The following is a 57,671-nucleotide window of genomic DNA, read 5'->3' as shown; positions in this document are numbered from 1 at the left end:
CGTTCCCGATCCCCAAGGATGGCCTGGAGGTGATCTGGAACCACATCACCCGTTATCGCGGTGGCAGCGTGACCCGCCTGGTCACCCAGGCGACTCCCCAGCAGAACGGTTCGTACAGCCTGGTGTACTTCCAGGACCAGTTTGTTTTCCGCGACAAGATGAAGGACTACGATCCCTCCAATCCAGGCAACATCCTGTTCTACTTCAAGCAGGAAGTGACGGCGCCCGCGCGTCTGGCGGGTACCGTGCTGCTGGTCCATGAAACCCTCGACCAGGTCAAGGAGCCGCGCAAGGCGTGGATCTACAACGCCGGTCAGCGTCGTGTGCGCCAGGCACCACAGGTCTCGTACGACGGACCGGGTACCGCCGCCGACGGCTTGCGTACCTCCGATAACCTGGACATGTACAACGGTGCGCCGGATCGCTACGACTGGAAGCTCGAGGGCAAGAAGGAGATGTACATCGCCTCCAATGCCTTCAAGCTCGACGATCCGAAGCTCAAGTACTCCGACATCATCAAGGCCGGGCACATCAACCAGGACCTGTCGCGTTACGAGCTGCGCCGCGTCTGGCATGTGGTGGCCACGCTCAAGCCAGGCCAGCGTCATATCTACGCCAAGCGTGACTTCTACATCGACGAGGATACCTGGCAGGCAGCGGTGATCGATCAGTACGACGGCCGCAACCAGCTGTGGCGCGTGTCCGAGGCCCATGCCCAGCCGTACTACAACGTGCAGGTACCGTGGTACACCCTGGAAGCCATCTACGACCTGCAGTCGGGTCGCTACCTGGCCCTGGGCATGAAGAACGAAGAGAAGAGCGCCTACAACTTCGGCTTCAGTGCCAGCAAGGCCGAGTTCCAGCCAGCCGCGCTGCGTCAGGCAGGTGTACGTTGAGCTGATGAGCTGAAAGTCGCCAACTCCGTGTGATCCCCCAGAACGCCCCGGCTTGCCGGGGCGTTTCTGTTTGCCGATGGTGGCGGGCGCCATCAGCATTGTTTCTTTTTGTTGTAGTCTTTTTGGACTATTGCTGGCCGATCGTCTTCAAATGTGTTGCGTTTGCCGCTAGTCTCGCAACCATTCGTACCGCCGCATTATTCCAATCAGAACGAGCCGGCCATGACAGACCTGTCCCGTACGCATGGAGTTGCCAGCCAGGCCCTGGGCCTGTTGGATGGGCGCTTTTTCCGGCCGCCGCTGCCGGAAGCGCACGTTCCCCGTGCGCGCCTGTGCCAGCGCCTGCATACAGGGCTGGCCGGGCGTCTACTGCTGGTGAACGCGCCAGCGGGCTTCGGTAAAAGCTCACTGGCCATCGAGTTCTGCCAAGGCCTGCCTGCCCACTGGCGCAGTCTCTGGCTCGGCCTGAGCCAGCGTGACGCCGATCCCGGTCGTTTCCTGGAGCGGCTGCTCGAAGGCCTCCAGCAGTTCTGCCCGGCGCTGGGTGGGCAAGCACTCGGTCTGCTCAAGATGCGTCAGCGCCATCAGCCCTTCGCCTTCGAGGAATGGCTGGATGGCCTGCTCGATGAACTCACCCTGTATCTGCAACCCGACACGCCTCTGTTGCTGGTGCTCGATGACTACCATCTGGCCCAGGGGCCGGTGCTGGATCGTTGCCTGCAGTTCTTCCTCAATCATCTGCCCGCCGGATTGCTGCTGTTGGTCACCAGCCGCCAGCGACCGGACTGGCACCTGGCGCGCCTGCGCCTGTCGCGCCAGTTGGTCGAACTCAACGAGCAGGATTTGCGGCTCACCCCCGACGAAGCCCTGGCCGTGATCGGCCGGCAGCCCACCGGCTTGCGTGGCCAAGCCCTCGACAACCTGATCCAGCGTAGCGACGGATGGGTGGCAGGGTTGCGCTTCTGGCAGCTGGCGGCCAGCGAGGCGGGTGAAGACAACGCCTTGCCCCAGGCCTTGCACGGCGGCGAGGGCTTGATCCGGGACTACCTGCTCGAGGAGGTCATCGACATCCTCCCGGTCCCGGTGCAGGCGTTTCTCTATGACACGGCCTGCCAGGAGCGTTTCTGCGCCGAACTCTGCGACGCCTTGCGCGAGCGGCATGACAGTGCCGACATCCTGCGTTATCTCCAGGCCCACCAGGTCTTTCTCGTCCCGCTCGATGAGCACGGGCGCTGGTTCCGCTATCACCATCTTTTCTCCGACCTGCTGCGCAGCCGTCAGGCCAGTGAGCCCCTGGCGGGCCTGCACCTGCGAGCCTGCCGCTGGTTCGAGGGGCAGGGGTTGCTGGACGAAGCGGTGGAGCAGGCATTGCGGGCCGGGCACCTGGATGTGGCGGCCGACCTCGTGCAGAGCTTGTCCGAGGAACAGTTGCTGGCAGAACAGAACGTCGGCATGTTGCTGCGCTGGAAGATGGACCTGCCCGACAGCCTGCTGATCAGCACGCCACGGCTGATCGTGTTGTACAGCTGGGCCCTGGGTCTTGCCTGCCAGCTGGATGCCGCCGAGGAACTGGCGGCCTACCTGAGCCGCTTCCTGCCGGCGCCATCCGCTACCGCGCAAAAATCCATGCTGGCCCAGTGGCTTGCCCTGAGCGGTGTCATTGCCCGTGGCCGCGGCGATCGCGAGCGCACCCTGGCGTATTGCGGCGAAGCGCTGCAGAGCCTGCCGTGCAAGCGCTACGGGCAACGCCTGGTGTGTTTGTCGACGCTGTCCAACCTGGCGATCGCCGATGGCGACTTCTGGCGCGCCCGGGGCTGGAATCGCGAGGCCCTGGAGCTGGCGCAGCGGGTCGGCAATCCGTTGTTCGAGGCGCTGGCCCATTACGACCGGGCCAGGGTGCTGCATGCCCGCGGCGAAGTGCTGCGCGCCCTGGACGAGACGCGCCAGGGCTTGCTGCGCCTGCAGGGGCTCTCGGGCCAACGGCTTTATGCCGTGCGCGCCCGCCTCACGCTGTACGAAGGCTACCTGCTCGCCGCTCGCTTGCAGCCGGGCCAGGGCCGTGCCCGCTTGCGTGCGGGGCTGAGCGAGGCGCGCACCTGCCGCGATATCAGCGTGCTGATCGGGCACTGCGTGATCGCCTCGCTGGACGGGCGCGAGGGGCGTTTCGCCGAGGCATTCTCCGAACTGGCCGAGGCCGAGCGGCTGATGCATATCTGGGATGTGCCGCCGATCTTCTACCTGGCCATGATCACCCTGGTGAAATGTGAGCTGTGGCTGGCCCAAGGGCGCACGGACCTTGCCGAGTCGTGGTTGACCCGTCTGGGGCAGACGTACGGTGGCGAGCAGCCAGCGGCGGCGCCGGAGTTCCATCCCCTGCTGCCGTTGCACATCGAACTGCAACAGGCCTTGCTGGAGCGGGTGCTTGAACGGCCGAACGATGCCGAGGCGCGCTTGCGCGCACTCGTCGAACGCGGCCAGGCCAGTGGCGGCATGACGCTGACGGTCAGCGCCCTGTGTCAGTTGATCATGCTGCTGCTCGGTGAGGGGCGAGAGGACGAGGCCGGCAGACTCTTGCCCCAGGCGCTGGGCGCCGCGCAGGGCGGCGCGTTGCAAGCGTTTCAACGCCTGCTGGATGAGCAGCCGCACTGGCTGCGCGAGCAGCTTGCCCTGCGTGCAACCTGCCCGGTCCAGGCCGAGTTGCTGGCGCGTCTGCCGCAGGCAACCTCATCCACGGCAGTGATCGCCGACGCCCTGAGCGGCCGTGAACTGGCAGTGCTCGAGCTGATCGCTCAGGGCTGTTCGAACCAGCAGATCAGCGAGCAGCTGTTCATTTCCCTGCATACGGTCAAGACTCACGCCAGTCACATCAATAGCAAGCTGGGGGTCGAACGTCGCACCCAGGCGGTAGCCAAGGCCAAGTCTCTCGGGCTGCTGGCCTGAGCGCCCCACAGGTGTCAGGATGGTGGCTCTGCGCTATCATCTGGTGCTGATGCTTGCGCACTCATCTTTCACGAGCCACTGCCGATACAAGATTCGGCGGTATGCATCGCCACTTCCCACTTCTCTCGATACAGGTCGTGTTGATGCTGCAGTACGGGCAAAAAAGCTTTCTGATCGTCGACGACTTCACCGACTTTCGCACGTCGACCCGCTCGATGCTCCGCGAGTTGGGCGCGCGCGACGTGGACACCGCCGACAGCGGCGAGCAGGCGCTGCGCATGTGCGGGCAGAAGCGCTATGACTTCATCCTCCAGGACTTTCACCTGGGGGATGGCAAGAAGAACGGCCAGCAAGTGCTCGAGGACCTGATCCTCGACAAGCTGATCAGTCACGAATGCGTGTTCATCATGGTCACGGCCGAAAGCAGCCAGTCCATCGTGCTCAGTGCCATCGAGCACGAGCCCGACGCCTATCTGACCAAGCCTTTCAACCGTGTCGGCCTGGCCCAGCGCCTTGAGAAGCTGACCCAGCGCAAGATCTTGCTCAAGCCTATCCTTCAGGCGCTCGACCGTGGGCGGCCCGCCGAGGTATTGGCGGCTTGCGCCGAGCTGTGCAAGAAGGATCCGCGCTTCGCGCCCCTGTGCCTGCGCTATCGTGCCGATGCATTGCGCGATCTCAAACGTTTCGAAGAGCTGGAGAAGTTCCTCAAGAACATCCTCGCCAGCCGTCCTCAGCCTTGGGTCTACGCAGCGCTGGGCAACCTGCTGCACAAGCGTGGCCAGCATGCCCAGGCGCAAGGGGTATACGAACAGGCGCTCAAGGCGTTCCCCATCATGCCCAACCTGTATGACGGCATGGCCGAAGTGCTGGTGGCCCAGGGGGAGACCAAGCGTGCCCAGCACATGCTCGAGGAAGCGGTGCGCCTTTCGCCCCTGGCCGTCCGTCGGCAGGCCGCGCTGGGCAAGCTGGCGCTGGACAACGCCGATTTTGAAAGTGCTTCCAAGGCCTACCGCCACGCGGTGAACCAGGGGCAAAGCTCGCGTTACAAGGATGCCGAAAGCAACCTGGGGCTGGTCCAGGCGCTGATGAACAAGAACGTTGGCAATGGTCTTGACGCCCGCACACGGGTCGAGATCAACACGGTGCTCAGCGAGGTGGCCAAGGAAAATGTCGAGGACCAGGGCCTGCAGGTACGCGCCCGCTTGATGAAGGCGGCCAGCCTGCAACAGGCCGGTGATCCTGAGACCGCGGCCAAGCTCACCGAGCAGGCGATGTTGCGCCTGGAGAAGATGGACCAGTTCTTCTCCGTGGAAGCGGCCTTGACGGTGGCCAGGCAGTTGCAGCAGCTCGGTCAGGACGCCGCGGGCACTTCGATCCTGAAAGGCTGCGTGGAAACCTACGGCGACGATCCCAAGGTCATGCAGAACGTGGCCAAGCTCACCGATGACCCAGTGGTGCTCGGTGCGGTGACCGAAGCCGTGGACCTCAACCGTCAGGGCGTGCGCAGCTACCAGGGGGGGCAGCTCAACGAGGCGCTGGGCATGTTCCGCAAGGCCTTGTCGTTGCAGCCGAGGAACATCAGCATCGCCTTGAACACCGCCCAGGCGTTGTTGCGCATCGGTGGCGAAGCACCGCCGCCGGCGCTGATGCAGGAGTGCCGCGACTGCCTCACCAGCGTGGCCGGTATCCCCACCAGTGATAGCCGTTACGACCGTTATCGCAAACTGCACATCCGGGTTTTCGGCGCATGAACCAGGACAACCAGGGGCTGGATTTCTCCACGGTGATCGCCTCCACCGTGCACGACCTGAAGAACTCCCTGTCGACGCTCACTCATGCGCACAGCCAGTGGCTGGCGCGTCTGCCCGCAGAGTTGCGTGGCGGTACCGAGCAGGGTGTGGTGGAGCATGAGCTCAGCCACCTCAACGGCATGCTCGTGCAGCTGCTGGGCTTGTACAAGCTTGGCGTCAACCAGTTGCCCATCTGCCCGGACTATCACGAACTCGATGACTTCATCGAGGCCCAGCTCGCAGCCCAGGAAGATGTCATCAGGCATCGCGACATCCTCGCCACCTGGCGTATCGACACCGAAAGCCCGCTGGGCTTCTTCGACCGTGAGCTGGTCGCGTCGGTGGTGGCCAATGTGCTTACCAACGCCATTCGCTATGCCGGCCATGCCTTGCTGATCAGCATCGAGGAAGAGGGCGAGCAGTTGGTGATCAGCGTCAACGATGATGGCGCGGGTTATCCACAGCGCATGCTCGAGCGTCAGCATGACTACGTGCAGGGCATCGATCCGCAGAGCGGCAGTACCGGGCTGGGGTTGTACTTTGCCGCGCGGATCGCCGCGCTGCATGAGCGCAATGGGGTACACGGGCGGATCGAGATCGCCAATGGCGGAACACTGGGGGGCGGGTTGTTCCGGTTGTATCTACCTTGAGGGCGGAGGCTGTTGCCGAGGTAGTTGCCGAAGCTGTATTACTGTCTGCATCAGCCTGTGTTCAAACCCTACTCGATTAACTGACCGCATCCTCTTTCATGGAAAACACCTCGGTAGCTCTCATCCGCGAAACCTTCCCCGTCGGCCCGCTGCAGTGCAACTGCACCCTCATTGGCGACCCCGTCAGCAAGAAGGCCATCGTCGTCGACCCGGGCGGCGACGAGCAGAAGATCCTGGCCCGCCTGCAACACCACGGCCTGACCCTGGTGAGCATCATCCACACCCACGCCCACTTCGATCACTTTCTCGCCTCGGGCAAGCTCAAGGAACTGACCGGCGCCACGTTGCACCTGCACAAGGCCGACCAGCCCCTGTGGGAGAACCTGGAGATGCAGTGCCAGATGTTCGGCATGCCCTACACCCCGGTGCCGTCGCCGGACCGCTGGCTGAGCGACGACGAGGCGCTGGCCTGCGGTTGTGGCGTGGCGCTGCACACCCCGGGGCATTCGCCAGGATCGATGAGCTTCTGGTTCGCCGAACACAAGCTGCTGATCGCCGGCGATACGTTGTTCCGCCGTGGCGTTGGGCGTACCGATTTGTGGGGAGGCGATCAGCGGACTATCGTTCGTTCCATCAAGGAGCGGCTGTACCGCCTGGATGAGGATGCCATCGTGGTGACCGGCCATGGTCCGGAAACCCGCCTCGGCGACGAGATGCGCGAAAACCCCTTTGTGCGCGCCTGAGGTTTCATGGAATTTTTCCGCTGCGCTGCAATCCAAGACTGGCACAGATCCGTGTGTGATCCGCTGCACTTTTGAATTTCAGTAGGAGCTTGTCCATGTTCACCATGCGTCGTCTGATTATCGTCGCTACCGCCGCTGCCCTGATGTCCGGTTGTGCCAGCCCCAACCCTTATGACAACCAAGGCCAGGCGCAGGGCTCCACAGGGATGAGCAAGACCGCCAAGTACGGTGGCCTGGGCGCGCTGGCCGGCGCCATCGCCGGTGCCGCCATCGACCACAACAACCGTGGCAAGGGCGCGCTGATCGGCGCCGCCGCGGTGGGTGCCGCCGCCGCTGGCTATGGTTACTACGCCGACAAGCAGGAAGCCGAACTGCGGGCGCAGATGGCCAATACCGGTGTGGAAGTGCAGCGCCAGGGCGACCAGATCAAGCTGATCATGCCGGGCAACATCACCTTCGCCACCGACTCGGCGAACATCGCCCCAAGCTTCTACTCGCCACTGAACAACCTGGCCGGTTCGTTCAAGCAGTTCAACCAGAACACCATCGAAGTGGTCGGCTTCACCGACAGCACCGGCAGCCGTCAGCACAACATGGACCTGTCGCAGCGCCGTGCCCAGGCGGTCAGCACCTACCTGACCTCGCAGGGCGTCGACGCATCGCGGGTCAGTGTGCGTGGCATGGGCCCGGACCAACCGATCGCCAGCAACGCCGACGCCAATGGGCGTGCGCAGAACCGTCGTGTCGAGGTCAATCTCAAGCCGATTCCAGGTCAGCAGTATGACCAGCAGGGGACAGTTCAGCAGTACCCCTGAGTCTTTGCTGCTGCGAAGAACGGCAAGCCCGCTCCCACAGGTACAGTGCGAACCTCAAGGAATGCACGAACCCTGTGGGAGCGGGCTTGCCCGCGATGGGCCCCAGAGCGGCCCCAGCTGGTCTGACCGACAAGGCATGAAGCAGCGCCTATGCGACCTGGCGGCGCTTCCAGAAAGGCTGGTCGGCATAACGTGATTCGACGCCGTAGTAGCCCCGTTTCATTGCCTGATACTCCGTGACATGCCGTTGGATATCGATGCGATAGGCCTGGGACTGCTCTGTCTCATGGCTGGCGTCGGCGAGACTGATGGCGGCCAGCCGGGCGCTCTGGATCCCCGTGCTCAAGGCGTAGCCGATGCCCATCGACGATAGCGGGTCGAATGCCGCCACGGCATCGCCCGCCGCTGCCCAGCCGTTGCCGCAACAGGGCACGAGTTGCTGCGAATGGGCTGGCCAGACACGCAGGTTACCCTCGATCTGCCGCTCGCCCAGGCGTGCACGAGTGTGCGGGGCCTGGGCGAGTGCCGTGCGCCAGAAGTGTTCACGGTCATCATGCGAGGCCTGGAGCAGGTCGGCGTCGGTCATCAGCACGGCGACCAGGCGCCCGTCCGGCACGGGGGCGCTGTACCACCAGCCCACCGCGACGGCCTCGACCAGTGAACAGCCCTCCACGACCGTGTCAGTGGCCGCGTGATACGCCGAAATGCCCACCAGGCGATCCTGCTGGACGCGGCTGGCGCCCACTGCCCGGGCCAGCCATGCGCTGCGCCCGGTGGCGTCGATCAGGTAGCGGCAGTGCACCTGCGGCGAGCCTTCCAGCCCGTCGACCCGCAACTTCCAGCTGTCGCCATCGCGCTCCACCTCACGTACCCGCACGCCTGTGAGCAATTGCGCGCCCATGCTGCGCGCGGCATTGGCCAATCCGGCGTCGAAGCGCGCGCGGTCCAGGTGCCAGCCGTGCCCGCGTCCGGTGAACAGAAAGTCCTGGGCGCGGACTTCGCTGTCGCCCCAGGCCGCGGTGAAGGCGAACGACTGGCTGAAGCCGGCCAGGCGGAAATGTTCGCCGACCCCGAGATAGTCGAGCAGTGGCAGGACACCGGGAGAGAGGGTCTCACCGACCTTCTCCCGCCCGTATTCCCGTTGTTCCAGCACCATCACCGAGTGACCGCTGTGGCGCCGCAGGGTGAGGGCGGCCGCGCTGCCGGCCGGCCCTCCCCCGACGACGACGACATCCACGGTCCTCGGCTGGTCAGCGAACAAGGTGCCCCCGGGCCGTGACGACCTGGCGTGCATCGATGCTGGGCAGTTTCTCGTCCGGCTTGAGATACCAGGTGTTGAAGAAGTTGCCGCTGGTACCGGCCAGCACGTACTCGGCCGGGCCGATGGCGAAGCTGGCCGCCACGAAGCGGTCGTTGTTGCGCTCGGTCTCGATGAAGTACGGGTACAGGTCGCGCAATGGCCCCTGGGCTTCATTGGTGATGAAGCCCAGGTAGTGCCAGGCCTGGATCATCTCGGTGTAGCCGTTGATCCCGCGGCTGTAGATCGATTGCATGCCGGCGGAGATGCCCGAGGCCTGCTGGGCGGCGGCGGTCATGTCGCCGGGGATGACGTTCCACGGGCTTTGTGGCGGCCACCAGTAGGCATAGTACGACGGCGCCTTCGGTACACCGTCATCCTTGTTGATCGCAGGGTCGGTGAAGTTCACGTTCTGCACCGTGCACTGGTAGAAGTCCGCCTGCCATGGAATGGCCATGCGCTTGGTCAGGTCGCCAGGCTCGCAGCCCTGGAACGGGCCTTCCGGATCGGTTTCGTTCTCGCTGGTGCTCAGGCCGTTGGCGTAGTAGTAGTCGCTGTCGTGGCGATGCCTGATCTGGTAGGGCTTGTCGTAGAGCGAGGGGCTGTAGAGGCTCCAGGTCACTTCGATGCCCGGGCACAGGGGGCCGCCCACGCAGTTGCCGATGCTCGCCTGGTCCAGCGCGCTGACGCCCGGCAGTGGCTTGGGCGGTTCCACGACGAACTGGCCGGCCGCCCATTGCCCCAGCAGGAAATACTGGGTACGGGTGAGGGTCAGGAACTTGTCCAGCAACTGGTTGCTGACCGAGTTCGAACCCGAGTTGAGCGGCATCAGTGGAATGCCGGACTTCTGGTCGAACAATTGCGCCTGGGCGCCGTCGGTGAAGCCATTGTCGCCGGGATTGCGGAACAGCGAGAAGTAGTCCTGGCGATACTTCAGGCTCGCCGATGAACTGTCCTTGGCGTCGAAGGGGGGCGGGGAAAAGCTGTTGAGCGAAGGGATCGCGGCGACCCAGCGGTAGCCGGCGGGGCGACGCAGGATCGGTTCGATGTCGCGTTCGTAGTTGGCGATGTAGCTCGTCTGGTATTGGCCGTTGCGATACAGCTCTGGCAGCAGGTTGAGCTCACGTACCGCCACGTCGAACACCAGGTCGTCGAGGGTGACGATGTTCTCCAGCTCCGGGGCGAACTTCGGCGAGCCAACGATGCACCAGGCAGTGAGTGTCTGCTCCGGCTGGTTGGTCAGCTTCAGGGTGCAGGTGACGGGGCCGTCGGAGACATCGTCATGCCAGGTGTCGGCGCCGGCGAAGCTGCTGATCGACTCGTTGCCACCGGCGTGGCCATGGCCGCCAAGCACCAGCAGGCGCCCCTTGGCATCGGTGCGCAGGGTGCCGAGGGTATTGATCTGCTGGCCCTGGGTGGCGTGTTTGGGAAACGAGCGGAAGCGGTAGTCGTTGCTGGTGTTCTCTTTGCAGAGCTCGACCTTGCTCTGGCGGCCGGACACGGGATAGGGGCCCGGGTCGATGATGAGTTGCTGGCGCTCGGTGGCGTCGGTGACGGTGGCGTTGCGCAGCGGAACACGGCGGGCTTTGTAGCTGTTGTGCCCACCCAGCAGCAGGTTGCCCTCCAGTTCGGCGAAGTTGTACCAGATCGCCTTCTTGTTGGCCAAGTGGACCGACCAGGTCATGGATTCGACATTCGGGCTGTCGAGGGTGAGCTCCGTGGCCGTGCCATCGTCGTCCACGGCGAAGATGCAGAATCGCGCGGCCTGGCGCTTGACGCTGCCATTGGCATCCTTGTAGCGGCTGACGTACACCGGTTGCTGCTGCGGATCGAGCGTCTGGTTGCCGTACCCGTCGCATTCCAGCGGCCGGCCGCCGAGCGTTTCCGGGGCCAGGTAGAAGCCGGTCTCACTGTTGCCCACCCGCGCAACCCCGATGCTGGGGCCTATGACGTATTTCATGACCACTCTCCTTGTCGTGCCTTCCTTCACTGTGCGATCACACCCGATCGCCTGGGTCTTGCGAGCTGACGCAAGCCTTCGCCGTGCCCGGTCGAGCCGGGACGGGCAGAGTTGGGGTCGGGATCAGTGGCAGGGGAGGGCCTGAGGCCGGATACAGTGGACACGCGTTCGTCGCATGCTGGATCGAACGCTGCGCTTCCTTGACGCCTGCTGTGATTGCATCCTGACAGCATTCAACGCTAGCTCCGGCCAAAGGGAAGTCAAATGACGTTGGTCGGCAGCCGACGAGGTGCGGGGGAACGGCCCCGGGAGCGTTCCGGCTAGGCCGTGATGCTGTTCACTTGGGTTGCTGGGGCTGCTCCCACAGGTGCCGCGCGAACGCCCAGAATTGCGCGGCCCTGTGGCAGCGGGCTTGCCCGCGAAGGGGCGCAAAGCGGCCCCAGTGAAGTATTACGGTCAGGCCGGCATTTTCCCGCCATGATGCGCCTGGATCGCGGTCAGCGCGATGGTGTGCACGATGTCCTCGACCTGCGCTGCGCGCGGCAGATCGTTCACCGGCTTGCGTAGCCCTTGCAGCATCGGCCCGAGGCTGACGCAGTCGGCGCTGCGCTGCACCGCCTTGTGGGTGGTGTTGCCGGTATTCAGATCGGGGAACACGAACACCGTGGCCCGTCCAGCCACTCGGCTGGCGGGCGCCAGCTGGCGAGCGATTTCCGGGTTGGCCGCGGCGTCGTACTGCAACGGGCCGTCGATCAGCAGGCCGTGCTCGGCTTCTTGCGCCAGGCGCGTGGCCTCGCGGACCTTTTCGACCTCCTCGTCGCTGGCCGCCGAATCACTGGAATAGCTGAGCATCGCCACCCGCGGCGCGATGCCGAACGCCTCGGCCGATTCAGCGCTCTGCCGGGCGATCTCGGCCAGCTCCGCGGCACTGGGGTGTGGGTTCATCACGCAGTCGCCATAGACCAGCACCTGGTCGGGGAACAGCATGAAGAACACCGACGACACCAGGCTGCTGCCCGGCGCGGTCTTGATCAACTGCAGGGCCGGACGGATGGTGTTGGCGGTGGAGTGCACCAGGCCCGAGACCAGGCCGTCGACCTCGCCGAGCGCCAGCATCATGGTGCCGATCACCACCGGGTCTTCCAGCTGCTGCTCGGCCATCGGCGCGTTGAGGTTCTTGCTCTTGCGCAGGTCGACCATGGGCTCGACATAGCGGCCACGGATCAACTCGGGATCGAGCACTTCCAGATCTGGTGGCAGGGTGATGCCTTGCGCCCGGGCCACCGCTTCGACCTCTTCGGGCTTGGCCAGCAACACGCAGCGGGCGATGCCGCGTGCCTGGCACAGCGCCGCCGCCTGTACCAGCAAAGGTTGCGCGCCTTCGGGCAGGACGATGCGCTTGTTGGCCTGTTGCGCGCGCTGGATCAGCTGGTAGCGGAACACCGCCGGCGACAGGCGCAGTTCCCGTGGCGTGCCGCAGCGCTGGTGCAACCAGGCAGCGTCGAGATGGCTGGCGACGAAGTCGGTGATGAACTCGGCGCGTTCGCGGTCGTCCACCGGGATCTCGCGGTTGAGCGAGTTGAGCTGGTTGGCGGTGTCGAAGGAGCCGGTGCTTACCGACAGGATCGGCAGGCCGGCCTGCAGGGCCCCGCGGCACAGTTCGAGGATACGCGGGTCGGGCTTGCTGTCGCTGGTCAGCAACAGGCCGGCCAGGGGCACGCCGTTGATCGCGGCCATGCACACGGCGAGGATGATGTCGTCGCGATCGCCGGGGGTCACCACCAAGGTGCCGGAGGTGAGCAGCGGCACGGTGTTGGCCACGGTGCGGGCGCAGATGATGATCTTGCTCATGCGTCGCTGGTCATAGTCGCCGGCGTTGAGGACCTGGGCGCCGAGCAGTTCGGCCACGTCACGGGTGCGCGGCGCGTTGAGCTCGGCCTGCCAGGGGATGCAGCCGAGCAGGCGGAAGTCGTTGCCGCGCAGCAGCGGCGAATGCTCGCGCAGGCGCGTGGCGAAGTCGGCCATGCTTTCGTCGGTGCGCACTTTGTTGAGGATCACCCCCAGCACCTTCGGGTCGCGCGGACCACCGAACAGTTGCGCCTGCAATTCGACACGGCCGGACAGCTCGCTCAGCACCTCGTTCTCCGGCGCCGACACCAGAATCACCTCGGCGTCGAGGCTCTTGGCCAGGTGCAGGTTGACTCGCGCGGCATAGCTGGCGTGGCGGGTCGGCACCATGCCCTCGACCACCACCACGTCCTTGCCGACACAGGCTTGCTGGTACAGACGGATGATTTCCTCGAGCAGTTCGTCGAGCTGACCGTCACCGAGCATGCGTTCGACCTGGCCCAGGCTCAGGGGCGTGGGCGGCTTGATGCCGTGGGTGCGGGCGACCAGCTCACTGGAGCGTTCCGGGCCGGTGTCGCCGGGGTGGGGCTGGGCGATCGGCTTGAAGAAGCCGACCTTCAGCCCGGCGCGCTCCAGGGTACGAACCAGGCCCAGGCTGATGGATGTCAGGCCGACCCCGAAGTCGGTCGGCGCGATGAAAAATGTCTGCATGCGTGCTTCTCGAAATAAGCGGAGCAAGGAGTTCAGCGGCCAAGGGTAGCGCTAACGGTACCCTGCGCGCACCAGCCACAGGCGAACGCCTGGCCGATACGCCGTGCGCGCTCATCGGGATCGAGCACCCACGGCCTGGCCTGCCACGGTGGCTGGTGGCGCAGGTGCTGGGTATGACCGCACGACAGCTCGACCACCCAATGGCCTTCTTCATCCTGGTGGAAACCGTCGATCCGACTGATGGGCCGTCTCTCGTCCGTGCCGCGTTCGCAATCACGCGGAGCCTTGGTTACACTTGTCCGCTCTACATTCTTTTGCAAAAGGTCTCGCCCCATGCTGATCGCCGCCAACAAGGCTGTCTCCATCGACTATACCCTCACCAACGACGCTGGTGAGGTCATCGACAGCTCCGCCGGTGGTGCGCCGCTGGTGTACCTGCACGGTGCCGGCAACATCATCCCAGGCCTGGAAAAGGCCCTGGAAGGCAAGCAGGCCGGTGACGAGCTGACCGTGGCCATCGAGCCGGAAGAAGCCTACGGCGAATACTCGGCCGAACTGGTCAGCACCCTGAGCAGCAAGATGTTCGAAGGCGTCGACCAGCTGGAAGTGGGCATGCAGTTCCACGCTTCGGCGCCGGACGGCCAGATGCAGATCGTCACCATCCGCGACATCGACGGCGACGACGTAACCGTCGACGGCAACCACCCGCTGGCCGGTCAACGCCTGAACTTCAAGGTCAAGGTAGTCGACGTACGTGACGCCAGCGAAGAAGAGATCGCTCACCGTCACATCCACGGCGAAGGTGGTCATCACCACTGATTTTCTGCGCTAAGCTCAGAGAGTCGCCAGGCGCTCGGGCAAGCCGGACTTGCCCTCCTCGGGAGGGTGGACGGTTTGGCCGCGCGCCTTTTTAGTGGGCGGGATTCGCCCCAGCGGCAATCGGGATCCTGAGAGGGGAATCAACATGAGTGCATTTCACGACCTGACGTTGAAGGCGCTGAACGGCGAGGATCTGCCCCTTGCTCCGTTCAAGGGCCAGGTAGTGCTGGTGGTCAATGTCGCCTCCAAGTGCGGCCTGACACCGCAATACGCGTCACTGGAAAAGCTGCATCAGCAGTTCAAGGGCCAGGGGTTCAATGTGCTGGGCCTGCCTTGCAACCAGTTCGCCGGCCAGGAACCTGGCAGCGAGAAGGACATACAGGAATTCTGCAGCCTCAACTACGGTGTCAGCTTTCCGTTGGGGGCCAAGCTGGAAGTCAACGGCCCGCAACGCCACTCGCTGTACCGCCTGCTGGCGGGCGAGGGGGCTGAGTTCCCTGGCGATATCACCTGGAACTTCGAGAAGTTCCTGGTCGGCAAGGATGGCCGCGTGCTGGCGCGTTTCGCGCCGCGTACCGCGCCGGACGATCCGAGCGTGCTGCAGGCGATCGAGAAAGCGCTGGCCTGAACGTCTGCAGGGGCGGCCTCGTGTCGCGATGGGCTGCACAGCAGCCCCCTGCAGCCCCTGCGATACTGCGCAATCACTCCAATCAATAATGCTGTGCCCGCCAGCAGGCTACCCCTAATCTCAGGCGCATTTCCTCACCTGTCGGGAGCGCCGCATGTCCAGCAACCCTCTGTTCCAGCCTTTCACCCTCGGCTCCCTCGACTTGCCGACCCGCGTGGTCATGGCGCCGATGACCCGCACCTTCTGCCCCGGCGGTGTGCCCCATGACGGCGTGGTCGAGTACTACCGCCGGCGCGCCGCGGCCGGTGTCGGCCTGATCATCAGCGAAGGCACCACGGTCGGCCACAAGGCTGCCAACGGTTATCCCAACGTGCCGCGCTTCCATGGCGAAGACGCCCTGGCCGGCTGGAAGCGTGTGGTCGACGCCGTGCACGCCGAAGGCGGGCGCATCGTCCCGCAGTTGTGGCATGTGGGCAGCGTGCGGCGCCTGGGTACCGAGCCGGACGGCGAGGTGCCGGGCTACGGCCCGAGCGGCAAGGAAAAGGACGGCAAGGTGCTGATCCAGGGCATGAGCCGGGACGATATCCGCGAAGTGATCGCCGCCTTCGCCCAGGCCGCGCGCGATGCCCAGGCCATCGGCATGGACGGCGTGGAGATCCACGGCGCCCACGGCTACCTGATCGACCAGTTCTTCTGGGAGGCCAGCAACCGCCGCGACGATGAATACGGTGGCGATCTGGCCGGACGTTCGCGTTTCGCCATCGAATTGATCCAGGCGGTGCGCCAGGCCGTCGGCCCGGACTTCCCGATCATCCTGCGGTTTTCGCAATGGAAACAGCAGGACTACAGTGCGCGCCTGGTGGAAAGCCCCGAGGCCCTGGCGGCGTTCCTCGAGCCTTTGTCCGAGGCGGGTGTGGACATTTTCCACTGCTCCACTCGTCGCTTCTGGGAGCCGGAGTTCGATGGCAGCGATCTGAACCTGGCCGGCTGGACCCGTCAACTGACCGGCAAACCGACCATTACCGTGGGCAGCGTGGGGCTGGACGGCGAGTTCCTGCAGTTCATGGTCGCCACCGACAAGGTGGCCAAGCCTGCCAGCCTCGAGAACCTGCTGCGTCGGCTGCAGGACGAAGAGTTCGACCTGGTGGCCGTGGGGCGCGCTCTGCTGGTGGATGCCCAGTGGGCACAAAAAGTGCGCGACGGGCGTGAAGCGGATGTGCTGCCGTTCAGCCGCGAGGCGCTGACGACCCTGGTTTGATCGCCAGGGCTGTCGAAGGCGCCTGGGCGCGGCTGCTTTCCTGGCCTCGACAGGCGCCATACAGATACCCTTCGAACTGCTCGACGATCGCGGGCCAGCCCTGGCGGCTGGCGTGCTGCCGAGCGTTCAGGCGCACGCTGCGCAGGGTCTCGCATTCTTCCAGCAGCCAGCAGGCCGCATCGATGAATGCCGGCTGATCGCCCGGCATGGCCAGGGCGCCATTGTGGCCATGGCGGATATGCTGGGCCGCGGCGGCCTCATCGTAGGCGACCACGGCCAGGCCCGAGGCCATGGCCTCCAGCACCACGTTGCCGAAGGTCTCGGTCAGGCTCGGAAACAGGAACAGGTCGCCACTGGCATAGTGCTCGGCCAGCACCTCGCCGCGCTGCGCGCCACAGAACACGGCATCGGGCAGTTGCTGTTCGAGCTGGGCGCGCAGCGGGCCATCACCGACCACCACCAGACGCAGACGCCTTTGTGGATAACTTTTCTGCAGTGCTTCCAGGCACGGGCGCAGCAGGGCCAGGTTCTTTTCTGCCGCCAGGCGGCCGACATGCAGCACGGCGATGTCATCGGCGCCCAGCCCCCACTGTTCACGCAGCGCTTGGCTACGGCGGGCCGGGTTGAACAGGCCGGCATCGACGCCACGCGCCATCAGCCCCAGCCGTTCGAAGCCACGGCGTTCCAGTTCCAGGCGCTGACTGACGCTGGGCACCAGGGTGATGGCCGTGCGCCGGTGAAACCAGCGCAGGTAGTGGGTGAGCATCCGCGACAGCAGGCCCAGGCCGTACTGTCCCGAGTATTGCGGGAAGTTGGTGTGAAAACCGCTGACCACCGCCACCCCGAGACGTCGGGCCGCGCGCAGGGCGCTCAAGCCCAGCGGGCCTTCGGTGGCGATGTACAGCACATCCGGGCGCTGTCGGCGCCAGCGACGCCACAGCTTGTGCATCGACACTTCGCCCCATTGCAGCCCGGGATAGCCTGGCAATGGCCAGCCGCGACACAGCAGCACTGCGTCCTGGCTGTCGCTCGCGTCGTCGGCGGCCTGGCGCGGGCGCACCAGTTCTACCTGATGACCGCGTTGACGCAGCCCTTCGCTGAGACGGCCGAGGGTGTTGGCCACGCCGTTGATTTCGGGTGGAAAGGTTTCGCTGACCAGGGTGATACGCAAGGACGGTGTGCTCATGACGAAAAGTTTCCGCCGCCCCCGTTGCGCTCATGTGACGGCTTTATGACGTGCTGATGACGCCTGATTTCCGGCACTTTCGCGCGTATGAATATTTCCTTGCAAGGCACTCAAGAACTCTCCGGAGCCAGCCGATGCAGATGCATTCGATTACAGGAATGCGCTCCGGGAGAGCGGCCATGTTCAACAGCAAACTGAAGAAAGAAATCCAGCAACTGCGCGAAGAACTGATGTCCGTCGAGCAGGTCAAGAACAGCCTCGACAGCGAGATGCTGGTGCTCCAGCTCGATCCCCAGGGTCGCATCGAGTCGGTCAACGGCAACTTCGAGAGCGAAATGGGCTACCGCGCCGAACAGCTGATCGGGCGCAACATCGAGGAGATCGTGCCGCCCCATGTGAAGAAGCTCGATTTCTATCAGCGCATGAAGCACGCCATCACCCGTGGCGAGCACCTCAACGGCGCCTTCCGCCTGCTGCGTGGCAATGGCGAGGAAGCCTGGCTGCGTTCGATCCTGCAGCCGGTGAAGAACAGCGAAGGGCGCATCAAGTATTTTTCCCTGCATTCGAGCGACCTGACCCGGACCATCGAGACCTCCCGCGAGCACGAAAGCCTGATCAAGGCCCTGATGCGTTCCACCGCGGTCATCGAATTCAACCTCGATGGCCAGGTGCTGACCGCCAACGACCGCTTCCTGCAGGGCATGGGCTACAGCCTTGAGCAGGTGCGTGGCAAGCATCACCGCATGTTCTGTGAGCCTGAAGAAGCCAATTCGGCGCAGTACAAGGCGTTCTGGGAAAAGCTGCGTCGTGGCGAGTATGTCGCCGATCGCTTCAAACGCATCGACGCCCACGGTCGGGTGGTATGGCTGGAGGCGTCCTACAACCCGATCATCGATGCCCACGACGTGCTCTACAAAGTGGTCAAGTTCGCCACGGTGATCACCGATCAGGTCAATCAGGAACTGGCCGTGGCCCAGGCCGCCGACATCGCCTACAACACTTCGCTGGAGACCGATGGCTGCGCGCGAAAAGCCACCGACGTGGTGACGCAGACCGTCGAAGTGATGCGTGGCCTGGAAGGCTCGATGCAGGACGCCGCCGATGGCATCCAGGCGCTGGACAAGCAGTCCAAGGTGATCGGCGCGATCATCAAGACCATCAGCGACATCGCCGGACAGACCAACCTGTTGGCCCTCAACGCTGCCATCGAGGCCGCCCGTGCCGGTGAGCAGGGGCGTGGCTTTGCCGTGGTCGCCGACGAGGTTCGCCAGCTGGCCTCGCGCACCAGCAGCGCCACCGAGGAGATCGCCAAGGTGGTGCAGCAGAACGAACAGTTGGCCCAGGCCGCCGTGGACATCATCGACACCAGCAAGCGCCAGGCCGAGCAAGGGCTTGCCCTGGCCGCGGACACCGGTGGGGTGATCGTCGAGATTCAGGAAGGGGCGAAGAAGGTGGTGGACGCGGTGGGGCAGTTCTCCAGCCAGTTGAGCCACTGACCGGGCATTCGCATCGCGGGCAAGTCGCAGCAGCGGTGCGCCGCTGCGACTTGCCCGCGATGGCTTCTGTCAGTTGCGCTCGCGCACCCAGAACAACGTGGCGCCGGCCACCGCCGCCGGCATCATCAGCACGTTGACCCCCGGGATCATCAGCGCCAGATAGGTGATCCCGCCAAAGCCCATCGACTGCCAGCGCTTTTCGCGCAGCCAGGCGAGCATGTCCTGCCAGCTCATCTTGTTGTTGTCCGCCGGGTAGTCAATGTACTGGATGGCCATCATCCAGATGCCGAACACCAGCCACAGCGGCGCGGCGATCACGTTCACCACCGGGATGAACGAGAGGATGAACAAGCCGATGGCCCGGGGCAGGAAATAACTCAACTTGCGCATCTCGCGGCCAAGCGTACGCGGTACCATGGCCGCCAGCTCGCCCCAGCTGAAGGGCGGGAAATTGTCCTGGCCGCGTGCGACCACTTCGACCTTCTCGGCGAGGAATCCGTTGAAAGGCGCGGCGATGACGTTGGCCAGCAGGGTGAAGGTGAAGAACACCATCAGCAGCACCAGGGCGACGAACAGTGGCCAGAGGATGTAGCTGAGGAAGCTCAGCCAGTCGGGCAGGGTGGGCATCAACGCGTCGACCCACAGGCTGAACTGATGGCCGGCAAAGTAGATCAGGCCGCCGAACAGCAACAGGTTGACCGCCAGGGGCAGCAGCACGAACAGCCGCAGGCCAGGGCTCAGGACCATTTTCAGGCCTTCGCGCAGGTACTGTGGGCCGGAAAGGACGGGGGCTTGCATCGGAATGCTCCGCTTGAGGAAAACGCGCTGACCTTACCGAGTTTGGCGTGCCGACGAAAGGCGCGACGCTTCAGGGAAACGGCGTGTAACAAAGCGCATGGACAATGCCTATCGGTTTCTTCATCGGATAGAGACTGCCTATGAGGTGGATTGTCGAAGGATATTTCCTTAATCTCTGCGGCCTCGCTACAGTGCGCTCAACTTTTTTTGGTTTTGGACCGACGCGTTGTAGCCTTCCCCAAGTGCTGCGTGGGTCCCTTTTAATTCCAGCTGGCGCAACCGGCACCATGATGCCGGCCCCGTGCGGCCCGCTCGACAGGAGTTCGACATGTCTGAAGTACGTCATTCGCGCGTCATCATTCTCGGTTCCGGCCCAGCCGGTTACAGCGCCGCGGTGTATGCCGCCCGTGCCAACCTCAAGCCGCTGCTGATCACCGGCATGCAGGCCGGTGGCCAGCTGACCACCACCACCGAAGTCGACAACTGGCCGGGCGACCCCCATGGCCTGACCGGTCCGGCCCTGATGCAGCGCATGCAGGAGCACGCCGAGCGCTTCGAGACCGAGATCGTCTTCGACCACATCAACGCCGTCGACCTGGCCAACAAGCCGTTCACCCTGCGCGGTGACAGCGGCACCTACACCTGCGACGCGCTGATCGTCGCCACCGGTGCCAGCGCCCGCTACCTGGGCCTGCCGTCGGAAGAGACCTTCATGGGCAAGGGCGTGTCGGCCTGCGCCACCTGCGACGGCTTCTTCTACCGCAACAAGCCGGTCGCGGTCGTCGGTGGCGGCAACACCGCCGTGGAAGAGGCGCTGTACCTGGCCAACATCGCCAGCAAGGTGACCCTGGTGCACCGCCGTGACACCTTCCGCGCCGAGAAGATCCTGATCGACAAGCTGCACGCCCGTGTCGCCGAAGGCAAGATCGAGCTCAAGCTCAATGCCACCCTGGACGAAGTGCTGGGTGACAACATGGGCGTGACCGGCGCGCGTCTGAAGAACAACGACGGCAGCAGCGACGAGATCAAGGTCGACGGCGTGTTCATCGCCATTGGCCACACCCCGAACACCTCGCTGTTCGAAGGCCAGCTGACCCTGAAGGACGGCTACCTGGTGGTGCATGGCGGCCGTGAAGGCAACGCCACCGCCACCAACGTCGAAGGCGTGTTCGCCGCCGGCGACGTGGCTGACCACGTCTACCGCCAGGCCATCACCTCGGCTGGCGCCGGTTGCATGGCGGCCCTGGACGTCGAGCGCTACCTGGACGGCCTGGCCAACGCCGCGCACTGATCCAGCCTTCGCGGGGCCAGCCCCGCATAAAAAAACCGGCCATCTGGCCGGTTTTTTTGTACCCGCGATTCAGCTCACAGGCTCAGGCGCATCGACAGGTCCACCGCCTTCACGTCCTTGGTCATCGCGCCGATGGAGATGTAGTCCACACCGGTTTCGGCGATCACCCGCAACGTGCTCTCGTTCACCCCTCCGCTGGCCTCCAGCTTGGCCTTGCCGGCGGTGATGCGCACCGCCTCGCGCATCTCGTCGAGGCTCAACTCGTCGAGCATGACGATATCGGCTCCCGCCGCCAGCGCCTGGCGCAGTTCGTCCAGGCTTTCCACCTCGATCTCCACCGGCTTGCCCGGGGCGATGCGGTGCGCCGCCGCCACGGCCTCGGCCACGCCGCCGCTGGCGGCGATATGGTTCTCCTTGATCAGGAAGGCGTCGTACAGGCCGATGCGGTGGTTGTGACAGCCGCCGCAGGTGACCGCGTACTTCTGCGCCAGGCGCAGGCCCGGCAGGGTCTTGCGGGTGTCGAGCAGACGCACCTGGGTACCCTCCACCAGATCGGCCAGCAAGCGTGCACGGGTGGCCACGCCCGAGAGCATCTGCAGGAAGTTCAGCGCGGTGCGCTCGCCGCTGAGCAGCGAGCGTGCCGGGCCTTCGAGGTGGAACAGCGCCTGGTTGGCCGTGGCCCGCTCGCCATCGGCCACCTGCCAGTGCACCGCCACCCGCGGGTCGAGCTGGCGGAACACCGCATCGACCCAGGCGGTGCCGGCGATCACGCAATCCTCGCGGGTGATGATGGTGGCCTTGGCCAGGCGCTCGGCCGGGATCAGCTGGGCGGTGATGTCGCCGCTGCCGATGTCTTCCAGCAACGCGCGGCGCACGTTGGCTTCGATTTCGGCGGTCAGGTCGGCGAGGCGTAGGTTCGGCATGTTCAGCTCCACAAGCTAGGTGCCGGCGATTATAGGGCAGGGGGGCGGCGTGTACAGCTGCCTGGCCAATGACCTTTGGTCAGGCAGCGCGAGCAGATGCGCGAATGCATTGTCAGTTGAGGGCGTGCGAATACGCGCTGGCAGCTGTCACTTTTTTCATCGATAATGCGCCCAGTATTTGGCGTCATAGCTTTGACGATTTTCCTTCCAGTCGAACAACGCAACATCCAGCAAGGAGTCCGGGATGCATAAAGAAGGCAAGGTGGTGCCCTTGGCGACCACCCTCGACCGGGGCGCGCGCGCGTCCTCGCCGTGCCTTCCCGTGCTGCTCCTGCAGGTGCGTGACAAGGCGGCTCTGCAGCTGCGACAGGGCCTGCAGACATTGTTCGACAACGCCGACGACACGCTCTTCGAGATGGCCGACAAGGCCAGCGAGCGTCCCGACCAGAACCTCTACTTCGAAGCCATGCGCGACCTGCGCCTCAAGCGCAAGAGCATCGAGCGCGGTTTCCTCGATACCTTCTACGACGCCTTTTCCCGCATCGGCCAGAACGATGCCCTGGCGTCGCTGGTCTGCGCGCAGCTGGCGCAGGGCGAGGCGTCCCTGGAGCGCTCGGTGGCGGTGCAGGCCATGGTCGACCGGGTGCTGTCGCGCGATGGCTTCATCCTCGAGCATCTGAACCTGCGTTTCGCCGCGTTGCTCGAGATGCCCCTGGACGCGCCGCGCAACCCCCTTGGCCCCGCCAGCCTGTGTGGCTATTTCCTCGAGGCCGGACGCAGCCTGGGCGTGGGCGCCAAGGTCAAGCTGGTGCTGCTCAAGCTGTTCGAGCGTGCTGTGCTGCATGACCTCGATCTGCTGTATGGCGAGGCCAACCAGCTGCTGGCCAGTGCCGGGGTATTGCCCGAGCTCAAGCCCGCGCCGCGTCGGCGAGCCGAGGACCGCCGCAACATCGCCCGGCGCACCCCGGCCGATCCCACGTTGCATGCGTCAGGGGCCGACAGCGCCGGCCAGGCGTTCTTCGCCTCGCTGCAGACGCTGCTGGCCCCAGCCCGGGGCCGCGTGGCGCCACGCTTGCATACCGTCGGCGTAGCCCAGCCGATCGGCAGCGGCGACCTGCTGCGGCTGCTTACCCATCTGCAGCACTATGTGCCGGCGCCAGGCGAGCCGGACGACTTCAACCTCGGCCAGCAACTCGAGCAACTGCTGCTGCGCGTCAGCGTACGCAGCGGCACGCGCCGGCGGATCGCCACCAGCGACGAGGACATGATCAACCTGGTCGACCTGCTGTTCGCCTTCATCCAGGCCGACGCCAACCTGCCCGCGAGCCTGCGTGCATTGATCGGCCGGCTGCACATCCCGCTGCTCAAGGTGGCGCTCATCGACAAGGGCCTGTTCAGTCGCGCCAGCCATCCGGCGCGCCGCCTGCTCAACGAGATCGCCGCCGCGGCGATCGGCTGGGAGACCGGCGCCGAGGGCCTGCGCGACAGCCTGCATCTGCGGGTGGAGCGCATCGTCCAGCGTCTGCTCAACGACTTTTCCGAGGACTGCGGGCTGTTCAGCGAACTGCTCGACGAGTTCGTGGCGTTCAGCCAGGACGAGCGGCGGCGCAGCGAGTTGCTGGAACAGCGCACCCGCGATGCGGAAGAAGGCCGGGCGCGGGCGCTGCAGGCGCGCCAGCGGGTACAGCACGAACTGAACCTGCGTTTGCGCGGCCGCGTGCTGCCGCATGTGCTGGTGCAGATGCTGGAGCAGGCCTGGAGCCAGGTGCTGCTGTTGGCCTGGTTGAAGCAGGGCGAGGCCTCCACGGCCTGGACCGAGGCGCTGGCCACGGTGGATGCGCTGCTCGCCAGCGTCGCGCCGCACCAGGATCCGGCGCGCCTGCTGGCCGAGGTGCCGGGCCTGCTCAAGGCTCTGCGCGAGGGCCTGGCGGGGGTGGCGTTGGACTCGGCGGTCACGCGTGACTTTTTCGTGCAACTGGAGAAGCTGCACCTGCGGGCCTGTGGCGCAGCGCCGCAGGATGTGGACGATCAGCCCGAGGTGCTGGTGCGTGACGATATCGTCCTGGCGGTCAGCGATGAGATCGTCCTTGGCCCGTGTCTTCAGCTCGACGAACAGGACCCGTCCCTGCGTCAGGTGCAGCGTCTGCCGGTCGGCACCTGGGTTGAGGTGATGGACGATGACGAGCCGCTGCGCTGCAAGCTGGTGGCGCGCATCGACAGCAGTGATCGCATCGTGTTTGCCAACCGTACCGGCTTGAAGGTCCGCGAGTGGAACCGTGCCGGGCTTGCCCTGGCGCTACGCCGCGGCGAGGTGCGCCTGCTCGATGATGGTTTGCTGTTCGAGCGCGCCCTGGAAGCGGTGCTCGAGCAACTGCGCGGGCAGCGGGCGCAGTAACGCTGTGAAATCCCTTACACAATCATTTACATGCAAGGGCCAGCGGCGCACGGCATACTGACGCCCTGCCTCCGGCGTTTTTCAGGATCTGTCCCATGCAATTGGACCGTGCGACCGGCTGGTTTTCCGGCGTCAGCCACTGCCCCTCGCCGAACTTCAATACCCGCCCCGAGGGCGAGTCCATCTCGCTGCTGGTCATCCACAACATCAGCCTGCCACCGGCCTGTTTCGGTACCGGCAAGGTGCAGCAGTTCTTCCAGAACCGTCTGGACCCGAACGAGCACCCCTACTTCGCGACCATCAACCACCTGACCGTCTCGGCGCACCTGTTCGTCGAGCGCGATGGCGCGGTGACCCAGTTCGTCTCGCTGCTCGATCGCGCCTGGCATGCCGGTGTGTCGCGTTTCGGCGAGCGCGAGGGATGCAACGATTTTTCCATTGGCATCGAGCTGGAGGGCACCGACGAGCTGCCCTACACCGATGCCCAATACGCCACCCTGGAACAGCTGACCTGCGAGATCCGTGCGGCCTGGCCGGTGATCGACCTGCAACGCATCTGCGGTCACAGCGATATCGCCCCGCAGCGCAAGACCGACCCTGGCCCGGCCTTCGACTGGCCGCGCTACCGGGCTGCGCTGCAATGCAACGAGGACAAGGCATGAGTTTTCTGGTGTTGGTGCTGGCACTGTGGGTCGAGAAGTTTTCCGCCCTGCGTCAGCGGTTGCAGCGTGACGGCTTCTACCTGGCCGAGCTGGCGCGCCTCGAGCGCGGCGGCAAGGTCCATCCCTGGTGGACGCTGGCCATCCTGATCCTTGCACCAGTAGCGCTGCTGGCGTTGCTGCTGCATGTCCTGGAACCGGTGGCCTATGGTTTGCTGGCGTTGCCGGTGCATCTCGTGGTGCTGGTCTACAGCCTCGGACGGGGCGATGTGAAGGCCGCGCTGGGGCCGTTTCGCGATGCCTGGCGCCGGGGTGACGAGCAGGCCGCGCTGCATGTGGCCGAGCGCGACCTGGGCCTGGCCGCCGACGACGCCCAGAGCCTGATCAAGCGGGTTCAGGGGCATCTGTTGTGGCAGGCCTACCAGAGCTTCTTCGCGGTGATCTTCTGGTACTTCCTGCTTGGGCCTGGCGCGGCGCTGGCCTATCGCCTGCTGGCCTTGACCACCGACAAGAGCAATCAACCGGCGCTCAAGACCCTGGCCGGGCAACTGCGCCACGCCATGGACTGGTTGCCGGTGCGGGTGATGGCGGTGAGCTTCGCCCTGGTCGGCAACTTTGTCGCGGTGACCCGGGTGATGCTGCACGAACTGCTCGACTGGCATGTCAGCGCCGGCCATCTGGTGGCCAAGGTCGGGCGGGTGGCCGATGACATTCCAGAGCAAGAGGATCGTCAGCGCGGCCTGGCGCGGCTGGACAGCCTGTGGGAGCTGCTGCTGCGCTGCGCGGTGCTGTGGTATGCCTGCTTTGCCCTGTGGACCGTGCTGGTCTGAGGTTCTGGCTCGCCGGCTTGCCGGCGAGCACACCCCCACGTTTAACCATAAGTTACAAACCTTGATTTCAATCTGCGCTATACAAGGCATTGGTCCATAGATGGCCTAGTGCTACCCCGCAGAACAACAAGAATTCAAGGAGGTGACCTGTGAAGCGTCTGCTCTATCCGGCCATCGCACTGATGGACCGCCTGAGCTTCGGCATGAAGTTCAGCCTGATCAGCGTCCTGTTCTTCCTGCCCATGCTGGTCACCAGCTTCTATCTGGTCCGCGATGCCTACAGCCAGCTTCAGGCCACTCGCGGCGAGCTGCAGGGGTTGGCCCCGCTCGCCGACAGTCTGGCCTTGCGCGGCGACCTGGAGACCCTGGGCAACCTGCTGCAGATCAACGCCGTGCTCGGCCAGTCGGGCCAGGCCGGTGATGTGGAGAGCCGCATCGGCGCCCTGCAGGACAAGGTCCAGGCCCTGCTCGACACCCTCAAGGGCAGCGACCCGGCGCTCGAAGCCAAGCGCGGCGAGCTGGCCGAGGCGTTTGCCCGTGCCCGCGGCGAGACCTCGCTGCAGAACAAGATGGCCCTGTTCGACAAGCTGCTGGTCCAGGCCCAGGTGCTGGGCAGGCTGGTCGCCAGTCAGTCGGGGCTGACCCAGGACAGCGAGGCCTCGGTACGCCAGCTCAGCGAGCTGATCGGTGGCGCCACGGCGCAGGTCACCCAGGCGATCGGTGAAGGCCGGGCGATGGGCGCGGTGGCGCTCGGGCGTGGCTTCATGGATTCCTCCGCCAGTGCCCGCTTCGAAGACCTGCTGCAGCGACTGGAGCGCTTGTCCGCCGATTACGCCCTGCGCCTCGACGATGCGCTGGCGGCCGACGCGCAGGCCAAGACCGCCCTCGAGGCCAGTGCCCAGGCCAGCCAGGCCACGGTCAGGCTGGCCGCGACGCTGTTCGAGGACCAGGTGGTGGTGGCCGAGACCCTGGACACGCCCTGGGCCGGCTTCTACCAGCAATCCAGCGAGTTGATGGCCCAGACTTACCGTCTCAACGACGCCGTCCTGGCGCACCTGCACGGGCAACTGGAGCAGCGCCTGGGCCAGCACCAGCTGCGCATGATCGCGCTGGTCGCCGCCCTGGCCACGGTATTCGCGCTGATCATCTACCTCTACAGCGGCTTCTACGTCTCCACCCGCGAAACCCTCGGCAACCTGGGCCGCGCCATGGACCAGGTTGCCGCCGGCGACATGACCATCAGCTTCCAGGCCAGCAGCCGGGACGAGCTGGGGGAGCTGGGGCGCGGTTTCAACGAGACCGTGCGGCGCATTCGTGGCCTGATCGAGCAGGTCGGCAAGACGGTGACCACGGTCGAGGAACAGGCCGGCCAGGTGCTGTCGGTATCGAGCCGCAGCAACCAGGCGGTCAGTGGCCAGCGCGAGCAGATCGAGCAGGTGGCCACGGCCATGAACCAGATGAGCGCCACCGCGCTGGAGGTCGCGCGCAGCGCCGCGCTGGCCGCCGAAGGCGCGCAGCGAGTCAATCACGAGAGCGTTTCGGGCCGCGATCTGGTGGCCAGCCAGCAAGGCAGCATCGCCCGCCTGGCGGGCGAGATCGACCAGAGCGTGGCCGCGGTGAATCAGCTGGCGGGCGACAGCCAGGCCATCGGCCGGGTGCTGGAAGTGATCCGCAGCATCGCCGAGCAGACCAACCTGCTGGCGCTCAACGCCGCCATCGAAGCGGCCCGGGCCGGGGAGCAGGGCCGGGGGTTTGCCGTGGTCGCCGATGAAGTGCGTACCTTGGCCAAGCGAACCCAGGACTCCACCGAGGAGATCGCGCAGATGATCCAGCGCCTGCAGGAGGGCGTGGGGGCGGCGGTACGGGTGATGGGCAGCAGCCACCAGATGGCTGCCGGCACCGTCGACGAGGCGCGCCAGGTGCAGCAGGCACTGGGCAATATCCTCGGCGCGGTGGGCGGTATCGTCGAGCAGAACCAGCAGATCGCCGCCGCCGTCGAGCAGCAGACCGCCGTGGCCCACGATATCGACCAGAACATCGTGGCGATCAACCGGGCCGCGCAGGACACCACCGAGGGCGCCTGCCAGACCGAGGACGCCAGCCGGGCGCTGTCGGCGCAGGTGGTGGAGCTCAAGCGCTTGATTGGCGCGTTCAGGGTGTGATCGATGGCGCGGCCGCTCCTGCAGGAGGCCGTGTCCGCTTCGCTGCTACCAGCCGAACAGCTCAGAGGCATTGCGGCTGCTGGTCTCGGCCAGCAGCCCGGCCTCGACCCCCATCACCTCGGCCAGCGCCTGGGCAATCTCCGGCAGGTGCTCCGGGCTGTTGCGCTCGCCGGGGTACATGGCCGGCGCCATGTCCGGCGCGTCAGTCTCCAGCACCACGCTGTCCAGGGGCAGACGCGGCAGCGTCTTGCGCAGGCGCAATGCCTGCGGCCAGGTGCCGGCGCCTCCTAGCCCCAGCTTGAAACCCAGCTTGAGGTATTCGCGCGCCTCCTCGTAGCTGCCGGCGAACGCATGGATGATCCCCGCCCGCGCCGGCTTGTAGCGCTTGAGGGTGGCGATCACCTGGGCATGGCTGCGGCGCACGTGCAGCAGCGCAGGCAACGCGAAGTCGCAGGCCAGTTGCAGCTGGGCCTCGAACAGCGTCTGCTGGCGCGCCGGGTCCAGCTCGGGCAGGTAGTAATCCAGGCCGAACTCACCGACCGCGCAGAGCTTCGGGTCACCGCGCAGACGTTCGAGCCAGCCGCGCAGTCGCACCAGGTGTTCGGGCCGGTGCTGTTCCAGATAGACCGGATGCAGGCCCAGCGCCGCATACACGCGCTCATCGGCACAGGCCAGGTCCCACACCCGCTGGAAATTGTCCTGATGGACTCCCAGCACCACCATGCGCTCCACCCCGCGCGCCGCCGCGTTGGCCAGCAGGCGCGGGCGGTCGGCGTCGAAGTCGGGAAAGTCCAGGTGGGTGTGGGTGTCGATCAGGCGCATGCTCAGGCCTTGGCGATCCGTTGCTTGAAGGTCCGGCCGATGGCGTGCACGCCGGGTTCGTAGCGCTGCTCCTCGATGGCGGCCAGGGCCAGTTCCAGCGCGGTGGCGGCGATCAGCCCGTGTTGCTGGGCCATGGCGTTGACCGGCAGCGGCAGGAAGTCGAGCAGCTGGTTGTCGCCGAAGGTGCCCAGCTGCAGCTCCCGCGAGCCTTCCGGGCGCGTCTGCAGCGTGTCGAACACGCCTTGCAGCAACACGTAGGAGGTCGTGACCAGCGCGTCCGGCAGGCCACCGAGCTCGTCGATCAGCTGCTGCATCAGGCGCTGGCCGCATTCACGGCTGAAGGCTTCGCCCTGGTGGCGGCGGATCTCGCCGTCGAAGCCGCGCAGGGCCTCATCGAAACCGCCGGCGCGGGCCTGGCTCACCGACAGTTCGGGGCGAGCGCCGATCAGCGCGATGCTGCGCGGGCGGGTGTTCAGCAGGCTCTGCGCCAATTGGCGGCTGGCGTCACGGTCGTCGCTGATCACCGAGCAGAAGTAGGCCGGATCCAGGCGCCGGTCGATGGCGATCACCGGCAGACCCTTGGCCTGCAGCTCGCGGTAGCTGTCGTCTTCCGGTGGCAGGCAGCTGGCGACGAACAGGGCGTCGCAGCGCCGGGCACGGAACAGTTGCTGCAACTGGCGCTCGCTGTCGGGCTGGTCGTCGCTGCTGGCGATCAGCAGCTGGTAGCCACGGGCGCGGGCGCCTTGCTCCAGCTGCTTGGCGATACGGGCGTAGCTGGGGTTCTCCAGATCCGGGAGAATGAAGCCCAGTGTGCGGGTGTGGCGGCTGCGCAGGCCGGCAGCCTGGGGATTGGGCGTGAAGCCGTGGGCCTCGACCACCGCGCGCACGCGCTCGACAGTGCTGTTGCTGATGCGCTGCTGTTCGGCCTTGCCATTGATGACGTAGCTGGCGGTGGTCACGGACACACCGGCCAGACGGGCGATATCGCTGAGTTTCACCGAATTTTCCTTGTTGTTTCCGGGACTGGCCGCGGGCTTGACCGGCTAGTTTCACCCATCGGCGGGCCCGCGCGCAGACGACCATTGTCGCAATTGTCCGACAGGATGGGGCTTTTTCGTCGGCAGATTATCGAGTAACGTGGCCGCTTGGTCAGATTAAACGTTTCAGCATGGCGAAATTTCCTGCCGCGAAATCCGCATTCGCCCCTTGTGCTGATCGTTTTTGCCGGCTTTTGCCGTCGAATTCCACAACAATACCTCGGTGGCCGACGTGGCTGCCGCAAAAGGAGAGGGTCATGCTCGAACTTGCCGTGGAGCAGATTGCCATGGGCCAGCGTGCCGCCGACAAGGGCGAGGCACTGGCACTGCTGGCCGATCGGCTGGTCGCCGACGGATTGGTCGCAGAGGGTTACCTGGCAGGGCTGCAGGCCCGGGAGGCGCAAGGCTCGACCTTCCTCGGCCAGGGCATTGCCATCCCCCACGGCACACCGCAGACCCGCGACCAGGTGTTCGCCACCGGCGTGCGCCTGCTGCAGTTCCCCGATGGCGTGGACTGGGGCGATGGCCAGATCGTCTACCTGGCCATTGGCATCGCCGCCCGCTCCGACGAACACCTGCGTCTGCTGCAACTGCTGACCCGCGCCCTGGGCGAGACCGACCTGGCCGAGGCGCTGCGCCGGGCGGCCAGCGCCGAAGCGTTGCTCAAGCTGCTGCAAGGTGCGCCACGGGAGCTGGCGCTGGATGCCCAGCTGGTCGGCCTCAACCTGGCGGCGGAAGATTTCGACGAGCTGGCCTGGCGCGGCGCTCGCCTGTTGCAGCGCGCCGGTTGTGCCGACAGCGGCTTTGCCGCCGTGCTGCAGCAGACCGAGCCGCTACCGCTGGGTGAAGGGCTGTGGTGGTTGCACAGCGAGCGCGAAGTGCGTCAGCCGGGCCTGGCGTTCGTCACGCCACAACAGCCATTGCGTTATCGCGACCAGCCCCTCACCGGTCTGTTCTGCCTGGCCAGTCTCGGCGCCGCCCATCAGGCGCTGCTCGAGCGTCTGTGCGAGGTGTTGATCGAGGGGCGTGGACAGATGCTCTACCAGGCCACCAGCAGCCGCGCCGTGCTCGAGGTGCTCGGCGGCGAGGCGCCCGCCGACTGGCCGAGCGTCCGCGTGGTGCTGGCCAACCCCCATGGGCTGCACGCACGTCCGGCCAAGGTGCTGGCGCAGCTGGCCAAGGGCTTCGAGGGCGAGATTCGCGTGCGTCTGCAAGGCAGCGACCAGCCTGCCGTTTCGGTGAAGAGCCTGAGCAAGTTGCTCGGCCTCGGCGCCCGTCGTGGCCAGTCGCTGGAGCTGATCGCCGAACCGGACATCGCCGCCGACGCCTTGCCGGTGCTGCTGGCCGCCATCGAGCAAGGCCTGGGCGAGGCGGTCGAGCCGCTGCCGGGCACGGCTGCGCAGGAGGAGATGCCCGGCGAATTTCTCCAGGCTCCCGTGCCCGGCAGCATCCTGCAGGGCGTCGCGGCCGCGCCGGGCATCGCCAGCGGCCCGGCCCACGTCTGTGTCGAGCGCGAGATCGACTACCCGCTGCGGGGCGAATCGCCCGCCCTGGAGCGGGCCAAGTTGCGTCAGGCCATCGACAAGGTGCACGCCGATCTGCAGACCCTGGTGCAACGCAGCGACAAGGCGATCGGCGAGATCTTCGTCACCCACCAGGAAATGCTCGCCGACCCGGCCTTGGTCGACGAAGTCGAACTGCGCCTGGCCCAGGGCGAAAGCGCCGCCGCAGCGTGGATGGCGGTGATCGACGCCGCCGCCCGGCAACAGGAGGCGTTGCACGACGCGCTGCTGGCCGAGCGTGCCGCCGACCTGCGCGACATCGGCCGCCGGGTGCTGGCGCAGCTGTGTGGCGTGGAACAGACCGTCGAGCCCGAACAACCCTACGTGCTGGTGATGGCCGAAGTCGGCCCTTCCGATGTGGCGCGCCTGGACCCGGCCCGAGTCGCCGGCATCGTCACCGCCCGGGGCGGCGCCACGGCGCACAGCGCCATCGTCGCCCGGGCCCTGGGCATCCCGGCGGTGGTCGGCGCCGGGGCGTCGATACTGCTGCTGGACAGCGGCACGCCGCTGCTGCTCGATGGCCAGCGTGGCCGGGTGATCGTCGCGCCGCCCGCGCACGAGCTGCAGCGAGCCCTGGCCGAGCGTGACGCGCGCGCGCGGCGCCTGCAGATCGCCTGGGCCAATCGCCATGAGCCCGCGGTGACCCGTGACGGTCATCGCATCGAAGTGTTGGCCAACATCGGCGAAAGCAGCGGTATCGCCAAGGTGGTGGAGCAGGGCGCCGAAGGCGTCGGCCTGCTGCGCACCGAACTGATCTTCATGGCCCACCCGCAACTGCCCGATGTGGCGACCCAGGAGGCCGAGTACCGGCGGGTGCTCGACGGCCTGGACGGGCGGCCACTGGTGGTGCGCACCCTCGACGTGGGCGGCGACAAGCCCTTGCCGTACTGGCCGATCGCGGCCGAAGAGAACCCCTTCCTTGGCGTGCGCGGCGTGCGCCTGACCCTGCAACGCCCGCAGGTGATGGAGCAGCAGTTGCGCGCGCTGTTGCGCGCCGCGCGTGAGCGCCCGCTGCGCATCATGTTCCCCATGGTCGGCCAGCTTCACGAATGGCGCGCCGCCAAGGCCATGGTCGAGCGCCTGCGCCAGGAGATTCCGGTGGCCGACCTGCAGGTGGGCATCATGGTCGAGGTGCCCTCGGCTGCGCTGCTGGCGCCGCGACTGGCCCGCGAAGTGGACTTCTTCAGCATCGGCACCAACGACCTCACCCAATACACCCTGGCCATCGACCGTGGCCACCCGAGCCTCTCGGCCCAGGCCGACGGCCTGCACCCGGCAGTGCTCAACCTGATCGACATGACCGTGCGCGCCGCCCATGCCCAGGGCAAGTGGGTGGGCGTGTGCGGCGAGTTGGCGGCCGACCCGCAGGCGGTGGCGGTGCTGCTGGGCCTGGAGGTGGACGAGCTGAGCGTCGCCGCCCGCAGCATCCCCGAAGTCAAGGCACTGGTGCGCCAGGTCGACCATTCGATGGCCCGCGCCCTGGCGCGCGAGGCCCTGCAACAAGACAGCGCCGAGGCAGTCCGGGCGCTGGTGGAGCGTTACTGATGGCCAAGATCCTCACCCTCACCCTCAACCCGGCGCTGGATATCACCATCGGCCTCGACCGCCTGCGCGCCGGTGCGGTCAACCGTGGCCAGGCCCAGCACAGCCATGCCGCCGGCAAGGGGCTGAACGTCGCCCAGGTGCTGGCCGACCTTGGCCACCGCGTGACCGTCGGCGGTTTCCTCGGGCACGACAACCTGGCGCCGTTCGAGGCGTTGATCGCGCAGCGTGGGTTTGTCGATTGCTTCGTGCGTGTGCCGGGTGAGACCCGCAGCAACCTCAAGCTGGTCGAGGCCGATGGCCGGGTCACCGATATCAACGGGCCTGGGCCTGAGGTTGACGAGGCCGCCCGCGATGCCTTGCTGCGCCGCCTGGAGCAGGTCGCGCCCGGGCATGATGCCGTGGTGGTGGCTGGCAGCCTGCCACGCGGGATCAGCCCTGAGTGGCTGCGTGAGTTGCTGTCGATGCTCAAGTCGCTTGGCCTGAAGGTGGCCCTGGACAGCAGCGGCGAAGCCTTGCGTGCAGGGCTGGAGGCCGCGCCCTGGCTGGTCAAGCCCAACACCGAGGAGCTGGGCGATGTGCTCGGCCTGCCGGCGCTCGACCGGGCTGGACAGCGCGCTGCTGCGCGCCAGTTGCTGGCCAGCGGCGTCGCGCATGTGGTGGTGTCCCAGGGCGAGCAGGGCGTGACCTGGTTCGCCGCCGGCCTGGCGCTGCATGCGCAACCGTCGAAAGTGCGCATCGCCAGTACGGTGGGCGCCGGTGATTCGTTGGTGGCGGGCATGGTGCATGGTCTGCTCCAGACCGAAGCGCCCGCCGTCACCCTGCGCCGAGCCACCGCCATCGCCGCCCAGGCGGTCACCCAGGTCGGCTTCGGTATCCATGATCGCGAGCAACTGCGACGCCTGGAGGCTGAAGTGCGCCTCAGCGAACAACAAGAAGAGGGCTGCTGATGAACATTGCCATTGTCACCGCCTGCCCCAACGGCCAGGTGTCCAGCGTGCTCAGCGCGCGTCTGCTGGCCGCCGCAGCCCAGCGCCGGGGCTGGAGCACCAGTGTCGAGGTGCAGGATGCCGAACACCCCGAGCGCAGTCTGACGCCGGCGCAGATCGCCGAGGCGGACTGGGTGCTGGTGGTCAGCACCGGGCCGGTGGACCTGGCGCGTTTCGCCGGCAAGCGCCTGTACCAGAGCGCCCCGGCCCAGGCATTGGCGGACCGTGAAAGCTTTCTCGATGAAGCCGCCGCCAGGGCGCAGGTGCAGGAGGGCAGCGCCACCCCGCTGGCGAGCGCGCCGAAGATCGTCGCCGTGACCGCCTGCCCGACCGGCGTGGCCCATACCTTCATGGCCGCCGAAGCCTTGCAACAGGCGGCGCAGGCCATGGGCTACCGGCTCACCGTGGAAACCCAGGGCTCGGTCGGGGCGCGCAATCCGCTGCCCGCCGAGGCCATCGCCGATGCCGATGTGGTGCTGCTGGCCGCCGACATCGAAGTGCCCGCCACCCGCTTCGCCGGCAAGCGCATCTACCGCTGCGGTACCGGCGTCGCCCTCAAGCAGGCCCGCGCGACGCTGGACAGGGCGTTGGCCGAGGGCAAGGTGGAGCACGTGGGGGAAGCCGCCAGCGCGGCGCGCAAAACCGAGAAGACCGGTGTCTACAAGCACCTGCTGACCGGGGTGTCGTTCATGTTGCCGATGGTGGTGGCCGGCGGCTTGCTGATCGCCTTGTCCTTCGTATTCGGCATCGAGGCCTACAAGGAGCCCGGCACGCTGCCCGCGGCCCTGATGCAGATCGGTGGCGAGGCCGCGTTCAAGCTGATGGTGCCGCTGCTGGCCGGGTACATCGCCTGGTCCATTGCCGACCGCCCGGGCCTGGCACCAGGGATGATCGGCGGCCTGCTGGCCAGCACACTGGGGGCCGGCTTCATCGGCGGCATCGTCGCTGGCTTTCTGGCGGGCTACAGCGCCAAGGCGATCGCCCGCTGGGTACGGCTGCCGAGCAGCCTCGACGCGCTCAAGCCGATCCTGATCATTCCCCTGCTGGCCAGCCTGTTCACCGGCCTGGTGATGATCTACGTGGTCGGCCAGCCGGTGGCTGCCATGCTCGAAGGGCTGACCCACTTCCTCGACAGCATGGGCACCACCAATGCCATCCTGCTCGGGCTGCTGCTTGGCGGCATGATGTGCGTGGACCTCGGCGGGCCGATCAACAAGGCCGCCTATGCGTTCTCGGTAGGGCTGCTGGCCTCGTCGAGCTATGCGCCGATGGCCGCGACCATGGCCGCCGGCATGGTACCGCCGATCGGCCTGGGCATCGCCACCTTCCTGGCTCGACGCAAGTTCGCCCAGAGCGAGCGCGAGGCCGGCAAGGCCGCTTTCGTACTAGGGTTGTGCTTCATTTCCGAAGGGGCCATTCCATTTGCGGCGAAAGACCCGCTGCGGGTGATCCCGGCGAGCATCGCCGGTGGCGCGTTGACCGGGGCCCTGTCGATGTACTTCGGCTGCAAGCTGATGGCGCCCCACGGTGGTTTGTTCGTGCTGCTGATCCCCAATGCGATCAACCATGCGCTGTTGTACCTGCTGGCGATCGTGGCCGGGAGCCTGGTGACGGCGGTGGTGTATGCCGTGATCAAGAAGAGTGAGCAGGTGGAGATGGTGGTGGCGCCGGCCAAGGGGTAGGCCGACAGGGCTTGCCCCGCGATAGCGCCGTCGAATGCGACCTTCAACCCCTGGTCTTGCTCCGCAGCGGTTTGAGCAGATCGCCCAACCCGTTGTGGTCGATCTCATGCATCAACGCCAGCAACCCGCCCAGTTCTCCGGGCGGGAATCCCTTGCGCGCGAACCAGGCCAGATAATCACCGGGCAGGTCGGCGATGATCCGCCCCTGGTACTTGCCGAAGGGCATGGTGCGGGTGACCAGCAGTTGCAGGGATTCTGGTTTCATCGGGCATCGGCCTGTTGCAGGTGAAGCGCGGACCATACTGCAAACTGCACGACGACCCAAGCGGCGATCATGCAGAACACCGTTTCACCCCGTCGCCGCGTTTGTTTTAAGTTTTTGATTTTAAATGATTATTTTTCTTTGGTTGGCCTGGCACGAAGCCTGCTCCGGTAAAAGTGACTATCACCTGCCAAGGAGTTGTTGTCATGAGCAATCCCAACAAAGACACGATCGATGTACTCAACGACCTGATCGAGTACAGCAAGGACGGGGAGAAAGGTTTCAAGACATCCGCCGAGGATGTGAAGAACCCTGAGCTCAAAGCCTTCTTCGTGCAGCGCGCCAGCGAGTGCGCCAGCGCCGCGGCGGAACTGCAGAGCGAAGTGCGGCGCTTGGGCGGCGACCCGGAAACCAGCACCAGCATCAGCGGCGACCTGCACCGTGGCTGGGTCAACCTCAAGTCGATGGTCACCGGCAAGGATGAGGAGGCGGTGCTCAACGAAGTCGAACGCGGCGAGGACCATGCCCTGAAAGCCTACAAGGAGGCTCGCGAGAAACTGGTCAAGCTGGGGCGTACCGCCAATGACCAGAGCTACGCGCTGGTGGAGACGCAGTTGCAGGGCGTGCAGCGCAATCATGATCAGGTGAAGGCGCTGCGTAACGCGGCACGCGCTCGCTCTTGATGTTTTTGGGGCTGCTTTGCAGCCCTTTCGCCGAAAAGCCGGCTCCCACAACGATAGCGCCAGCGCCATTTTGTGGGAGCCGGCTTGCCGGCGAAAGGGCCGCGTAGCGGCCCCAACGGCTCAAAGCTCGGGTCCTTCGACCCGATTCCGGCCATTGGCCTTGGCCCGGTACAACGCCTCGTCCGCATCACCCAGCAGCGCCGTCAGGTCCTGCTGCATCCCGGGAACATGCAGGCCTATTCCCACACTGACGGTTACCGAACGCTCGTCGTCGGCGAACGGCGGCAACGTCTCGACGCTGGCGCGAATACGCTCGGCCAGCAGCAGGGCCCCCGCCAGCTCGGTTTCCGGCAGCACCACCTGAAACTCCTCTCCGCCATAACGCGCCGCCAGGTCTGCCGGGCGACGGATGCAGCGCTCGATGGTCGTGGCCACCTCGCGCAGCACATGGTCGCCGCCGGCGTGGCCATGGCGCTGGTTGAATGCCTTGAAATGATCGACGTCCACCATCAGCACCGCCAGCGGCTTGCGGTTGCGCTGGGCGCGCGCCCACTCCTGGCGCAGCACCTGGTCCAGGCGGCGACGATTGGCCAGGCCGGTGAGGCTATCGGTGGCGGCCAGGGCTGCCAGGCCCTGTTCGGCATCGTGGCGACGGCGCAGTTCGCGCCCGAGCAGCAGGGTCAGCCAGAGGATGCCGATGCACAGCACGCCCGTGGCGACGCTGACCAGGATCGCCGTGCGTCGCCACGACTGGAACACCTCGTCGGCCGAATGCACCACCAGCACGATCAGCGGCAGGTCGGCGACCCGGGCGAAGGTGTACATGCGCTGGCCGCCGTAGGTGGTTGAGGTGGCGGTGAAGCTGCCACTGCGTTCGATGAGGATGCGCTTGAAGTTGGGGCGTTCGCTGTAGCTTGTGCCGATCAGCGGATCCTGCGGGCGGGTCGGCTGGCGGGCCAGCAGTTGGCCGTCGCTGTTGATCAGGTTGATGCTGCTGTCCTCGCCGATGTCCAGGCGCTGGAACAGTTCGTTGAAGTAGGACAGGCGCAGCGCCCCGGCGGCCAGCCCCTGGAATTCGCCGTTGGCCCCCGAGATGCGGCGGCTGAAGCTGATGCACCAGTCCAGGTTGCCCAGCCGCGCCTTGAACGGCGGGCTGATCAGCAGGCCCAGGCCAGGGTGGTCGCGGTGTGTCTGGAAGGGGACGGTATCGGCGAAGTTGGCCTGGCGCGGCACCGCGCTGGTGGAATCGCCGAGTACGTCGCCCTTGGCGTCGAGCCAGAGGATGTCGCCACGCACCGGGGCGGAGAAGGCCTGGTTGAACAGGATCTGCTGGCGTAGCTTGATCGGCACGTTGAGCAGTTCGGGGTGTTGCACGGCCCAGATCAGGCCCTTGAGCGACTGGTCGTAGAGTTCGACGTTGCGCAGGATGTCGCTTTCGATCAGTTGCACGATGTTGCTCGAGGAACGCATGGCCGCCTGCTCGACGCTGGCGCGCTCACGGGTCAGCAGGTAGCTGACGATGGCCACGATGGCGAGCACGGCGAGGCAGCTGCCCAGGTTGAGGATCAGCTCGGGGTGCGACTTGTACAGGGCGGATCGTGGTGATCGGGTGGGCAACGTCATGCTCGCTACTGCATAAGCCCCGGGATCCATGGGGAGTGGGCCAAAAAGCGGCGGCGACATTTTAGGCAAGGCGGGATTGTCGGACAAGATCAAAGCCGATTTGGCCGACGGAATTGATTCGGTGGGTGGCTCACTCCGGCAGTCTGGGGCCGCTTTGCGGCCCATCGCCGGCAAGCCGGCTCCCCAGGGGACAGCGCGAAACCTGTGGGGCCGACTTGCCGACGAAAACGAGGGCGTAGCCCTCGCCCCCGGTTAGAACACGTTCAGCGGGTAATCCACGATCACGCGGAATTCGTCGTTGTCCGCCGCGTCCGAGTACGCCGCGTTGGCCCGGTGCGTGGCGTAGCGCAGCAGCACCGACAGGTCCTTCAGCTGGCCTTCCTGGAACACGTACTTCAGGTCGAAGTCGCGTTCCCAGTGACGGGCGTTCTTGCCTTCGGGATTGTAGAAATCATAGAACTCGGTGTCCTGGCTGGCCTTGGTCAGGTCGGCCTTGCCGCGCGAGTACGACAGCGACGAGGTCAGGCCCGGTACGCCGAGGCCGGCGAAGTCGTAGTCGTACTGCAGCTTCCACGAACGCTCGTTCGGCGCGTTGAAGTCCGAGTACATGCGCGAGTTGTCCAGGTAGATGCTGTCACCCAGGTTGATGTAGTCGAACGGCGTGTTGCCGTTGACCCGCTGGTACGCGGCGGTGACGCTGTGGTACCCGGCGGCCACGGTGAAGTGCACGCTCCAGGTGTTGTTGTCGATGCTGCCCAGCTTCGACTCGCCGGTGTCCTGGGTGTGATAGAAGTGCACGCCGGGGTTCAGGCTGACCAGGTCGTTGACCGCGTAGGTGTAGTCGAAGTCGGCGTAGTACTGGTTCCAGATGTCCTTGAGCTCGGCGGCATAGACATTGGCGGTGATGTTCTCGGTGCCGCTCCACGACGCGCCGGCCCAGCTCAGGTTCTGGCTGTCCTGGTCGGGGGTCTGGTTGCTGTAGTAGGTGTTGATGCGGCGGTGGCCGCTCTGGTTGTAAGGCTTGGTGAAGCTGACCTTGCCGCCTTCGAGCATCAGCCCGTCGATGCTGTTGTTGGTCACCGCGAAGCCGCGGAAGGTCTGCGGCAGCATGCGCGTTTCGCCACCGGCGATCACCGGATTGGTGAGGAACAGGTCACCGGCCTTGAACTCGGTGTCGAAGCCCTTGAGCTTGATCGCGCCACCAGCGGTGGAGAAGGCGTGGCGTGCCTTGTCGCCTGGGGTGCTCGGCAGGATCGAGGTGCCGGCGTGGCCGGAGCCGCCGTCCAGCTTCAGGCCGACCATGGCGTGGGCGTCGAGGCCGAAGCCGATCACGCCCGGGGTGTAGCCGGACTCGAAGCGCGCCACGGCCCCTTGGCCCCACTCGCGCTTGTCGTCGATGTCGTGGTTCTTCTCGTTGCGGTTGAAGTACGCATTACGCAAATGCAGGTTCAGCGTGGAACCCTCGATGAAGCCATCAGCCTTGTCTTCATCGGCCTGTGCGGCGACGGGCATCGTTGCGGCCAATGCAACGAACAGCGGGGTAAAACGAAACGCGAAAGGCACCGGTACAAACTCCTTTGGTCTAGCGGTGGGGCAGTTTTTATTGTCGTGTCTGCAAGTTTCTTATTAGAGACGTAACAGCCTGGCTGATATTTTCGACACATAAAAAAAGCCGCTGATGGGCAGCGGCTTTGAAAGGCTAACATATCGTCACGGGCAGTGCCCATGGTGTAGCCAAGGGAAAAAAGCAAACGCGGGGATCGCCGATCAGCTGTCGGCATTGGCCTCGCTGGAAACCTTGGAAGCAGTCTGCTGTACGTCTTTCACCGTATCGGCCTGCTGCGCGGCGTAAGCTTCGCGAGCCTCCTGGTGAACCGCGGCGAGTTCGGCATTACGGGCGACGAAGGCCGGGGATTCTTCCGCCATGGCCAGGGGCGACAACAACAGGGAAGACAGGACGAACACGCTGGCAATACCCATACTGTTGGACATTTGATGCAACCTTCTTGCGGAGCAAGTGCGAGTGGAAACAGGGCTAAAGTTAATCCTGTGACCACAGGGGGAAACAGAGCCTGTTCGGATAAGCACTGTTGCGTAAAAAGTAATTATTGCTGCGAACACACTTAGATTTTTACCGCAAACCCGCGTAGTTGAGCGCTCGGCAGGCTGATGCCGAAGGTATTGGCGCCGGCCTCGCTGCGCACGAAGACACTGCCGCCATGCATCAGGGCGATGGCCTTGACGATCGCCAGGCCCAACCCATGATTGCCGGCGCCACTGTTGCTGCGCGCCGCATCCACCCGGTAGAACCGTTCGAACAGCAGCGGCAGGTGCTCTTCGGCAATCTCCGGTCCCGGGTTGCTGACCGCGATGCTGACCTGTTCCTCATCCGCCTCGATGCGTACCTGGATCACCTGATTCGGCGCGGTGTGCTGCACGGCGTTGTTCAACAGGTTGATCAGCGCCCGGCGCAGCTGGGCCTTTTCGATGCGCGCCTGGGCGTCGCCGCTGACGGTGACGCTGACGTGGGCGTCCTCGAGGATGTAGTCGAGGTAGTCCAGGGTGGTCGCTACTTCCTCGGCCAGCGAGGCGTGGGTCAGGGCCGTGGCCTTGCTGCCCTGGTCGGCGCTGGCCAGGAACAGCATGTCGTTGATGATGCTGCGCAGGCGCTCCAGCTCTTCGAGGTTCGATTGCAGCACTTCGAAGTAGTGCTCGGCGCTGCGGCCACGGGTCAGCGCGACCTGGGTCTGGCCGATCAGGTTGGTCAGCGGCGAGCGCAACTCGTGGGCGACGTCGGCATTGAAGGCTTCGAGTTGCGTATAGGCCTGGCTGACCCGATCGAGGGCGGCGTTGAAGGCGCCGGCGAACTGCGCCAGCTCCGGTGGCAGGTTATGCGTCTGCAGGCGACCGTCCAGGCGCGGCGGGGCAAGGGTCTGGGCTTCGTCCGAGAGTACCAGCAGGGGCTTGAGCCCGATGCGCGCCACCCAGTAGCTGAGCAGCGAGGCCAACAGCACGCCCAGCGCCGCCAGCCCGACGATGGCCACCAGCAGGCTGTGCTGGGCCTGCCAGAAGGTCTCGGTGTCGATGCCGATCAGAAAGCGCAGCGGTGGGCGGTCGCCTACCGCGGGCAGTTCGCTGACCAGTACCTTGTAGGGATAGGGACTGTCGGCCAGGCGCAGTTCGCGCATGCCCTGCGGGCCATCGGCGACGCCGCGGATCTGCTCGTTAGGGTGGCCATATTCGAAGACCGAGTCGCTGCTCACCACCCAGAAGCGGATGCGCCGGTCTTCCTCGCTCAGCAGGTTGAGCTTGTTGTTGATCTTGGCCCAGTGCTCGGCGGTGCCGTAGCGATTGAGGGTGGACTCGAGCACGCTGAAGCGCGCGTCCAGCTCGGCCTCGGGCAGCATGTCGAGGCTACGGTCGACCTGGCGGTACAGCGCGCTGCCGATCAGCACGAACACCGCCAGCGCCACCAGGGTGAACAGTGCCGACAGGCGCAGGGCGATGGAGTTGCTATGCACGGTTTTCCAGGACATAGCCCATCCCTCGAATGGTGTGCAGCAGCTTGTTGTCGAACGGCCCGTCGAGCTTGGCACGCAGGCGCTTGATGGCCACTTCGACCACATTGGCGTCGCTGTCGAAATTGATGTCCCAGACCAGCTCGGCGATGGCGGTCTTGGACAGGATCTCGCCCTGGCGCCGGGCGAGCACGCTGAGCAGCGAGAATTCCTTGGCGGTCAGGTCCAGGCGCGATCCCGCGCGGGTGGCCTTGCGCGCCATCAGGTCGACCCACAGGTCGGCCACCTGGATCTGCAGCGGCTCGTGAATGGCGCTGCGCCGGGTCAGGGCCTGCAGGCGGGCGACCAGTTCCAGGAACGAGAACGGCTTGCCCAGGTAGTCATCGGCGCCCTCGCGCAGACCATGGATGCGGTCCTCGACCCGCTCGCGGGCGGTGAGCATGATCACCGGTGTCTGCTTGCGTGCCCGCAGCGCGCGCAGCACGCCGTAGCCGTCCAGGCCGGGGAGCATCACGTCGAGCACGATCACCGCGTAGTCGCCTTCCAGGGCCAGGTGCAGGCCATCGACGCCATCACGCGCCAGGTCCACGGTGAAGCCCTGTTCGCTCAGGCCGCGATGCAGGTAGTCGGCGGTTTTCTCTTCGTCTTCGATGATCAGCACACGCATGGTCTTGTCTCAGCTGGCGGTCGGCGCCGGGACAACGGTGGCCCGGCGGCGATGGAACAGGCGTTCCAGGGCCAAGTATATGACCGGCGTGGTGAACAGCGTCAGGACCTGGCTCACCAGCAGGCCGCCGACCACCGCGATGCCCAGTGGCTGGCGCAGCTCGGCGCCGGGACCGAAGCCGATCATCAGCGGTACCGCGCCGAGCAGCGCGGCCAGGGTGGTCATGATGATCGGGCGAAAGCGCACCAGGCACGCCTGGTGGATCGCCTGCTCGGGCGTCATGCCGTGGTGGCGCTGGGCTTCGAGGGCGAAGTCGATGAGCAGGATGCCGTTTTTCTTGACGATACCGATCAACAGCACCACGCCGATCAGCCCCATGATGGTGAAGTCCTGGCCCATGGCCCACAGCATGATCAGCGCACCGAGGCCCGCCGACGGCAGCGTCGAGATGATGGTCAGCGGGTGCACGAAACTCTCGTAGAGCACGCCGAGGATGATGTACACCGCCACCAGGGCGGCGAGGATCAGGTACGGCTGACTCGCCAGCGAGCTCTGGAACGCCTGCGCCGCACCCTGGAAGTTGCCGGAGATGGAGTCGGGCATGCCCAGTTCGCGCTGGGTGCGTTCGAGGGTCTGCACGGCGTCGCCCAACGCCACGCCTGGGGCGAGGTTGAACGACAGGTTGGCGGCCGGGAACAGACCGTCATGGCTGATCGACAGCGGGCCGGTGCTGGGCGGTTCGACATGGGCCAGCGCCGACAGCGGCACCATTTCGCCGGACATCGGCGAGCGCAGATAGAAGTAGTTGAGGCTTTCGGCCTTGCCGCGCTGGCGGGCGTCCAGTTCGAGGATGACCTTGTACTGGTTGGTCTCGGTCTGGAACTCGCTGATCTGCCGCTGGCCGAAGGCGTCGTACAGGGCCTGGTCGACATCGGTGGTGGTCAGGCCGAAGCGCGCCGCGGCCTGGCGGTCGATGTTGATGTGGGTGACGCTTGCGCCCAGTTGCAGGTCGTTGGACAGGTCGCGGAACTCCGGGCTCTCGCGCAGGCGGTCGGTCAGGCGTTGGGTCCACAGGTTCAGCGCCGCGCCGTCGTTGCTCTTGAGCACGTACTGGTACTGGGTGCGGGTGGGGCCTGAGCTGAGGTTGATGTCCTGGCCGGCGCGCATGTACATGACGATGCCCGGAACCGCGGCAAGCTGGGGACGCAAGCGGTCGATCCACTCGCTGACCGACACATCGCGATCGCCACGCGGCTTGAGGGAAATCCAGAAGCGGCCGTTGGCCATGGTCTGGTTGCCGCCGGTGGCGCCGACCGCATGCGCGAAGGCTCGCACCGCCGGGTCGGCGGCGACGATCTTCGCCATGGCCTGGTGTTTTTCTATCATCGACGAATAGGAAACATCCGCCGCTGCCTCGGTGGTGCCGAAGACGAAACCGGTGTCCTGCAACGGGAAGAAACCCTTGGGGATGGCCACATAGCCGGCCACCGTCATCGCCAGGGTGACACCGAACACGCCCAGGGTGATGCGCTGGTGCGCCAGGGCCCGGTTCAGGCCCTTTTCGTACCAACGCACCAGCCGTTGGCCGAAGCCCTCCTTGTGGTCATGGGACGGACGGCGCATGAACAGTGCGGCGAGGGTCGGTGCCAGGGTCAGCGAAACCACCACCGAGATCAAAATGGTCGCGGTGGCGGTCAGGGCGAACTCCTTGAACAGCCGGCCGACCACCCCCCCCATGAACAGCAGCGGAATGAACGCGGCGACCAGCGAAAGGCTGATGGAGACCACGGTGAAGCCGATCTCGCCCGCCCCCTTGAGCGCAGCGGTACGGCTGTCGTCGCCCGCCTCCAGATGACGATGGATGTTCTCCACCACGACGATGGCGTCGTCGACCACGAAGCCCACGGCGATGACGATGGCCACCAGGGTGAGGTTATTGAGGCTGAAACCGAAGACGTACATGAAGGCGCAGGTGGCAATCAGCGACACACCCAGCACGCTGGAGACGATGAAGGTCGCCGACAACTGGCGCAGGAACAGCGCCATCACGCCGATCACCAGGACCACGGCGATGATCAGGGTCAACTCCACTTCATGCAGAGAGGCGCGAATGGTCTGGGTGCGGTCGTTGAGCACCGACACCTCGACCGATGCCGGAAGCATTTCCTGCAGGCGGGGCAGGGCGTCCATCATCCGGTCCACGGTATCGACGATGTTCGCGCCGGGCTGGCGGAAGATCACCAGGTTCATTGCCGGCCTGTCGCCGGACCAGGCCTTGACGTAGGCGTTCTCGGCGTCGTAGAGCACCTTGGCCACATCGGACAGGTGCACCGGGGCACCATTGCGGTAGCTGACGATCAGCCTGGCGTAGTCTTCGGGCTGGAACAGCTGGTCGTTGGCGGCGATGGTCGAGACGCTGTGCTCGCCATACAACGCACCCTTGGCCAGGTTGAGACTGGTCTGCTGCACGGCCTGGCGGATGTCGGCCAGGGTCAGGCCGATGGCGGCGAGTTTCTCAGGCTGGGCCTGCACGCGGATCGCCGGGCGCAGCTGTCCGGTGATGTTGATCAGGCCCACGCCCTCGATCTGGCTGAGCTGGCGGGCCAGCAGGGTTTCGGCGTAGTCGCTCAGTTCGTTGCTGGGCATCTGCGTCGAGCTGAGCGTCAGTACCAGCACCGGGCTGTCGGCCGGGTTGACCTTGCGCCAGGTCGGCGGGCTGGGCATGTCCTGGGGCAGGCGTGCGGTGGCGGTGTTGATGGCCGCCTGGACTTCCTGGGCGGCGGTGTCGATGTTCTTGTCGAGGGTGAACTGCAGGATCAGGTTGGTCGAACCCAGGGCGCTGCTGCTGGTCATCTGGGTCATGCCGGGGATGGCGCTGAACTGCACTTCCAGCGGGGTGGCGACCGAAGAAGCCATGGTCTCCGGGCTGGCGCCGGGCAATTGGGCGGTGACCTGGATGGTCGGGAAGTCCGCTTCGGGCAGCGGCGCCACCGGCAGGCGCGGGAAGGCGATGGCACCAAGCAGCACCAGGGCGAAGGTCAGCAGCAAGGTGGCGATGGGGTGGTCGATGCACCAGGCCGAGATACCGTTGCGGGTGTTCATGGCTGGCTCCTGCGGTCGGCGATCTCGGCGGGCGCGGGGGCGCCGGGCGCGACTTCGACCGTCGAGCCTGGCTTGAGTCGCGACTGGCCATCGAGCACCAGGCGGTCCCCGGCCTTGACCCCGGCGATGATGTTCAGCGTGCTGTCCTGGTACACCACCTTGACCGGCACGGCCGTGACCTTGTCGCCTTCCAGGCGGTAGACGAAGTGGCCATCGAGGCCGCGCTGCACCACCGGTGGCGGCACCACCAGGGCGTTTTCGTCCAAGGCGGTGCGCAGGCGCACGGTGACCAGCTGGCCTGGCCAGAGGCGACCGTCCTTGTTGTCGAACTCGGCTTTGACCCGCACCGTGCCGGTGTTGGCCGAGACCTGGTTGTCGATCAGCATCAGGTGGCCGGTGTCGAGCAGGCTGCGCTCGCCGTCGGCATCCATGTAGGCCTCGACCTCGGCGGGTGCGGAAGATTTCAGCAGGCCTTGCAGGAGCGGCAGTTGCTGCTGGGGCAGGGCGAACTCCACGGCGATGGGGTCGATCTGGGTGACACTGAACAGGCTCTGGGTGTCGCTGGTGCGCACCAGGTTGCCAGGGTCGACGTTACGGATGCCGACGCGGCCTGTCACCGGCGAGCGGATCTGCGTGTAGCTGAGCTGCACGGCGGTATTGTCGATGGCGGCCTGGTTGCCCTTGATCGTCGCCTGCAGCTGATTGACCAGCGCCTGCTGCTGGTCGAGGGTCTGCTTCGACACACCGTCGTCGGTGCTGAGCAGCTGGTAGCGCTTGAGGTTGACGTTGCCCACCTGCAGTTGCGCCTGGGTCTGGGCGAGCTGGGCGCGGGCCTGGTCGAGGCTGGCGCGGATGGCTCGGTCGTCGAGGGTGGCCAGCAGCTCGCCTTGCTTGACCCACTGACCTTCCTTGACCAGCACCTGGGTGAGCACGCCTTCGACCTGGGGGCGCACCTCGACGCTGTGCAGCGACAGCACCGAGCCGATGGCGCTGAGGTAGCGCGGTACATCCTGCTGGGCCACGGCGACCACCCGCACCGGCACGGCGCTTGCGGCGCCGCTGGGCGGGGCTGACTGACGCTGGCTCAGCCATGCGCCGACGACGGCCAGAAGGACAAGGGCCAGGGCAGCGAGAACGAGGGGGCGGGATGGACGTCGCATCGTGGCGGACACCTTGGCCGGAGGGCGGGGAAAACGGGTTTGGGTACTACACGGTTATAGCGCGTCGACCGGGTCGCCAGCGTGACGCCCGGCTGTCACGGCTGTCAGTTTCAGATGGCTGATGGCCAATTGCCAATATGCTGCCGTGGATCAATGTTTCGCCGCCCAATGGCCCTAGAGTCGTACGCCCTGCCGATCTTCCCGTACAACAACGAGTGCCTCCGATGAAGTGCAATTTGCCCGTTACCGGTCGCGAAGTGGATTACCCCGGCGACGCCAACATCCTGTCCACCACCGACCTGGACAGTCGCATCACCTATGCCAACGACGATTTCATCCGGGTCAGCGGGTTCTCCCGCGACGAGCTGCTGGGCAATGCCCATCACATCGTCCGCCACCCGGACATGCCGCCCCAGGCTTTCGCCCAGATGTGGCAAACCCTCAAGACTGGGCGCTCGTGGATGGGGCTGGTGAAGAACCGCTGCAAGAACGGTGACCATTATTGGGTGAGTGCCTTCGTCTCACCGATCAGCAGTGCTGGACAGGTACTGGAGTACCAGTCGGTGCGGACCAAGCCTGGCCTCGCGCAGGTCGCGGCGGCCGAGCGCTGCTATGCGCGCCTGCGCGAAGGGCGGCGCGGCTGGCTGGAGCGGGTACCGGTGCTGGGGCTGGGGACACGGTTGTCGCTGGCTGTCGCTGCCGTGCTGGCCCTGGTGATGGGCGTGGGGCAGTGGTGGGCGGGCACGCCGTTGTTTACGGCGCTGGTCGAAGCGCTGGCTGGCGCAGGTCTGAGCAGCCTGGTGATCCTGTTGCTGTTGCGCCCCTACGAGCGGTTGCGCCTGCAAGCCCAGGCGATCGCCGACAATCCGCTCAGCCAGCAGTTGTATACCGGTCGGCGTGATGGCCTTGGGCAGATCGAGTTCGCCATGCGCATGCTCAAGGCGCAGCTAGGCGCCGTGGTTGGACGCATCGGCGATACCTCGTCGCGTCTGGCCGGGCACTCCGGCTCGCTGGTCGACGCGCTGCACAGCAGCCATGCCAACAGCCTGGAACAGCAGAGCGAAGCCGATCAGGTGGCCACCGCGATCCACCAGATGAGTGCCAGCGTCGCCCAGGTGGCGAGCAGTGCGCAGATGGCCGCCATGGCCGCCGACCAGGCCGAGGACGAGACCCAGTCCGGTCACCAGCTGGTTGACCGCAACCGTTGCGCGATCCAGGACCTGGCCGGCTCGCTGGTCGAGGCCAGCGAGGTGATCCAGCAACTGGAGACGCACAGCAGCGAGATTTCCGGGGTGCTCGACGTGATCCGCGGCATCGCCGAGCAGACCAACCTGCTGGCGCTCAACGCCGCCATCGAAGCGGCGCGGGCCGGCGACCAGGGGCGTGGTTTCGCGGTGGTCGCCGATGAAGTGCGCGGCCTGGCCCAGCGCACGGCCCAGTCCACCCACGATATCCAGCGCATGATCGGCGCGTTGCAGGAAGGCGCCCGCGCGGCGGTGCAGGTGATGCAGCAGAGCAGCGCCCATGCCGGGCACAGTGTCGAGCAGGCGCAACTGGCCAGCGATGCGCTGGACAGCATCAGTGTGCGGGTCAACCAGATCAACGAGATGAGCTTGCAGATCGCCGCGGCGGTGGAGCAGCAGAGTCAGGTCAGCGAGAGCATCAACCGCAATATCAGCAGCATTCGCCAGGCCAGCGAGGCGACGGTCAGCGTTGGCCAGCGCAGCCACAGCAGTGCCAGTGACGTGGCCGATCTGGCCAAGGATCTGCGGCGGCTGGCGGATGAGTTCTGGCGGCGGTGTCAGTGACTATCGAGTTGTCCGCGTTGGCCGTATCGCGGGTTGCCTAGAAACCGATGAACGCATAGTAGACGGGGGCTTCGCCCGTCACCTGCAGGTGATGATCCTGTAGGTCGGCGGCTAGCGCCTCGTCCTGCACATGCATCACCCACGGCCCGTCGACCTCCTGCGGCGCCTGCTCCACCACCGAAGCGAACGCCGCCATGTCCGGCAGCCAGGCGGTGAATCCATTGCCCTTCAGCGCGCTGGTGGTCATCCCCAGTGCCTGACAGATCGCCACCTTGGCCGCGATATCGTCGCGGTCCGCCTGGCGCGAGGCTTCGATCAACGCGCGGAGCGCTTCATCCACCGGCAGGCTGCCGTGAATCAGCACCGGTCCCTGTTCCCAGGCTTCGGGCGGACAGTCCTTGTTCTCTGGTCGCAACGGCAGGTGCGGGTTGATCTCCGCCGGGTAGATGCGACAGACCAGCGGCCGGCTTTCATAGATGCCGCACAGGTCGTTGTCATCGAGATTGCGGCAGCGCCCAGGGTTGAACGCGGCGAAGGTCACCGAAACTCGCAATTGCCCTGCGCCGCAGTTCACCGGATGCGAACGGCGCAGCACATGGTCGCGTTGTTCGGTCGGCATGCCAGGCCCATCACTGACGAAGCCCTCGATCAACACCACCACCTGGCCACCGGACACGGCCCATTGCCGGGCTTCGGCGAGGGTCAGGGGCACATGGTGGCCAGTGCAGCATTTGCCACAGCCGGTGCAGGCGAAACGAATGCTGGCGCTCACCGCTGGCCCACCTGCCATTGCGTGACGAAGGCCTGCTGGTGCTGGCGGTCGTACAGACACAGCTCGGTGCCGTTGCGGTTCTGCATGTGTTTCTGGGGGTAGACGCCCTCGATCAGCAGCGCGCTGTAGCCGACCTGGTCATCGAACTCGGCGGGCTTGCCCAGGGCATGGGCATCCTTGAACTGGCTGGCGGCCAGGCAGGCCTTGAGCATCTGCTGGCGCTGGTCGGTCCAGGCCTGGGGGCTGGAGGCCTGCGCGGTGCTGGTGAGCACGGTGCAGGCGAGCGCGAAGAGGTGGAGACATTTCATATGCGGTACCGGCCATGAACATCCGAAGGGCGCGAATTATGCCCGAACCCTCTCCGCCGGCAAGCCAGGGAGATTGTCGCCGAATATATCAGTGTTCGGCGAACACCACCGCGCGTGCCGCCACCACCAGGCAGTCGGTCAGCTCCGGCGAGGAGAACTTGGTCAGGATCGCGTTGGCGCCCGCCGTCTTGGCCTTCTCGCCACTCATGGTGCTGTCCAGCGACGTGTGCAGCAGGATGTACAGGTGCTGGAAATCAGGGGTCTCGCGCAGGGTCCGGGTGAAGGCATAGCCGTCCATCTCGGACATCTCGATGTCCGAGACGATGATGTTGATCTCCTTGTCGGTGCCTTGCAGCTCCAGCAGTACGTTGATCGCGTCCTTGGCGCTGCGCGCGGTGTGGCACTCGATACCGAGGTTGCGCAGGGTGTGCACCGACTGCTGCAGAGCGACCTGGCTGTCGTCCACCACCAGGATGTTGGCGGCGGCCAGCAGGCTTGCGTCTTCCTCGCTGATTTCGCCCGGATGCGGTTCGTGGGGCGGCGGGGCGATGCCGTGGATGACCTTTTCGATGTCCAGCACCTGCACCAGGGTGTTGTCGACCCGGGTGACGCCGGTGATGAAGGAGCGGTTGCCCGAGCCGTAGGGCGGCGGCTTGATGTCGGTGCTCAGGCAATGAACGATGCGGCTCACCGCCTGCACATGCAGGCCCTGGCGCGAGCGGCTGATCTCGGTGACGATCAGGCAGCCGCCATCGGGGTCGGCCAGGGGCATTTCGCCAATGGCGCGGGACAGGTCGATCACCGACAGCGAGTTGCCGCGCAGGGTGGCCACGCCTTTTACATGCGGGTGCGCCTCCGGCAGCTTGGTCAGTGGCGGGCAGGGGATGATCTCGCTGACCTTGAGCAGGTTGATTGCCATCAGCTTGCCGCTGCGCAGGGTGAACAGCAGCAGGGACAGCGAATCCGCGCGGGCTTTTTGCGTGGCCATTGGGCAACCTTCGGGTAAGTTTGCAAGAGGGAGATGCCGGGTTATCGGCCCGGGCCAGCCAGGCTTTAGGTAAAAAGAAGGGGCCTTGCGGCCCCTGATAATCAGAAGTTGTAGCGTACTCCCAGGTTCACGCCCCAGGGCTGTTCAATATTGTTGCCTTTCATGTAGTCGAAGCCGGCCTGTACCTGCACGGTGTCGGTCACTTGCGCTGCGACCCCGGCGCCGAGTTCGATGCGGCTGCCGGACAGGTCGTTGTCGAACCTGTTGTCGTTGATCCTCACCGCGTTGTTGCGGGCGAACTCGTGGGCGCCGGCGACCTTCACGTAAGGCTGCACGAAGCCGCCATCACGCAGTGGGAAGGTACGGCCAACATGGGTGCCGACCTTGCCCAGCAGCGAGTCGGCACTGTTGGTGCTGGCACGCATGCCGTTGTCCAGGCTGTAGCTGGCGCCGTCCACCCACAGCATGGAGGCCTGGGCGAAGGGTTCGACGAACCAGCCATCGTCAAGCTTGATGTGCTTGCCCACCTCGACCGAGGCGCCGATGCCGTTGTTGCTGTAGTCGCCCTTGGCCTTGCGGCCATCGCTCATGCGCACGTCCGACTTGTTCTGGAAGCGGTTGGCCTTGATCAGCGCGTCGATGTACAGACCGTCCTCAGCCAGCCAGGTGGTGTAGGCACCCAGATAGAAGCTGTCGACCTTGCCGGTGGTCCCGCCAGAAAGGTCGAGGTCCGAACGGCTGTAACCGCCCATGACACCTACCAGCCACTGGCCATTGCCCGAGGGCATCGGTGCATCGGCACCAAAGGCGATGCCTTGCTGGACCTGGTCGTACGCCGCGCCGGCGCCGGCCGCGACCTTGTACTTGTTGCCGTAGCTGCGCAGCCAGCCGCCGCCTTGCTCCTGGCCATTGCGCAGCTCGCCCATGCGCCCGCGCAAGGTGGTCGATTCCCCATACCAGACGGTTGGCGCGGCGCTGAACAGGCCGGTGACCGAACGGGCGCTGGGGGTGGTGGTGTCACCCTTGCGCACCAGGAACCAGTCGTCGCCGCGCTGCTCCAGCTCATAGGCGAAGGTGCCGAAGTCCACTTGGCCGCCGATCAGGCTGAACTGCGACGTGCTGCCTTCACCGGTATGCACCACCTGATGGGCGCTGACTTCGGCGCTGGGGTCGGTACCGGTGTTTTCCACCAGCAACTGGTGGTCGCCGCTGGCCTTGCCGCTGACATCGAGGAAGTCGCCTTGCTGGTTGGCCAGGTCGGTGCCGAGCATGAAGGTGCCGTTGCCGGACAGTTCACCCAGTTGCAGGCGGTTGAAACCCGTGCTGGCGTCGCTGCCGCGCAGGTTCACGACACCGCCGGCGAGGGCCAGGCTGCCCACGCTGGAGTCGCCGGTCATGGTCCACAAGGAGCTTGCGTCGATAGCCAGCGATTGGGCGTTGGTCACGGTACCCGTCAGGCTCGATGCATTGGCCAGGGCCATGTCCAGCGTGGCGCCTTGTTCCACGATCACATCACCGGTCAATTGGCTGGCGTTCACCGCGACATCGGCCGTGGCGTTGTCCACGACTTCGAGGATCACGCCGTTGCCACCGATCAGCGTCGAGCCATTGTTGATCTCGATGTTGACTTGCTTGTCTGATGCGTGGGTGCGGATCACTTTGATGGCGCTGCCTTCGCTGCCGATGACCGACGATTGGTCGAGTACCAGGTTGGCCTCACGCTCGTTGGCGCCGGTTGCCTCGGAGAAGATCACCACGCCGTTGTTGTCTCCCCGGACTTGGCTACCTTCCCGAATGAATGCGGTTGCACCGGCCACCACCACGCCGACGCCACCGGTGATTACACCGGCGCCTGGTGCCCCGGCCAACCCTTCCACGCGAGTGTTGGCCAGGTCGAGCACAGCGCTGTCGGTCACATTGATACCGCGTGCGGTGCCCGAGACGAAGCTGTTGCTGACGCGGGCGCTGGAGGCTTGTTCAAAGCCGGAAAGGCGAATGCCGAAGGTCGACACATCGGGGCGAGAAGGATCGGCCGAGGCAATGATCGAACTGCCGTCGATGACCGCATGACTGTTGTACAGGGCGATACCCGGCCCGCCGATGGTGTTCAGGGTCGCGTCGTTCATGTTCACCTGCGCGCCGCCGGACGCTCTGATTTCTGCCGTGGCGCCCCCGGGATGAACATTGAGGGTTGCACCGGGGCGCAGGTCGAACGAGCGCAGCGGGTCGCCTGGGGAGACATTGAAGGTACTGCCTGGAGGCACGACCACTTGGTCGGACAGGGCGGGCAACGTAACTAAGGGGGCACAGGTCAGCGTCAGACCCAGCAATGCATGCTTGCGTTTCATGATCAGCTCTCACCAAGGGGAAAAAGGCGAGATTTGATCGAAAATATGCATGTGGATCTGTAGATAAATCCTTGTACATCTATAGGAAAAATCCGACTCATTCAGCCTTGTAGCAGTCATCCAGCCCTACCAGGCATAGCGAACGCCGACATTGGCCCCCCAAGGCTGTTCGATGTTCTTGCCATTGCTGTAATCGAAATCGGCATGCACCTGGAGCGCTTCGGTCATTTGCAGCGCGATACCGGCCCCAAGCTCACCCCGCCCGCCGGAAAGGTCATCGTGGAACGTCGTGCTGTTTACTTTGACGTCATTGTTGCGTGCGAACTCGCGCACCGCCGCCACTTTCACATAGGGTTGCACGAACCCGCCGGCGCGCAGCTCGAACGTGCGGCCGACATAGGTACCGACCTTGCCGAGCAGCGAGTCGGCCTTGTTGCTGCTGGCCTGCATGCCGTTGTCCAGCCCATAGTGTTCGCCGTCGACCCACAAGGCGGCTACCTGGGCATAAGGCTCGATGAACCAGCCGTCCTTCAGCTGGATATGCCGGCCAGCTTCGACCGAGCCGCCGATGCCATAGTTGTCGTAGTCACCCTTGGCCTTTTCGCCATCGTTCATGCGTACGTCCGCCTTGTTGGCGAAGCGGTTGGCCTTGAGTACCGCGTCGAGGTAGTAGCCGTCTTGGGTCAACCAGGTGCTGTAGACGCCCAGGTAGTAGCTGTCGATGCGGCCATTGCTGCCCAGTCGCATGTTCAGTTGCGAGTCGCTGTAGCCGCCCATGATGCCGATCAGCCATTGGCCATTCTGAGCGGGCAGGGGCGTGTCGATGCCGAACGAGAAACCCTGCTGAGTCTGCTGGTAGTCGACCTGGTCGGTGGCCGAGACCTGGTATTTGTTGCCGTAGGTGCGCGCCCAGACGCCCCCCTGGGTACGGCCGCCGCGCAGCTCGCCCATGCGGCTGCGCAGGGTGCTGAGTTCGCCATACCAGACCGTTGGGGCGGCGCTGAACAAGGCGATCGCGGTTTGCGTGCTGGGCGCGATGATCGGTGCTTCGGCGTTTTGCACCAGGTACCAGTCCGTGTCGCGCTGCTCCAGGCGATAGGAGAAGGTGCCGACGTCCACCAGGCCGTTTGCGTTGAGCAAGGCGAACTGCGCCGCACCACCCTCGGTGTGCACCACCCGTTGCGCGTGATCTTCCGCCACCGGCTCCACCCCGGTGTTCTGCACGGCCAGGCCGTGACGCCCCTCAGCCTGGCCTTGGATATTCACCAGGTCGCTCAGGTGCCCGGCCAGGTCGGTGCCGAGCATGAAGGTGCCGGTACCTGAAAGACTGGACGCCGTGAGGGTACGGAAGGGCCCCTGGCCTGCGCGCAGGTCGACGATTCCGTTATCGAGCGACAGTGCGCCCACGCTTGAATCGTTGGTCATGGCAAAGGTTGAGTTGCCGGCGATCGAGGTGCTGCCGGCGTTGATCACGGTGCCCGTCAAACGTGAGCCATGGGCCAGGCTCAGCGTTCCAGTGGAGGGTGCGTCATGAGTCAGATCACCGGTCATGCTGCTGTTGTCCAGTGAAAGGCTGGCGACATTGGCGACCGTGCCGGCGAGTGTGGAAGCGTTGCTCAATGTCACTTGCGTGAGGCTGGCAGCCGTGGACACCACGTTGCCGTTCACCGCGCTGGCATCGAGGCTCAGGCTGCCGAGATTGCTGAGGTTGCCGTTGAACCGCGAGCCTGCCGCCAATGTCGCTGTCGCACGGGAGCCTGTGGGCTCGTTCAGGTTGCCGTTCACGGTGCTGGCGTTCATCGACAGGCTTCTCAGGTTGTCGAGGTTGCCATTGAGCAGTGCGCTGTTGTTCATGGCGATATCGGCCAGTGCCCCTTGGGCGACCAGCACATTGCCACTCAAGGTGCTGGCATCTATCGTGATGTGCGCCTGTGCCACGGCGCCGATGGGCTCCCCGGCAAGCCCGACTTCGATCAGGGTTTGGTTGACGGCTGAAAGTGTGGAGCCGTTGCCGATGACGATTTCGGCGGCCATGGGGTCGGTGTTCAGGTTGCTGACCACGATTGCGCTGCCGCCCAGGGAGGTCAGGCTGGCGTGGTCCAGTACCAGGCGTGGGGCGGTATCATCGTCACCGTTGGCGAACAGCCCGGCGGCGCGGTTACTGCCCGTGGCGGCGCTGTTGCGCAGTATCGCCTCGCCACCCACCAGCGATATCCCCAGGCCATTTCCGGCGACGGAGCCACCGACGGCACCCGTGCCGGTGACCTGGGAGTCGATGAGTGTCGCGCTGCTGCCACCGGAGACATTGAGCCCGCGGCCCGCCGCGGAAATCTGGCTGTTGGTCACCGTCACCGTGGATCCAGGCGCCGTGGCCCCCACGCCCTTGACAACCGAAAGGCCGGTATTCGTGGCAGAAGTGAGGGTCGAGTTACTGATCGTGCCCTGGGACTCGGTCAACACCACGGCTCGCTGATTACCGCCATTGACCGTGGCACCCTCCAGCGTGACGGTGGAGCCTGGCTGGGCGGTGATGTTCAGCGTTTCGCCGCCAGGCAGCACGCTCAGCTGCGCCGCGTTCAGTATCCAGGTTTCCACGGCATCGCCCGGGCTCACGGTGGCGCTGCTACCCGGCGGCAAGTTCGCCGCAAGCGCAGGTCCGCTCAACGAAGACAGCGACAATACAAAAGTAGAGCCGTGCAGTAACGCGCTGATCCGATGTCCTTTGGGCATTGGTTGTACTTCCCTATTGGTTCTTGTCAGTGAGCGATATGGCATGGCGGAAGCAGGTACACAGACTTCCACTATACGTAGACAGGGAGCGGGCGCACCTAGCAAAAATGCTAGGTTACAGCCCTTGGGAACTGACCTAAATTAAATCTGCATTGTTCAAGGTGCATCGAATTGCAGAGGGTGTTTGGAAGTGGATTTTATTGAATTGGCGTAAGCTGATTCAGAGTTGATAGGTATCAAGTTTCCGAGGGAATATATAATGAATGCTCCAGTTAATTTCGCCTTGGCGAAAAAACGTTTTGGCGGGCGTGTGCTTGCGCTCCCGCAATTGAACGTTCCCGTGCGCGATGCCACGCGTGGCATTATTCCGGTCAAGGACTTGCAGGCGGATGTTGAAATCAAAGTTCCGAAGAGCCCGGACTTGAGGCTGGGCGACTTTATTCGCCTTTATCGAGATGGCGATTTTTTTGGTACGGAATTGGAACTGGCAGATCCAGAATTCAGTGACCCTTTGGTTACCGAGTTTACCCTCTATTATGAAGTGTCCGATTTTCCGGTGAATGGCGCAGACGAGACGGTCGCATTGGATTACGGCATCTACGATCCGATCTCCGAAGACGGCCAACCTTCGGGTCTGCCTGTTAATGTGCGTTTCGACCGTCGGCCAGCGGGCGGTGACGAGTTGCCTCCCATTGCTTTTACTGACGACCAATTGTCAGGCATCACTGAGAGCGATCTGGTCAATGATGAGCTGCCGCTGGCGATCAACCCGTACCTGCACGGGGAGGCGGAAGATATCATCGAGCTGTGGATCGGCACCGCCGAGGATGAAGCATCAGGCACATGGTTGCCCACTCGGTTCAACGTCACCAACCCAAGGCAGCCGACGCCTGCCCTGCTTACCCGTGCCGAACTGTTGGCGCTTGGTGATGGGCGGCGCTATTTCGCCTACCGGGTCACCGATTGGGCCGGCAACGTCGCCCGCATCTCAGCCCGGGTGGGGATCGACGTCTTCCTGCAACTGCCCGCGTTGCTGGCACCCTTGGTTCCAGAGGCCGATGATGGCCTGGTCACCTACAACGATGCCAACCCGGACGTCGGGGTCGAGATCCCCGATTATCCAGGTGCCGCAGTGGGGGACATCATCCGCCTGACCTGGGGCGCCACGACATTGCCACCGTACCCGCTCACCGCTGCGGACGTTGGCAATGATCCGCTGACCACACTTGCGGTGCCTTTCTCGGTCGTTCAACCAGAGGGCGATGGCACGATTGTGGTCAGCTATCGGATGGAGCGTGCGGGCCAACCGAATACGCCTTCGCCAACGACCACGGTAGAGGTCAACCTCTCCACCCCCGGCGGGCCGAATCCGGACCCCGATCCTGACTCGCCGGAACATGGCAATATCCGGGCGCCCTTGATCAGGTGCGGCTCCAGCCCGGACAACACCATCCTACCGCCGGATTATGGCTCTGATGCCGTGGCCATCATTTCCCGTCCGGGGGTCGATAACCAGCCGATCTGGCTGATCGACGATGTCATTCAGCTGCACTGGCAATCCATCTCGGACCCCGAGCTGTCCCCGGTTACGGTCACGTTGGTCAACGAACCTGCCAACATCTCGATTCCGATTCCGTTCACCGAGGTCATCGATGTGACGGGGTCCGGGGTGTTCGATGTCTGGTTCACGGTGACCCGACAGCTGCCCGCCACTCCGAATCCGGTACCGGTGACGGTAAGGTCGCCCACTCAGGCGGTGACGGTGACCGCGGCCGGTGCGCTGCCCGGCGATGGCAACCCGCTCGCACAGGGGGACTTCCCCGAAGCGAATGCCAGTAACATCATCACCCGCGCCAGAGGTATCGACGGCACCACGTTCCGTATTCCGTTGAGCGGGGTCAGCAACATCCAGATCAGCCAGAACCCGAGAGTCAGTTATGACTTTGTCGGTATTATCGCCCCCAATCAAAATC

44 protein-coding genes (2 of these 44 cut by a window edge) are annotated in these 57,671 nt (G+C 65.2%); 21 read left to right on the top strand and 23 right to left on the bottom strand.

Translation table 11 applies throughout. From position 1 onward, the window contains the following. The 6 genes from N7422_RS13810 to N7422_RS13785 all read left to right on the top strand — a co-directional run. On the top strand, positions 1-896 hold the 3' portion of the coding sequence (locus N7422_RS13810) for a DUF1329 domain-containing protein (RefSeq protein ID WP_279807060.1). 469 nt of this gene lie to the left of the window's left edge; the window shows 896 of its 1,365 coding nt (coding positions 470-1,365); its start codon lies off the left edge, out of view; its stop codon occupies positions 894-896. Between the two features lie 222 nt (positions 897-1,118). Continuing rightward, complete coding sequence (locus tag N7422_RS13805; protein ID WP_279807059.1) at positions 1,119-3,836, top strand: LuxR C-terminal-related transcriptional regulator; 2,718 nt, start codon at positions 1,119-1,121, stop codon at positions 3,834-3,836. Positions 3,837-3,979: 143 nt separating this feature from the next. Beyond that, the gene (locus tag N7422_RS13800; protein WP_279807087.1) at positions 3,980-5,587 is read left to right on the top strand and encodes a tetratricopeptide repeat-containing response regulator; all 1,608 of its coding nucleotides are present in this window, start codon (positions 3,980-3,982) and stop codon (positions 5,585-5,587) included. After that, positions 5,584-6,276 carry a HAMP domain-containing sensor histidine kinase gene (locus N7422_RS13795; protein ID WP_279807058.1) on the top strand — a complete coding sequence of 231 codons (693 nt, stop codon included), beginning with the start codon at positions 5,584-5,586 and terminating at the stop codon, positions 6,274-6,276. Before N7422_RS13800 ends, N7422_RS13795 begins: the two co-directional genes overlap by 4 nt. A gap of 98 nt (positions 6,277-6,374) precedes the next feature. Next, on the top strand, positions 6,375-7,019 hold the full coding sequence (locus N7422_RS13790) for an MBL fold metallo-hydrolase (RefSeq protein ID WP_279807057.1): 645 nt from the start codon (positions 6,375-6,377) through the stop codon (positions 7,017-7,019). A gap of 95 nt (positions 7,020-7,114) precedes the next feature. Then, the gene (locus N7422_RS13785; protein WP_279807056.1) at positions 7,115-7,834 is read left to right on the top strand and encodes an OmpA family protein; all 720 of its coding nucleotides are present in this window, start codon (positions 7,115-7,117) and stop codon (positions 7,832-7,834) included. Positions 7,835-7,982: 148 nt separating this feature from the next. Here N7422_RS13785 and N7422_RS13780 read toward each other — a convergent pair whose 3' ends face one another. The 4 genes from N7422_RS13780 to N7422_RS13765 all read right to left on the bottom strand — a co-directional run bounded on the left by N7422_RS13780 (position 7,983) and on the right by N7422_RS13765 (position 13,985). Next, positions 7,983-9,071 carry an FAD-dependent oxidoreductase gene (locus N7422_RS13780; protein ID WP_279807055.1) on the bottom strand — a complete coding sequence of 363 codons (1,089 nt, stop codon included), beginning with the start codon at positions 9,069-9,071 and terminating at the stop codon, positions 7,983-7,985. A gap of 13 nt (positions 9,072-9,084) precedes the next feature. Beyond that, complete coding sequence (gene lodA / locus N7422_RS13775; protein ID WP_279807054.1) at positions 9,085-11,091, bottom strand: CTQ-dependent lysine 6-oxidase LodA; 2,007 nt, start codon at positions 11,089-11,091, stop codon at positions 9,085-9,087. Between the two features lie 456 nt (positions 11,092-11,547). Then, positions 11,548-13,650 carry a phosphate acetyltransferase gene (gene pta, locus N7422_RS13770; protein ID WP_279807053.1) on the bottom strand — a complete coding sequence of 701 codons (2,103 nt, stop codon included), beginning with the start codon at positions 13,648-13,650 and terminating at the stop codon, positions 11,548-11,550. Positions 13,651-13,682: 32 nt separating this feature from the next. Beyond that, on the bottom strand, positions 13,683-13,985 hold the full coding sequence (locus N7422_RS13765) for a DUF3565 domain-containing protein (RefSeq protein ID WP_279807052.1): 303 nt from the start codon (positions 13,983-13,985) through the stop codon (positions 13,683-13,685). Between N7422_RS13765 and N7422_RS13760 the strand changes: the two genes are divergently transcribed. The 3 genes from N7422_RS13760 (at position 13,984) to N7422_RS13750 (ending at position 16,355) form a co-directional block, all read left to right on the top strand. Then, positions 13,984-14,469, top strand: coding sequence for a peptidylprolyl isomerase (locus N7422_RS13760; RefSeq protein ID WP_023630340.1), 486 nt, complete (start codon positions 13,984-13,986; stop codon positions 14,467-14,469). The genes N7422_RS13765 and N7422_RS13760 overlap by 2 nt on opposite strands. Positions 14,470-14,614: 145 nt before the next feature. Then, positions 14,615-15,097 carry a glutathione peroxidase gene (locus N7422_RS13755; protein WP_279807051.1) on the top strand — a complete coding sequence of 161 codons (483 nt, stop codon included), beginning with the start codon at positions 14,615-14,617 and terminating at the stop codon, positions 15,095-15,097. Between the two features lie 154 nt (positions 15,098-15,251). After that, positions 15,252-16,355: an NADH:flavin oxidoreductase gene (locus N7422_RS13750; RefSeq protein WP_279807050.1), complete on the top strand. Its 1,104-nt coding sequence runs from the start codon at positions 15,252-15,254 to the stop codon at positions 16,353-16,355. On the opposite strand, the gene N7422_RS13745 is transcribed toward N7422_RS13750, so the two are convergent. Continuing rightward, entirely contained in the window at positions 16,324-17,541 is a 1,218-nt protein-coding gene (locus N7422_RS13745) for a glycosyltransferase family 1 protein (RefSeq protein ID WP_279807049.1), read from the bottom strand. The genes N7422_RS13750 and N7422_RS13745 overlap by 32 nt on opposite strands. A 179-nt stretch (positions 17,542-17,720) precedes the next feature. Here N7422_RS13745 and N7422_RS13740 point away from each other — a divergent pair, with 179 nt between their 5' ends. Further along, positions 17,721-19,037, top strand: a complete 1,317-nt coding sequence (locus N7422_RS13740; RefSeq protein WP_279807048.1) for a PAS domain-containing methyl-accepting chemotaxis protein — start codon at positions 17,721-17,723, stop codon at positions 19,035-19,037. Positions 19,038-19,106: 69 nt separating this feature from the next. On the opposite strand, the gene cysZ is transcribed toward N7422_RS13740, so the two are convergent. After that, positions 19,107-19,835: a sulfate transporter CysZ gene (gene cysZ / locus N7422_RS13735; protein ID WP_279807047.1), complete on the bottom strand. Its 729-nt coding sequence runs from the start codon at positions 19,833-19,835 to the stop codon at positions 19,107-19,109. Between the two features lie 328 nt (positions 19,836-20,163). On the opposite strand from cysZ, the gene trxB reads away from it, so the two are divergent. Beyond that, positions 20,164-21,126 (top strand): thioredoxin-disulfide reductase, encoded by a 963-nt coding sequence (gene trxB / locus N7422_RS13730; RefSeq protein ID WP_279807046.1) that lies wholly within the window; start codon positions 20,164-20,166, stop codon positions 21,124-21,126. A 74-nt stretch (positions 21,127-21,200) separates the two neighbouring features. Here the strand turns inward: trxB and nadC are convergent, their stop codons facing one another. Beyond that, positions 21,201-22,049 carry a carboxylating nicotinate-nucleotide diphosphorylase gene (gene nadC / locus N7422_RS13725; protein WP_279807045.1) on the bottom strand — a complete coding sequence of 283 codons (849 nt, stop codon included), beginning with the start codon at positions 22,047-22,049 and terminating at the stop codon, positions 21,201-21,203. Positions 22,050-22,293: 244 nt separating this feature from the next. Between nadC and N7422_RS13720 the strand changes: the two genes are divergently transcribed. From N7422_RS13720 to N7422_RS13705, 4 genes are all read left to right on the top strand, one after another. Then, the gene (locus N7422_RS13720) at positions 22,294-24,444 is read left to right on the top strand and encodes a DUF1631 domain-containing protein (protein ID WP_279807044.1); all 2,151 of its coding nucleotides are present in this window, start codon (positions 22,294-22,296) and stop codon (positions 24,442-24,444) included. Positions 24,445-24,539: 95 nt separating this feature from the next. Next, a complete protein-coding gene (gene ampD / locus N7422_RS13715; protein WP_279807043.1) occupies positions 24,540-25,106 on the top strand; it encodes a 1,6-anhydro-N-acetylmuramyl-L-alanine amidase AmpD in 567 nt (188 codons plus the stop codon). Next, entirely contained in the window at positions 25,103-25,933 is an 831-nt protein-coding gene (gene ampE / locus N7422_RS13710) for a regulatory signaling modulator protein AmpE (RefSeq protein ID WP_279807042.1), read from the top strand. Before ampD ends, ampE begins: the two co-directional genes overlap by 4 nt. 149 nt (positions 25,934-26,082) lie before the next feature. Beyond that, positions 26,083-28,095, top strand: coding sequence for a methyl-accepting chemotaxis protein (locus tag N7422_RS13705; RefSeq protein WP_279807041.1), 2,013 nt, complete (start codon positions 26,083-26,085; stop codon positions 28,093-28,095). A 45-nt stretch (positions 28,096-28,140) separates the two neighbouring features. Here N7422_RS13705 and N7422_RS13700 read toward each other — a convergent pair whose 3' ends face one another. The 3 genes from N7422_RS13700 to N7422_RS13690 all read right to left on the bottom strand — a co-directional run bounded on the left by N7422_RS13700 (position 28,141) and on the right by N7422_RS13690 (position 30,213). Further along, the gene (locus tag N7422_RS13700) at positions 28,141-28,917 is read right to left on the bottom strand and encodes a TatD family hydrolase (protein ID WP_279807040.1); all 777 of its coding nucleotides are present in this window, start codon (positions 28,915-28,917) and stop codon (positions 28,141-28,143) included. Between the two features lie 2 nt (positions 28,918-28,919). Then, positions 28,920-29,915 (bottom strand): catabolite repressor/activator, encoded by a 996-nt coding sequence (gene cra, locus N7422_RS13695; protein WP_279807039.1) that lies wholly within the window; start codon positions 29,913-29,915, stop codon positions 28,920-28,922. 151 nt (positions 29,916-30,066) lie between these two features. Further along, entirely contained in the window at positions 30,067-30,213 is a 147-nt protein-coding gene (locus N7422_RS13690; RefSeq protein ID WP_279807038.1) for a hypothetical protein, read from the bottom strand. Between N7422_RS13690 and ptsP the strand changes: the two genes are divergently transcribed. Genes ptsP through N7422_RS13675 form a run of 3 tightly spaced genes read left to right on the top strand, consistent with a single transcriptional unit; the run spans position 30,212 to position 35,729 of the window. Beyond that, positions 30,212-33,061 (top strand): phosphoenolpyruvate--protein phosphotransferase, encoded by a 2,850-nt coding sequence (gene ptsP, locus N7422_RS13685; RefSeq protein ID WP_279807037.1) that lies wholly within the window; start codon positions 30,212-30,214, stop codon positions 33,059-33,061. The two genes, N7422_RS13690 and ptsP, sit on opposite strands and share 2 nt — an antisense overlap. Continuing rightward, positions 33,061-34,008, top strand: a complete 948-nt coding sequence (pfkB, locus tag N7422_RS13680) for a 1-phosphofructokinase (RefSeq protein ID WP_279807036.1) — start codon at positions 33,061-33,063, stop codon at positions 34,006-34,008. The genes ptsP and pfkB overlap by 1 nt, the downstream gene beginning before the upstream one ends. Continuing rightward, positions 34,008-35,729, top strand: coding sequence for a PTS fructose-like transporter subunit IIB (locus N7422_RS13675; RefSeq protein ID WP_279807035.1), 1,722 nt, complete (start codon positions 34,008-34,010; stop codon positions 35,727-35,729). Before pfkB ends, N7422_RS13675 begins: the two co-directional genes overlap by 1 nt. A gap of 43 nt (positions 35,730-35,772) precedes the next feature. On the opposite strand, the gene N7422_RS13670 is transcribed toward N7422_RS13675, so the two are convergent. Next, positions 35,773-35,994, bottom strand: a complete 222-nt coding sequence (locus N7422_RS13670; protein WP_279807034.1) for a DUF3820 family protein — start codon at positions 35,992-35,994, stop codon at positions 35,773-35,775. Positions 35,995-36,197: 203 nt separating this feature from the next. On the opposite strand from N7422_RS13670, the gene N7422_RS13665 reads away from it, so the two are divergent. After that, positions 36,198-36,674, top strand: coding sequence for a PA2169 family four-helix-bundle protein (locus N7422_RS13665; protein ID WP_279807033.1), 477 nt, complete (start codon positions 36,198-36,200; stop codon positions 36,672-36,674). Between the two features lie 120 nt (positions 36,675-36,794). Here the strand turns inward: N7422_RS13665 and N7422_RS13660 are convergent, their stop codons facing one another. The 7 genes from N7422_RS13660 to N7422_RS13630 form a co-directional block, all read right to left on the bottom strand. Then, a complete protein-coding gene (locus tag N7422_RS13660) occupies positions 36,795-38,291 on the bottom strand; it encodes a sensor domain-containing diguanylate cyclase (protein WP_279807086.1) in 1,497 nt (498 codons plus the stop codon). A gap of 258 nt (positions 38,292-38,549) precedes the next feature. Beyond that, positions 38,550-39,860 carry an OprD family porin gene (locus tag N7422_RS13655; RefSeq protein WP_279807032.1) on the bottom strand — a complete coding sequence of 437 codons (1,311 nt, stop codon included), beginning with the start codon at positions 39,858-39,860 and terminating at the stop codon, positions 38,550-38,552. A gap of 204 nt (positions 39,861-40,064) precedes the next feature. Beyond that, positions 40,065-40,289, bottom strand: coding sequence for a hypothetical protein (locus N7422_RS13650; protein WP_279807031.1), 225 nt, complete (start codon positions 40,287-40,289; stop codon positions 40,065-40,067). 131 nt (positions 40,290-40,420) lie between these two features. After that, a complete protein-coding gene (locus N7422_RS13645; RefSeq protein WP_279807030.1) occupies positions 40,421-41,833 on the bottom strand; it encodes a heavy metal sensor histidine kinase in 1,413 nt (470 codons plus the stop codon). Continuing rightward, positions 41,811-42,482 carry a heavy metal response regulator transcription factor gene (locus N7422_RS13640; RefSeq protein WP_279807029.1) on the bottom strand — a complete coding sequence of 224 codons (672 nt, stop codon included), beginning with the start codon at positions 42,480-42,482 and terminating at the stop codon, positions 41,811-41,813. Before N7422_RS13640 ends, N7422_RS13645 begins: the two co-directional genes overlap by 23 nt. 9 nt (positions 42,483-42,491) lie before the next feature. Further along, positions 42,492-45,584: a multidrug efflux RND transporter permease subunit gene (locus tag N7422_RS13635; RefSeq protein ID WP_279807028.1), complete on the bottom strand. Its 3,093-nt coding sequence runs from the start codon at positions 45,582-45,584 to the stop codon at positions 42,492-42,494. Next, on the bottom strand, positions 45,581-46,744 hold the full coding sequence (locus tag N7422_RS13630; RefSeq protein ID WP_279807027.1) for an efflux RND transporter periplasmic adaptor subunit: 1,164 nt from the start codon (positions 46,742-46,744) through the stop codon (positions 45,581-45,583). Before N7422_RS13630 ends, N7422_RS13635 begins: the two co-directional genes overlap by 4 nt. A gap of 224 nt (positions 46,745-46,968) precedes the next feature. On the opposite strand from N7422_RS13630, the gene N7422_RS13625 reads away from it, so the two are divergent. Beyond that, a complete protein-coding gene (locus N7422_RS13625) occupies positions 46,969-48,552 on the top strand; it encodes a PAS domain-containing methyl-accepting chemotaxis protein (RefSeq protein ID WP_279807026.1) in 1,584 nt (527 codons plus the stop codon). A 37-nt stretch (positions 48,553-48,589) separates the two neighbouring features. Here N7422_RS13625 and N7422_RS13620 read toward each other — a convergent pair whose 3' ends face one another. From N7422_RS13620 to N7422_RS13600, 5 genes are all read right to left on the bottom strand, one after another. Continuing rightward, positions 48,590-49,324: a YkgJ family cysteine cluster protein gene (locus N7422_RS13620; RefSeq protein WP_279807025.1), complete on the bottom strand. Its 735-nt coding sequence runs from the start codon at positions 49,322-49,324 to the stop codon at positions 48,590-48,592. Then, positions 49,321-49,632 carry a hypothetical protein gene (locus tag N7422_RS13615; protein ID WP_279807024.1) on the bottom strand — a complete coding sequence of 104 codons (312 nt, stop codon included), beginning with the start codon at positions 49,630-49,632 and terminating at the stop codon, positions 49,321-49,323. Before N7422_RS13615 ends, N7422_RS13620 begins: the two co-directional genes overlap by 4 nt. Before the next feature lie 88 nt (positions 49,633-49,720). After that, positions 49,721-50,620, bottom strand: a complete 900-nt coding sequence (locus tag N7422_RS13610) for a chemotaxis protein (protein ID WP_279807023.1) — start codon at positions 50,618-50,620, stop codon at positions 49,721-49,723. 101 nt (positions 50,621-50,721) lie between these two features. Continuing rightward, a complete protein-coding gene (locus N7422_RS13605) occupies positions 50,722-52,968 on the bottom strand; it encodes an autotransporter outer membrane beta-barrel domain-containing protein (protein ID WP_279807022.1) in 2,247 nt (748 codons plus the stop codon). Between the two features lie 126 nt (positions 52,969-53,094). After that, positions 53,095-55,563 carry an autotransporter outer membrane beta-barrel domain-containing protein gene (locus N7422_RS13600; protein ID WP_279807021.1) on the bottom strand — a complete coding sequence of 823 codons (2,469 nt, stop codon included), beginning with the start codon at positions 55,561-55,563 and terminating at the stop codon, positions 53,095-53,097. Positions 55,564-55,957: 394 nt separating this feature from the next. Here N7422_RS13600 and N7422_RS13595 point away from each other — a divergent pair, with 394 nt between their 5' ends. Then, a protein-coding gene (locus tag N7422_RS13595; RefSeq protein ID WP_279807020.1) for a hypothetical protein crosses the window boundary here: on the top strand, positions 55,958-57,671 show its 5' portion. It continues 248 nt past the right edge of the window; only the first 1,714 of its 1,962 coding nucleotides appear in the window; the start codon lies at positions 55,958-55,960; the stop codon falls past the right edge of the window.

Origin of the sequence: Pseudomonas sp. GD04091, assembly GCF_029836165.1 — a bacterium.
In the GTDB taxonomy this organism is placed as follows: Bacteria; Pseudomonadota; Gammaproteobacteria; order Pseudomonadales; family Pseudomonadaceae; genus Aquipseudomonas.
This window is presented reverse-complemented; position numbering and strand designations above follow the sequence as displayed.

Excerpts from the sequence above, each read along its gene's own strand:
- N7422_RS13805 (WP_279807059.1), top strand. The coding sequence starts at position 1,119 with ATGACAGACCTGTCCCGTACGCATGGAGTTGCCAGCCAGGCCCTGGGC.
- N7422_RS13800 (WP_279807087.1), top strand. The coding sequence starts at position 3,980 with ATGCTGCAGTACGGGCAAAAAAGCTTTCTGATCGTCGACGACTTCACC.
- N7422_RS13795 (WP_279807058.1), top strand. The coding sequence starts at position 5,584 with ATGAACCAGGACAACCAGGGGCTGGATTTCTCCACGGTGATCGCCTCC.
- N7422_RS13790 (WP_279807057.1), top strand. The coding sequence starts at position 6,375 with ATGGAAAACACCTCGGTAGCTCTCATCCGCGAAACCTTCCCCGTCGGC.
- N7422_RS13785 (WP_279807056.1), top strand. The coding sequence starts at position 7,115 with ATGTTCACCATGCGTCGTCTGATTATCGTCGCTACCGCCGCTGCCCTG.
- lodA (WP_279807054.1), bottom strand. The coding sequence starts at position 11,091 with ATGAAATACGTCATAGGCCCCAGCATCGGGGTTGCGCGGGTGGGCAAC.
- pta (WP_279807053.1), bottom strand. The coding sequence starts at position 13,650 with ATGCAGACATTTTTCATCGCGCCGACCGACTTCGGGGTCGGCCTGACA.
- N7422_RS13760 (WP_023630340.1), top strand. The coding sequence starts at position 13,984 with ATGCTGATCGCCGCCAACAAGGCTGTCTCCATCGACTATACCCTCACC.
- N7422_RS13765 (WP_279807052.1), bottom strand. The coding sequence starts at position 13,985 with ATGGGGCGAGACCTTTTGCAAAAGAATGTAGAGCGGACAAGTGTAACC.
- N7422_RS13755 (WP_279807051.1), top strand. The coding sequence starts at position 14,615 with ATGAGTGCATTTCACGACCTGACGTTGAAGGCGCTGAACGGCGAGGAT.
- N7422_RS13750 (WP_279807050.1), top strand. The coding sequence starts at position 15,252 with ATGTCCAGCAACCCTCTGTTCCAGCCTTTCACCCTCGGCTCCCTCGAC.
- N7422_RS13745 (WP_279807049.1), bottom strand. The coding sequence starts at position 17,541 with ATGAGCACACCGTCCTTGCGTATCACCCTGGTCAGCGAAACCTTTCCA.
- N7422_RS13740 (WP_279807048.1), top strand. The coding sequence starts at position 17,721 with ATGTTCAACAGCAAACTGAAGAAAGAAATCCAGCAACTGCGCGAAGAA.
- cysZ (WP_279807047.1), bottom strand. The coding sequence starts at position 19,835 with ATGCAAGCCCCCGTCCTTTCCGGCCCACAGTACCTGCGCGAAGGCCTG.
- trxB (WP_279807046.1), top strand. The coding sequence starts at position 20,164 with ATGTCTGAAGTACGTCATTCGCGCGTCATCATTCTCGGTTCCGGCCCA.
- nadC (WP_279807045.1), bottom strand. The coding sequence starts at position 22,049 with ATGCCGAACCTACGCCTCGCCGACCTGACCGCCGAAATCGAAGCCAAC.
- N7422_RS13720 (WP_279807044.1), top strand. The coding sequence starts at position 22,294 with ATGCATAAAGAAGGCAAGGTGGTGCCCTTGGCGACCACCCTCGACCGG.
- ampD (WP_279807043.1), top strand. The coding sequence starts at position 24,540 with ATGCAATTGGACCGTGCGACCGGCTGGTTTTCCGGCGTCAGCCACTGC.
- ampE (WP_279807042.1), top strand. The coding sequence starts at position 25,103 with ATGAGTTTTCTGGTGTTGGTGCTGGCACTGTGGGTCGAGAAGTTTTCC.
- N7422_RS13700 (WP_279807040.1), bottom strand. The coding sequence starts at position 28,917 with ATGCGCCTGATCGACACCCACACCCACCTGGACTTTCCCGACTTCGAC.
- ptsP (WP_279807037.1), top strand. The coding sequence starts at position 30,212 with ATGCTCGAACTTGCCGTGGAGCAGATTGCCATGGGCCAGCGTGCCGCC.
- N7422_RS13690 (WP_279807038.1), bottom strand. The coding sequence starts at position 30,213 with ATGACCCTCTCCTTTTGCGGCAGCCACGTCGGCCACCGAGGTATTGTT.
- pfkB (WP_279807036.1), top strand. The coding sequence starts at position 33,061 with ATGGCCAAGATCCTCACCCTCACCCTCAACCCGGCGCTGGATATCACC.
- N7422_RS13675 (WP_279807035.1), top strand. The coding sequence starts at position 34,008 with ATGAACATTGCCATTGTCACCGCCTGCCCCAACGGCCAGGTGTCCAGC.
- N7422_RS13670 (WP_279807034.1), bottom strand. The coding sequence starts at position 35,994 with ATGAAACCAGAATCCCTGCAACTGCTGGTCACCCGCACCATGCCCTTC.
- N7422_RS13665 (WP_279807033.1), top strand. The coding sequence starts at position 36,198 with ATGAGCAATCCCAACAAAGACACGATCGATGTACTCAACGACCTGATC.
- N7422_RS13650 (WP_279807031.1), bottom strand. The coding sequence starts at position 40,289 with ATGTCCAACAGTATGGGTATTGCCAGCGTGTTCGTCCTGTCTTCCCTG.
- N7422_RS13645 (WP_279807030.1), bottom strand. The coding sequence starts at position 41,833 with ATGTCCTGGAAAACCGTGCATAGCAACTCCATCGCCCTGCGCCTGTCG.
- N7422_RS13640 (WP_279807029.1), bottom strand. The coding sequence starts at position 42,482 with ATGCGTGTGCTGATCATCGAAGACGAAGAGAAAACCGCCGACTACCTG.
- N7422_RS13635 (WP_279807028.1), bottom strand. The coding sequence starts at position 45,584 with ATGAACACCCGCAACGGTATCTCGGCCTGGTGCATCGACCACCCCATC.
- N7422_RS13630 (WP_279807027.1), bottom strand. The coding sequence starts at position 46,744 with ATGCGACGTCCATCCCGCCCCCTCGTTCTCGCTGCCCTGGCCCTTGTC.
- N7422_RS13625 (WP_279807026.1), top strand. The coding sequence starts at position 46,969 with ATGAAGTGCAATTTGCCCGTTACCGGTCGCGAAGTGGATTACCCCGGC.
- N7422_RS13615 (WP_279807024.1), bottom strand. The coding sequence starts at position 49,632 with ATGAAATGTCTCCACCTCTTCGCGCTCGCCTGCACCGTGCTCACCAGC.
- N7422_RS13610 (WP_279807023.1), bottom strand. The coding sequence starts at position 50,620 with ATGGCCACGCAAAAAGCCCGCGCGGATTCGCTGTCCCTGCTGCTGTTC.
- N7422_RS13605 (WP_279807022.1), bottom strand. The coding sequence starts at position 52,968 with ATGAAACGCAAGCATGCATTGCTGGGTCTGACGCTGACCTGTGCCCCC.